Below are 56,701 nucleotides of genomic sequence, written 5' to 3' on the forward strand. Positions count from 1 at the left end.
GAGGCGGGCCTGGCGGCGCTGGCCGACGTGCGCGACGCCACCGGCCTACCGGTGCTGACCGACGTCCACGAGCCGCACCAGTGCGGACCGGTGGCCGAGGTGGTCGACGTGCTGCAGATCCCCGCCTTCCTGTGCCGCCAGACCGACCTGCTGCTGGCGGCAGGGGCGACCGGCCGGGCCGTCAACGTCAAGAAGGGCCAGTTCCTGGCGCCGTGGGACATGCGGAACGTGGTCGACAAGGTGGTGTCGACCGGCAACCACAACGTCATGCAGTGCGAGCGCGGCGCCAGCTTCGGCTACAACACGCTGGTGTCCGACATGCGGTCCCTGCCGGTGATGGCGCGCGGCGGCTATCCCGTGGTGTTCGACGCCACCCATTCCGTGCAGCAGCCCGGCGGGCAGGGCACGACGTCGGGCGGCCAGCGCGAGTTCGTGCCGGTGCTGGCGCGGGCCGCCATCGCCATCGGCGTCGCGGCCGTGTTCATCGAGACCCATCCCGATCCCGACAAGGCGCCGTCGGACGGCCCCAACATGGTGCCGCTGCGGCAGCTTCGCGGGCTGCTCGAGGATCTGATGGCGTTCGACCGGCTGGCCAAGGCGCGGCCGATCGCCCTCTGACGCGGCCGCGCGTTGACAGCGGCGCGGCTGCGATCCGACAATCGCCCGGTAACCGGAGGCAGGCTGGATATGCGCATGGTGTCCCGAATTCTGGCGGCCGTCGGGCTGGCCGCGACCCTGGGTCTGGCGGCCGGCGGCGCCGGCGCGCAGCAGATCGTCAACGAGGGCGATCCGGTGTTCCTGCGCTTCCCCGACCTGCGCGAGCGCTATTTCCGCAGCGCCGAGACCAAGATCGCGCAGCACAAGTACGTCACGATGCCGATGCCGAGGCAGTGCGCGTACTTCTACGTCGACATCTACTCCAAACCGAGCATGTCCGACCGCGACACGCGCAACGAGGCGGTGAACAGGTGCAACGCCAAGCGGCGCGACCACGGCTCGTTGTCCGAGAACTACGCGGTCGCCTGCGACTGCCGCATCGTGATCGCGCGCGACAAGTACCGGCTCGGCGCCGACGAGCTGCCGAGGATGGGCTACGCGCCGGTGTCGTTGTTCTACCGCGACACCGGCGGCCGCTCGGTCGCGGTCCACGGCTACGCCGAGTTCGACCTCCAGTTCCGGCCCGGCTCGAGCGGCCAGCTCACCATCTTCACGCCGCGCGGCCAGCCGGCCTGCACGGGCACGGTCAACACGCCCGGCGCGACGGCGGGCAACTACTCGCTGTCGTGCTTCGGCGGCCGGTTCACCGCCAGCGGCGACCTCAGCCTGGTGCGCGGCAAGCCCAAGGAGCACACGATCGGACGCGGGCGCACGCCGCAGGGCGGCCCGGTGAACATGGTGATCGGCCTGCCTTCCGCGCCGGCCACGTCGATGTACGGCAGCCTGTGATGCGCGCGCGCCTGCCCATGCGGATCGTCGGCGGTCTGGCGGCCGCCTGCGTCGCCCTGACGATCTCTCTCCCCGACGTCAGGGCCCAGAGCGCCGACGATCTGCGCCGCATGTGGGAAGGGCAGGGCGCCCCGCGCCCGACGACGCCGGCGCCGCCGCGGCCGACGCCACCGGTCGCCCAGCCGCAGCCGCCGCGTCCGGCGCCGCCCGTGACACCGCCGCCAGTCGCGCAGCCGCAGCCACCGCGCCCGGTGCCGCCACCCGCGACGGCGGATCCGCAGATCGTCGCGCCGGTGAAGCCGGAGGTGGTGCCGGTCGACCCGCCGGCCGCGGTGAGGCCGCCGCCGACGGCGGCGTCGGTGCCGGTCCAGCCGGCTATCGAGCCGGAGGTGGTGCCGGTCGACCCGCCGGCCGCCGTGAAGCCGCCACCGACGCCGCCCCCGGCGCAGCCGGCCAGCGCCGCGGTGGCGGCGAAGCTGCGCGAACTGACGAACGGCGATGCCGAGGATATCCTGCTGTTCATCAACGACACCGAGGAGGCGCCGAACGCGGCGCGCAATTTCCGCGGCGTGCCGACTTTCCGCGACGGCGCCTACGTGCCGTGCCACGCGCTCGACTGGAAGGGCGGACCCGAGGCGCCCGCCGCGATCAAGACGACGCTCGCCCGCCATGGCGCCAACCGCGCGACGCGCGACCTCGCGACCGCGCCGTGTCCCGAGGGCCGACGGCCATTCGATATCCTCGCCGTCCAGCGCGGCGAGTTGCAGACGAAGCCGCCGGCGAGGGTGATCCCGCTGGTGACCGACGTCGTGGCGAAGCGGTTGAGCCTGCTCGACACGCTGAAGCCCGAGAAGGCGCCACCGCCGGAGAAGCCGAACCCCGTCGCCGCCGGCCTGCGCGACGGCACGTTGAAGGGTGTCGGCCTGCTGTTGTTGAACCCCGCCGGCACGAAGGTCTGCGCGGTCGGTCTCGACGAGGACCAGATTCCCGCGATCCGGGTGGCGCTCGCGCGCTGGCGCGCCGATCTGCCGGCCAACGTCGCGTCGGAGCTGGTCGAGATCGTGGCGTTCGACCGGGCCGGCGCGCTGGCGGCGGCGCAGCGTGGCGACTGCGGCGCGGCGTTCGGCGAGGACGGACCGCTGCGCGACCTCGACGCCGCCCTACGGCAGCGGCAGGCGGCCTCGACGCCGCACACCGGCTGGCTGACGCCGCCGGAATGGGAGGAGATCCGCAAGCAGGCCGGGGTGCCGATCACCACCGCCGACCGCCGCCGCGCGCTGGCGCCCAAGGTCGAGCCGCTGGCGGTGGCGCTGGTCGCCGACCTGAAGGCCTTCATCGCCGCCGACGGTAAGAGCGGCGCCGTGGCCGACGAGTTCGCCGCCTTCGCGCAGTGGTTCAAGACCGCGCGCGGTACCAAGGCGCAGATCTCGGTCGACCGCTTCCAGATCGAGGATTACGGCGACGCGACCAAAGCCGGCGGCAAGGCGGCCGCCATCGCCGTGGTCGTGTGGTTCAACGTCGCTGGCGGAAGCGGCGCGCCGCGCGCCGACTGCCACCTGTTCGGCTGGGTCGACGATTCCGGCGGCGTCCGCAAGACGCCCGAGGCGTTCCCCTGCGACCGCATCGCCCAGACCGAGGACTGGAAGCAGCGCCACGGTCTGCGCAGCCGTTGGTACTGAGGGAGCGGGAGCGGGAGTGGGAGCGGCGTAGTCCGCCGCTACGCGGCGCAGCGGATGGTGTTTGTCGGGACCACGCCGACGACCGCCCGCTGTCATCCCGAGCGCAGCGAGGGATGACGGAAACGGCGTAGCCGATCGCGTCTCTCGAAGGCGTTCCCGGTCGACCGGTGGCGGTGCGCGGCCGCCCGTTCAGCCCGGCGTCGCGGCCACGGTCACGCCGATCATGGAGTCGCGCGACACCAAGGACGCCAGCTTGTCCTCGCTCCAGCCCTCGGTGCCCTCGGGACGGCGCGGCAGCACGAGATAGCGCATGTCGGCCGTGGAATCGTGGACGCGCACGGCGACGCCGTCGGGCAGCTCGGTGCCGAACTCGCGCAGCACCTCGCGCGGCTCGCGCACGGCGCGGCTGCGGTAGGCGCGGCTCTTGTACCAGTCCGGCGGAATGCCCAGCACCATGCGCGGATAGCAGGAGCACAGCGTGCAGACGACGAGGTTGTGCGTGTCGGGCGTGTTCTCGACCACGATCAGCCGCGTCGACTGGTCGAAGGTGATGCCGGCATCGACGCAGGCCGAGGTGCCGTCGGCGATCAACCGCGCCTTGAAGTCCGGGTCGGTCCACGCCTTGGCGACGACGCGGGCGCCGAGATGGGGGCCGCGCGCGTCCATGCGCTCGACGGCGCCCCGGATCTCGTCTGCCGTCAGCACGCCCTTCTCGACCAGCAGCTCGCGCACGGCGATCTCCAGCCGGCGGTGGTAGGTCAGCGTGTCGTCGGCGTCGGCGCGGTGCGGATGGCCCTCGGCGCCGCCATGCACGTGCGGACCGTCGCCATGGTCGTGGTCGTGATGTTGGTGGTCGTGGCCGTGGTGGTGGCCATGATCGTCGTGGGTGTGGTCGTGCGCCATGGCGGCCTCTCAGGCGGCTCGCTCGAGCCAGTGCTCGTAGAGCTCGATGTCGATGGTGTCGGCGGCGGGGCCGGAATAGTCCGGCCACACGTGGGTCTGCGCGAAGCGCACGCGGTAGAGCGTCTTCTTCGGCTCGCCGCTGCGGCCGTAGGCGAGCTCCTCGGGATTGCGGAACGCGCCGCACACCCGTTCGACCACGCCGGACTTGCCGCGGATGTAGGACGGCGTGCGCAGGTGCCCCGGCGGGTCGCCCCGACGCACGACCACCCGCTCGCCGGGGGCGTACGCCGCGCTCACGGCGCCGCCTCGCCGAGATAGGCGGCCGGGTCGGCCTCGATCGCCGCCAGTTTAGCCCGCACCTCGTCGATCGAGATGACGCCGCGGTGGATCAGCGCCGAGCAGATCGAGGCGATCCAGCGCTCGTAGTAGGTCATGCGGTCGTAGGCGTCGGGCGGCAGCGCCTCGATGCCCTTGCGCAGCTCGTCGACCGTGAAGATGCGTTTGCTGGAACACAGCACCATCAGCGCGTCGACGCGCTTCTCCCAGAGCTGGTAGTCGTGCTCGGCCGGCGCCACCGGTCCCGCCGGCATGCCGCCCATGTCGTGATGGCTGCGCATCGGATCCTCCGTCTGTCGCCAGTGTAGCGCGTCGCGGGGCCGCGGAGGAGGGGGGATCGCGCCGGCTTGCGGGGCCATGGCGCCGCCGGTAAAAGGCCGCGCACGAATCGAGCCCTCCGGAAAGGACCGACCATGAGCGCCATCCTCGACATCCGCGGCCGCGAAGTGCTCGACAGCCGCGGCAACCCCACGGTCGAGGTCGAGGTGACGCTGGAGAGCGGCGCCAGCGGACGCGCGGCGGTGCCGTCCGGCGCCTCGACCGGCGCGCACGAGGCGGTCGAGCTGCGCGACGGCGACAAGCGACGCTTCGGCGGCAAGGGCGTGCTCAAGGCGGTGGCGGCGGTCGACGGCGAGATCTTCGACACGCTCTCGGGTCTCGAGGCCGACGACCAGATCAAGATCGACCGCGCCATGATCGCGCTCGACGGTACGCCCAACAAGGCGCGGCTCGGCGCCAACGCCATCCTCGGCGTCAGCCTCGCGGTCGCCAAGGCGGCGGCGATGGAGGCCGGCCAGCCGCTCTACCGCTACGTCGGCGGCAGCCACGCCCACGTGCTGCCGGTGCCGATGATGAACATCATCAACGGCGGCGCCCACGCCGACAACCCGATCGACATCCAGGAATTCATGATCATGCCGGTGAAGGCCCCGACCTTCGCCGAGGCGCTGCGCATGGGGTCGGAGGTGTTCCACGCGCTGCGCGCCCAGCTCAAGGCGGCCGGCCACAACACCAACGTCGGCGACGAGGGCGGCTTCGCGCCGAATCTGAAGAGCGCCGACGAGGCGCTCGGCTTCATCATGAAGTCGATCGAACGGGCGGGCTACAGCCGGGCGACGACATCGTCCTGGCGCTCGATCCGGCGTCGACCGAGTTCTTCAAGGACGGCAAATACGACCTGGAGGGCGAGGGCAAGCTCGGCCCGGCCGGGATGGCGCGCTGGTACGAGGATCTGTGCGGCCGCTTCCCGATCGTGTCGATCGAGGACGGCATGGCGGAGGACGACTGGGAGGGCTGGAAGGCGCTGACCGAGGCGGTCGGCGCCAAGGTGCAGCTGGTGGGCGACGACCTGTTCGTCACCAACGCCACGCGCCTGAGGCGCGGCATCGACGCGGGCGTGGCCAACTCGATCCTGGTGAAGGTCAACCAGATCGGCTCGCTGACCGAGACGATGGAGACGGTGTCGATGGCGCACCGCGCCGCCTACACCGCGGTCATGTCGCACCGCTCCGGCGAGACCGAGGACGCCACCATCGCCGACCTCGCGGTGGCGACCAACTGCGGGCAGATCAAGACCGGCTCGCTGTCGCGCTCCGACCGGCTGGCCAAGTACAACCAGCTCCTGCGCATCGAGGAGCAGCTCGGCGGCCAGGCGCGCTACGCCGGCGTCTCGGTCCTGCGCGCGCGCTGACGGCGATGGCCGCGCCCCGGGGCGCGGCGTCTACTTCTTGTCGTGCGTGTGCGGGTGGGCGTGGTCGTGCGGGTGCGGATGGGTCGGATCGACCCAGTAGACCGTCTCCGGCTTCTCGACCGGCGCGATATCGAGGTTGATCGCCACCGCCTCGTTGTCGCTGCGCACCAGCACGCATTCCAGCGGCTCGGTCTCGCTGGCGTTGATCTCCTGGTGCGGGACGTAGGGCGGCACGTAGATGAAATCGCCGGGGCCGGCCTCGGCGGTGAATTGGAGCTGATCGCCCCAGCGCATGCGGGCGCGGCCCTTGACGACGTAGATCACGCTCTCGAGATGGCCGTGGTGGTGCGCGCCGGTCTTGGCATGGGCGTGGATGGTGACCGTGCCGGCCCAGATCTTCTGCGCGCCGACGCGCGCTAAGTTGATCGCCGCCGCGCGGTTCATGCCCGGCGTCTGGGCGGTGTTGGGATCCAACGTGTCTGCTGGGATCACCCGCACGCCGTCGCTGCGCCAATCCGTCTTGTCGCTCATCGCCGTACTCCCGCGCCGTTCGTCGGCCGCGACCCGGCCGTCCTGAAATCGCCGCGAGACATGAACGGTCCCTGGCGGTCCGTCAAACAAAGCCCGCTCGCGGCCGCATGAGCCAGGGCGCTCCGGCTCGTCCGCGGTGAAAATGCGAGTTTCCCGGCCAACCCCTTAAATTTGTTGGAAAATCCGACGATCTGTAATATTAATGCGGGAATCGAGTTGTTGGCGTCATGTACTTCCGCTTCCGCAGCCTCCTCACACCCGTCGCCTTCGCCATGGTGTTCGCCTATTTCGGGCATCACCTGATGAACGGCGAGCGGGGGGTGTTTGCGCTGATCACACTGAAGAAGGAGGTCGAGCGCGCCGAGGCGACGCTGGCAGAGACGCGGGCGGCGCGCGACATCTGGGAGCGGCGCGTGTCGCTGCTGCGCAACCAGAGCTTGGACCCCGACATGATCGAGGAACGCGCCCGGGCGCTGCTGCACGTCGCCTGGCCCGACGACATCGTGGTCTTCACCCCGACGCGGTGACGCGCCGCCTTGCGAATGGCCGCCGCCTGCCGTTATACCGGCGGCAAGAGCGCGCCGGCGCGACGTCGGCCGCGAGCACGAAACCGCTGGAGGAGACAACGATGACCACCCTACGCCGCGGCGCCGTCGCCGCTCTCGCCGTCGTCGCCATCGCCGGCGCCGCCGGCGCGCTGGCGCAGCCCAAGGGCATGACGCTCGGCACCGCCTCGGTCGGCGGCACGTATTTCATCTACGGTGGCGTCGTCGCCAAGATCCTGACCGACAAGATCGGCGCCCAGGTGTCGACGCAGCAGACGCAGGGTCCGAACCAGAACGTCATCCTGGTCGAGGACAAGAAGATCGAGCTCGGCATGACCACGATGGGCGTCGCGCTGCAGGCGTGGACCGGCTCGGCCGAGTGGACCAAGGGCAAGAAGTACACGAACATCCGCGCCCTGTTCCCGATGTACGACACGCCGCTGCAGTGCGTCGCGCTGAAGAAGTCCGGAATCACCTCGTTCAAGCAGCTCGACGGCAAGACCGTCGGCGTCGGCCCGAAGGCGGGCACGCCGGGCACGTACATCCCGATGATCTTCTCGGCGCTGGGCATGAAGGCGACGATCCGCAACGGCCAGGGCTCGGACATGGCCGGGCAGCTCGGCGACGGCATCATCGACGCGTTCTGCTTCGGCGCCGGACTGCCGATCGCGGCGTTCTCGCAGATCGACGCCGAGAAGGAGGCCAACTTCTTCACCTGGAGCGACGACGAGCGCGCCAAGATCATGAAGGCGATGCCGGAGTTCTCCGAGGCGCTGATTCCGAAGGGCACCTACAAGCAGCAGACGGTCGACCAGAAGACGATCGGCCTCTACAATTTCGCGATCACCCACAAGGATCTGCCGGACGACGTCGCCTACAACATCGTCAAGGCGATCCTCGAGAACAACGCCGCGATGGTGCAGGGCCACGAATCGGCCAGGGAGACGGTGATCGGCAACGCCGACCGCAACGCCTTCCTGACGTTCCATCCCGGCGCCGTGAAGTACTACAAGGAGAAGGGCGCGAAGCTCAATCCGGCGGCGCTGCCGAAGTGACGCCAAGCCACGCCGGCGCCTAGCCGCCCAGCGCGACGCCCGCTCCAGTGGAGCGGGCGTCGTCGCGTGCGGCGCCGGGAGGAGACCGCGAAGCCCCGGCGCGAGACCGGGCGGCGGACAGGGAGACGGGGAAGCACATGGCCACGCCAAGCGCCGCGACGACGCCGGAGCCGCGCGACCTCGCCGAGGTCGGCGCGGTCGACGTCGACGAGCTCGAGCACGCCGGGGGAAGGCGCGAGCACCGCGGCTGGGAACGACCCCTGTTCTTCTGGCTGTGCGCGGGATTCACCGGGTTCCACCTCTGGATCCTGGTCGGTCCGGTGGTCGTCAAGTTCGTCGATTCCACGTTCGCCCTGGACGGCGCGTTCAACAGGCTGCTGGCCCCCAACCTCGACCAGGAGCTGTTCCGGTCGATCCATCTCGCGTGGGGCGCGACGCTTGGGTTCGGCTTCTTCACGATCGCCAAGGGTCGGGGCGCCAAGGGCGTGCCGTGGTACGACTGGCTGCTGATCGCGGGCTCGATCGGCTGCGCCGTCTACATGTGGCGCAACCTCGACGACCTGCAGATGAACCAGGGCGCGCTCTACGACCTGCCGGACCTGGTCTACAGCCTGGTCGGCCTGGTCACGCTGTTCGAGTTCACGCGCCGGACCGCAGGCATGCCGCTGACCGTGATCGTCGCGGTGTTCATGCTCTACGCGATGTTCGGGCACCTGTTCCCGGAGCGCTGGGCGCTGTACCACAACAAGTCGCTCAAGGACCTGTGGTTCGCGTTCCCCTACGTCTTCAGCAACCTCGGGGTGTTCGGCACGACGCTCGAGGTGTCGTCGACCTTCATCATCATGTTCACGGCCTTCGCCGCGTTCCTAACGCGCTCCAAGGCGGGCGACTACTTCAACGACCTGTCGGTCGGCCTGGTCGGCTGGGCGCGCGGCGGCCCGGCCAAGGTCGCGGTGCTGTCCGGCGTGATGTTCGGCTCGATCAGCGGGTCGTCGGTCGCCAACGTCGTCGCCTCCGGCTCGGTCACGATCCCGATGATGCGGCGCGTCGGCTACGACCGGGCGACGGCCGGCGCGATCGAGGCGACGTCGTCGACCGGCGGTCAGATCACGCCGCCGGTGCTCGGCGCGGCGGCGTTCCTGATGGCCGAGGCGACGGGCATCAAGTACGCGGAGATCGCCGGCGCGGCGATCATCCCGTGCCTGCTGTTCTACATCGCCTGCTACGCGCACTGCGACCTTCACGCCGCCAAGAACGGCCTGCGCGGCCTGCCGCGCTCCGAGCTGCCGCCGCTCGGACCGATGATGGCGCGGCTCTACATGATCGCGCCGATCGCGGTGCTGATCTGGGCCTTCATCGACGGCTACTCGGCGTTCCTGGCGGCCGGACTGGGAATCGCGCTCTGCGTCGTGGTCAGCTGGTTCAACGGCCTGGCGCGCGGCGCCGACGGGCGGCTGGGGTGGCGTCCCGGCGACGACGTCATGCGCGGCCGCGGCATCGTCGAGGCGCTCGAGATCGGCGCCAAGGACAGCATACAGCTGGTGTCGGTCTGCGCCGCCGCCGGCATCATCGTCGGCGTCATCGCGCTGACCGGGATCGGCGGCCGCTTCGCCCAGATCATGCAGGTCGTCGCCGGCGAGAACCAGTTCCTGGCGATGCTGTTCACCATGGTCATCGTGACGATCCTCGGCATGGGCATGCCCACGACGGCGGCCTACGCGATCGCGGCCTCGGTGGTGGCGCCGGGCCTGGTGCAGATCGGCGTGCCCAAGCTGGTCGCGCACATGTTCATCTTCTACTACGCGGTGCTGTCGGCGATCACGCCGCCGGTCGCGGTCGCCTCGATCGCCGCCGCGGGCATGGCCAAGGCGGACGCATGGAAGACGTCGTGGATCGCAGTGAAACTGGGACTCGCCACCTTCATCGTGCCGATCGCCGTCGCCGACGTCGCCGGGGCCGCGCTGGTGGCGGCCGGCTGGCTGGCGCAACGCGCGATCGACGGCCGGCGCGCACGCGCATAGCGGCGATCCGTCGCCGTCGCCCGCGGGCGCTGCCGCCGCGGCGAGGCCGCAGTGTCATGCCGCGGCGCGGCATGGCAATATTCGATCCGGGCCGCCGCGCCGACCGGCAATATTGCGCAAACGCGCCATTGATGTGGGCGGGTCGCAGCGCTTTTTCCTAGGCAGAACAACCGGCGTTATCCAATCTTCACTACAAACGTCGTCGAGGAATCCGCGTCTCACCGCCGAGGGGAGGGCAATGCGATGGCCAGGACCGCCGCCAAGCCGAAATCGTCCGCGACGACCGGCGACAACAGCGTGACCGCCGACGAGTTGCGCAAGTATTACCGCGACATGCTGCTGATCCGCCGCTTCGAGGAGCGCGCCGGCCAGCTCTACGGCATGGGCCTGATCGGCGGCTTCTGCCATCTCTACATCGGCCAGGAGGCCGTGGTCGTCGGCATGCAGGCGACGATCGACAGTTCGCGCGACGCCGTCGTCACGAGCTACCGCGACCACGGGCACATGCTGGCGTGCGGGATGGAGTCGCGCGGCGTGATGGCGGAGCTGACCGGACGCTCCGGCGGCTACTCCAAGGGCAAGGGCGGCTCGATGCACATGTTCAGCCGGAGCGCAACTTCTACGGCGGCCACGGCATCGTCGGCGCCCAGGTGCCGATCGGCACCGGTCTCGCCTTCGCGCACAAGTACAACGGCACCAACGCCGTCTCGCTGACCTATTTCGGCGACGGCAGCGCCAACCAGGGCCAGGTCTATGAGGCCTTCAACATGGCGGCGCTGTGGAAACTGCCGGTGGTCTACATCATCGAGAACAACCGCTACGCCATGGGCACGTCGATCGAACGCGCCGCGGCGGTGACGGATTTCTCGAAGCACGGCGAGGCCTTCGGCATCCCCGGCGAGCAGGTCGACGGCATGGACGTGGTCGCGGTGCGCACCGCCGGCGAGCGCGCCGTGGCGCACGCCCGCTCGGGCAAGGGCCCCTACCTGCTGGAGATGCTGACCTACCGCTACCGCGGCCACTCCATGAGCGATCCCGGCAAGTACCGGAGCAAGGAGGAGGTCGAGAAGATGCGCACCGAGCGCGATCCGATCGAGCGCGCCAAGAAGCGCATGGCCGAGATGGGCGCGATGGACGAGGCCGGCCTCAAGGCGATCGACGCGGAGGTCCGCAAGATCGTGGCCGACGCCGCCGAGTTCGCGACCTACAGCCCCGAACCGGATCCGTCCGAGCTGTGGACCGACATCCTGGCCGACGCCGCCCGGCCGTCGGCCGCGGCCTGACCGCCGTCCCCACGACACCCCAGAGCGCGGACACCGACCATGGTCATCCAGGTACTCATGCCGGCGCTGTCGCCGACCATGACCGAAGGCAAGCTCGCCAAATGGCACGTCAAGGAGGGGGACAAGGTCACGTCGGGCATGGTCGTGTGCGAGATCGAGACCGACAAGGCGACGATGGAGGTCGAGGCGGTCGACGAGGGCACCGTCGGCGCGATCCTTATCGCCGAGGGCGCCGAGGGCGTCGCCGTCAACACGCCGATCATGACGTTGCTGGAGGATGGCGAGAGCGCGGCCGACGGGGCGAAGGCTTCTTCCTCTTCCTCCCCCCTCATGGGGGAGGGTCGGGGAGGGGGAGCTCCATCCGCCGCGCCAGCGACTGGGGCGCCCCCCACCCCCGCCCTGCCCCACAAGGGGGGAGGGAGTCAGGTCGAAGCCGAGTCCGAATGGACCGGCGCCACGGTCAAGCTGACGGTGCGCGAGGCGTTGCGCGACGCCATGGCCGAGGAGATGCGCGCCGATCCCAAGGTGTTCCTGATGGGCGAGGAGGTCGCGCAGTACCAGGGCGCCTACAAGGTCAGCCAGGGGCTGCTCGACGAGTTCGGCGGCAAGCGCGTCATCGACACGCCGATCACCGAGCACGGCTTCGCCGGCATCGGCGTCGGCGCGGCGTTCGGCGGGCTCAAGCCGATCGTCGAGTTCATGACCTTCAACTTCGCCATGCAGGCGATCGACCAGATCATCAACTCGGCGGCCAAGACGCTGTACATGTCCGGCGGCCAGATGGGTTGCCCGATCGTGTTCCGCGGACCCAACGGCGCCGCCTCGCGCGTCGGCGCGCAGCACTCGCAGTGCTACGCCAGCTGGTACGCGCACTGCCCCGGTCTGAAGGTGGTCGCGCCGTGGAGCGCGGCCGACGCCAAGGGCCTGATGAAATCGGCGATCCGCGACCCCAATCCCATCATCTTCCTCGAGAACGAGCTGCTCTACGGCCAGGCGTTCGAGGTGCCGGATTCCGATTCGTTCACCGTGCCGATCGGCAAGGCGAAGATCGAGCGCGCCGGCAGCCACGTCACGATCACCGCCTTCTCGATCATGGTCGGCCGCGCCCTGCAGGCGGCCGAGGAGCTGGCGAAGGAGGGGATCGAGGCGGAGGTCATCAACCTGCGCACCATCCGGCCGCTCGACACCGCCACCATCGTGGAGTCGGTCAAGCGCACCAACCGGCTGGTCTCGTGCGAGGAAGGCTGGCCGTTCGCCGGCATCGGCTCGGAGCTGGCGGCGCTGATGATGGAGGAGGCGTTCGACTGGCTCGACGCGCCGGTCAAACGCGTGCACGGGCTCGACATCCCGCTGCCCTACGCCGCCAACCTCGAGAAGATGGCGCTGCCCCAGGCCGCCGACATCGCCGCCGCCGCGCGCGCGGTCTGCAACCGCTAGCCGGAGGGGAGGGACGCCGCCATGGCCATCGACATCCTCATGCCGGCGCTGTCGCCGACCATGACCGAGGGCAAGCTCGCCAAGTGGCATGTGAAGGAAGGCGACAAGATCACCTCGGGGATGGTGATCTGCGAGATCGAGACCGACAAGGCGACGATGGAGGTCGAGGCGGTCGACGAGGGCGTGATGGGCCGCATCGTCGTGCCGGAGGGCGCCGAGGGCGTGAAGGTCAACGCCGTGATCGCCGTGCTGGTCGAGGAGGGCGAGGCCGTGCCTGCGGCGGCCGCGGCGAAGCCGGCCGCCGCTAGCGCCGCGACGGCGGCGCCTAAGACCACCGCCGCATCTCTTCCTCCCTCCCCCCTTGTGGGGGAGGGCCGGGGAGGGGGGGCTGCCCCCCCGGCGTCGACATCCGTCGCACCCCCCACCCCAACTCTCCCCCACAAGGGGGGAGGGGGTAGCTCGGCGTCGGCACCAGGTGGCCGCATCTTCGCTTCGCCGCTCGCGAAGCGGGTCGCCGCCGAAGCCGGCGTCGATCTCGCGAAGATCGCGGGCAGCGGGCCGCACGGCCGCGTCGTGCGCGCCGACGTCGACAAGGCGGTCGCCGCCGGTACCGCCAAGCCTGGTCCCGCCGCCGCGCCGGCGTCGGCTCCCGCGCCGCGCCCCGCCAGCGCGCCGGTCGTGGTCACGGGCGAGACCACGAAGGTGCCGCACAACAGCATCCGCAAGGTCGTGGCCCGGCGCCTGACCGAGTCCAAGCAGACCGTGCCGCACATCTACCTGACGGTGGACGTGGAGCTCGACTCGCTGCTGGCGGCGCGGACGGCGATCAACGCGCGGGCCGAGAAGACCAAGGCCGGCAAGGTCTCGGTCAACGACATGGTGATCAAGGCCAGCGCGCTGGCGCTGCGCGACCATCCCGACGTCAACGCGTCGTGGACCGACGACGCGATGATCCTCTACGGCAGCGTCGACATCTCGGTCGCCGTGGCCACCGACCGCGGGCTGGTGACGCCGATCGTGCGCGACGCCGACCGCAAGGGGCTGGGGCGCATCGCCGCCGACATGAAGGATCTCGCCGGCCGGGCGCGCGAGGGCAAGCTGAAGCTCGACGAGTTCCAGGGCGGCGGCTTCACGATCTCCAACCTCGGCATGTACGGCACGGTGAATTTCCAGGCGATCATCAACCCGCCGCAGGCCGCGATCCTCGCGGTCGGCGCCGGCGAGGAGCGCGTGGTCGTACGCGGCGGCCAGATGGTGGTGCGCACCATGATGTCGCTGACCGGCTCGTTCGACCACCGCGTGGTCGACGGCGTGCTCGGCGCCCAGTTCCTGCAGACGCTCAAGGGCTACCTCGAGCAGCCCGCCACGATGCTGCTGTAGGAGGCGATGATGGCCGACACCACCTTCGACCTCGTCGTCGTCGGCTCCGGGCCGGGCGGGTACGTCGCGGCGATCCGGGCATCGCAACTCGGGATGAAATGCGCCATCGTCGAGCGCGAGAATCTCGGCGGCATCTGCCTGAACTGGGGCTGCATCCCGACCAAGGCGCTGCTGCGCTCGGCCGAGGTCTACCACCTGATGAAGCACGCCGACGCCTACGGGCTGTCGGCGACGGGCGTGGCGTTCGACGCCAAGAAGGTCGTCGAGCGTTCGCGCAAGGTGGCGACGCAGCTCAACGGCGGCGTCAAGCACCTGATGCGCAAGAACAAGGTCGCGGTGTTCGACGGCACCGGCAAGCTCGACGGCGTCGCCGGCGGCCTCCGCAAGATCGCGGTGACGGGCAAGGACGGCAAGACGACGGCGCTGACGGCCAAGAACGTCATCCTCGCGACCGGCGCGCGGGCGCGCCAGCTTCCGGGGCTGGAGACCGACGGCAAGCTGGTGTGGAGCTACCGCGAGGCGATGGTGCCCGAGGCGATTCCGAAGTCGCTGCTGGTGATCGGGTCGGGCGCGATCGGCATCGAGTTCGCGAGCTTCTACCGCACGTTCGGCGCCGAGGTGACGGTGGTCGAGGTGATGGACCGCGTGCTGCCGGTCGAGGACGACGAGATCTCGGCCTTCGCGCGCAAGGCGTTCGAGAAGCAGGGCATGAAGATCCTGACCGGCGCGACGGTGAAGGCGCTCAGGAAGGCCGCCAACAGCGTGACGGCGACGGTCGAGGCCGGCGGCAAGACGCAGGAGATCACCGTGGAGCGCGTGATCTCGGCGGTCGGCATCGTCGGCAATGTCGAGGGCGTCGGCCTGGAGGGCACGAAGATCAAGGTCGAGAAGACCCACGTCGTGACCGACCCGTGGGGCTTCACCGGCGAGCCCGGCGTGTACGCCATCGGCGACCTGACCGGCCCGCCGTGGCTGGCGCACAAGGCCAGCCACGAGGGCGTGGTGTGTGTCGAGAAGATCGCGGGTGTGAAGGGCGCGCACCCCATGGACGTCGGCAACATCCCGGGCTGCACCTACTGCCATCCGCAGGTCGCCAGCGTCGGGATGACCGAGAAGGCGGCCAAGGCCAAGGGCCACGAGGTCAAGGTCGGCCGCTTCCCCTTCATCGGCAACGGCAAGGCGATCGCGCTGGGCGAGACCGAGGGGCTGGTCAAGACGGTGTTCGACGCGAAGACCGGCGAATTGCTGGGCGCGCACATGATCGGCGCCGAGGTCACCGAGCTGATCCAGGGCTACACCGTGGCGCGCTCGCTGGAGACCACCGAGGCCGATCTGATGCACACCGTGTTCCCGCATCCGACGATCTCCGAGACGATGCACGAGGCGGTGCTCGACGCCTACGGACGCGCGCTGCACATCTGAGGCGATGCGTAGCGAGCGCGACATCATCGAGCTGATCGCCCGCGCGCTGCGGGAGAAGGAGATCGCGCGCGAGCGCGAGGCGGCGCGGCTGGCCGACGAGACCGAGGCCAAGCGGGTGTTCTTCCAGGCCGCGCGGGCGGTGTTCACCCACGTCGTGATGCCGGAGATGGAGCGCTTCGGCCGGGTCATCGCGCAGGCGCGCGTGCGGGCGGCGATCAGCGACAGCGGCGCCTTCTACCTGCCCGGCCAGACCGATCCCAACCCTGGTCGCCAAGTTCGCGCTCCCGCTGAACAAGCCCGACCCGGCGCTGCCGCTCTGCGTGTCGTTCAAGGCGGTGTTCCCGGCCGGGATGGCGGTCTATTTCACCGACGTCGACAAGTCGCAGATCGACGCCAAAGGCGCGGTCGACATGGTGCCGCTGGAGGACCTCGACGCCGGCGCCGTGCAGGACCACCTCGTGCGGGTGCTCGAGAATTATCTCCACGAATGTTGACGCCCGGGGCGTCAGGGATCACCTCTACCGCCATGGACCTCGACCTCGACAAGCCCGCCGTGCCCCGCGCCGAGCGCCACCCCGAGAAGGCGCACCGCCCGGACAACCCGGTGGCGCGCAAGCCCGCGTGGATCCGCGTCAAGGCGCCGAACTCGCCGGAATACGTCGAGACGCGCCGCCTGATGCGCGAGCACGGGCTGTCGACGGTGTGCGAGGAGGCGGCCTGCCCGAACATCGGCGAGTGCTGGAAACTCAAGCACGCCACCTTCATGATCCTCGGCGACACCTGCACCCGGGCCTGCGCCTTCTGCAACGTCAAGACCGGCCTGCCCGGCGCGCTCAACCCGCACGAGCCGGCCAACGTCGCCGAGGCGGTCTCGAAGCTGGAACTCCACCACGTCGTCGTCACGTCGGTCGACCGCGACGACCTGCCGGATGGTGGCGCCGCGCATTTCGCCGCGACCATCGACGCCATCCATCGGGCCGCGCCCGGGACCACGGTCGAGATCCTGACGCCCGACTTTCTGCGCAAGCCCGGCGCCGTCGACGTCGTGGTGGCGGCGCGTCCGGACGTGTTCAACCACAACCTCGAGACCGTGCCGCGGCTCTATCCGACGATCCGGCCCGGCGCCCGCTACTTCGCGTCGCTCCAGCTGCTGGCGCGCGTCAAGGAGATCGATCCGGCCGCGTTCACCAAGTCGGGTCTGATGGTCGGGCTGGGCGAGACGCGCGAGGAGATCGGCCAGGTGATGGACGATATGCGCGCCGCCGACGTCGATTTCCTGACCATCGGCCAGTACCTCCAGCCGACGCGCAAGCACGCCGCGGTGGACCGGTTCTGGACGCCCGACGAATTCACGCAGCTCGCCGCCATGGCGCGCGGCAAGGGCTTCAACATGGTCTCAGCGACGCCGCTGACGCGCTCAAGCTACCATGCCGGCGACGATTTCGCCCGCCTGCGCGCGGCGCGCCGGGCGGCGGTCCGCCCGCCGGCTTGAATCGGCGCGGACAACAGGGACAAGTTCCAGCAGCGCCACGGCCGTCGGGCCGGCCGGCCTTGTTGCGGCGCATCGCCCGACATGGGCATAACCGCTGAAGTCGCCAGCAGGAGGTCGCGCGGTGGAAATCAAGCGTGTCGTGTGCGCCCACGATTGTCCCGACATGTGCTCGCTGCTGGCCCAGGTCGACAACGGGCGCGTGGTGAAGATCCAGGGCGATCCCGACCAGCCGTTCACCGCCGGCTTCGCCTGCGCAAAGGTCAACCGCGACACCGAGCTGGTGCATTCGCCGGAGCGCCTCAAGACGCCGCTGCGGCGCGTCGGCGCCAAGGGCGAGGGCAGGTTCGCCCCGATCGGCTGGGACGAGGCGCTCGACGAGATCACGGCGCGCTGGAAGGCCGTCATCGCCAAGACCGGACCGCTGGGCATCCTCGGCTACGCCTACAGCGCCCATCAGGGCCTGATGAACCGCGGCATCGTGAACGGCCTGTTCCACGCGCTGGGCACGACGCGGCTGCAGGCCGGCACGGTGTGCGACACCTGCTGCGAGACGGCGTGGGACATGACGGTCGGACCGGTCGGCGGCGCCGATCCGGAGACGGTGGTCGATTCCGACCTGGTGGTGGCGTGGGGCGCCGACCTGATGGCGGTGAACGTCCATTTCTGGGCGATGCTCGAGACGCAGCGCAAACGCGGCCTCAAGATCGTGGTGATCGATCCGCGCCGCAGCCGCACGGCCCAGAGCGCCGACTGGCACGTTCCAATCAACATCGGCACCGACGCCGCCCTGGCGCTGGGGATCATGCACATCCTCGTGCGCGACGGGCTGGTCGACCGCGCCTACGTCGCCGCCCACACGACCGGCTTCGACAAGGTCGAGAAGGACGTGCTGCCGCGCTTCGCGCCGGCGCGCGCGTCGGAGATCACCGGCGTTCCCGCGGCCGACATCGAGAAGCTGGCGGCGATGTACGGCCGCGCCAAGGCGCCGATGATCCGGCTCGGCGAGGGTATGACGCGGTTCAGCCAGGGCGGGCAGGCGCTGCGCGCCGTGGCGCTGCTGCCGGGCGTCACCGGCGCCTACGCCAAGCGTGGTGGCGGCGCGATGCTGATGACGGCCGCGTCGTGCGATCTGAACTACGCCGCCGTGCGCAAGCCGTCCGGCCCGGCGGCGACCCGGCTGGTCAACCAGCTCCGGTTGGGCGACGCGCTGCTGAACATGAAGGATCCGCCGATCCACGCGCTGTTCGTCGCGGCCAACAATCCCGCCGTGACCTGCCCGGAAGCCGGCAAGGTGCGGCGCGGTCTCGAGCGCGAGGACCTCTTCACCGTGGTGCACGACCCGTTCCTGTCGACGACGGCGCGCTACGCCGACATCGTCCTGCCGGCGGCGACCTACCTGGAGACGGACGACCTCTACCGGGCCTACGGCGCCTACTACATGCAGTACGGCCCGCGCGCGGTCGAGCCGCAGGGCGAGGCGTGGTCGAACCTCAAGCTGGCGCAGACGCTGGCGCGGCGGATGGGGCTGTCCGATCCGGTGTTCTCGATGTCGACCGACGCGATCATCGACGAGCTGTTCAAGGGTTCGACCGGCGCCGCCGCGGCGGTCGACCGCGCGCGGCTCAAGAACGCCGAGCCGCAGAAGATCGCGCCGGCCAAGTCGGCCGCCGGGCAGGAGTTCCGCACGCCCTCCGGCAAGCTGGAGTTCTATTCCGAGACGCTGGCGAAGCAGGGCGTGACGCCGGTGCCGGACTGGACGCAGGACGCCGAGGACGCGCGGGAGGCCGCGAAGTGGCCGCTGCGGTTGCTCACCGCGCCGGGCTACTTCCAGCCGCACACCGCCTATTCGGGCGTCGCCTTCCTGCGCAAGCGCGAGGGCGATCCGTTCTGCGTGCTGCATCCCGACGACGCGGCCGCCCGCGGCGTCGTCGACGGCCAGCGCGTCAAGCTGTTCAACGACCGCGCGACGGTCGGCCTGGTCGCGCGCGTACGCGACGAGATCCAGCCCGGCGTGGTGCTGGTGCCGGGCCAGCGGCCCGACGCCGAGGCGGTGTCCGGCACGGTCAACATGCTGTGCTCGGACCGCTACACCGACATGGGCGAGGGCGCGACCTACCAGAGCACGTGGCTCGACGTCGCGCCGTGGCCGGCGGCCTGAAGCCGCGACCGGAGGGCGACCTTTGGTCCCCTGCCGCCGGCGCGCCGGCGGTGGCATGATGTGTCTCCGATGCGGCGCGTCCCGTTGGCGCCGCCGCGACGCCAGGAATCTCCCGCCGGATGCCGACGCATAGCGAACGACGCGTGGTGCCGTACTCGCCGCGCCAGATCTACGACCTGGTCGCGGATGTCGGGAAGTACCCCGAGTTCCTGCCGTGGTGCGTCGGCGCCCGGGTGCGCGAGCGCGGCGAGCGGCTGATCGTCGCCGACCTCGCGATCGGCTTCCGCATGTTCCGGGAGCGCTTCACGTCGCGCGTGACCCTGTCGCCGGACGAGCCGGATGGTCCGCGCATCGACACGGAATACGCCGACGGGCCGTTCAAACGGTTGCATAGCCACTGGATATTCCGGCCGCACGCCGACGGCTGCGAGATCGACTTCTTCGTCGATTTCGAATTCCGCTCGCGTCTGCTTCAGGCGACGATCGAACTGCTGTTCCACGAGGCCGTGCGCCGCATGGTGGCGGCGTTCGAGAACCGGGCCAAGGCGCTGTACGGCAAGCCCGCGCTGGACGCGGCGCGATCCGGCGCCGCGCGGCCGCTGGCGCGCTGAGACGTCGAAGCCGGCGCGCGGCCGGCTCACACCACCTTGTCGCGCATGGTCTGAACAACGGGCACCGTCGCCGCGAAGGACGGCCGCGTCGACAGCCGCGCATGCAGCGCCGCGAGATGGGGATGGCGCGCGCGCCAGTCCAGTTCGGGGAATCTCGGGTCCATGTAGCCGAGCGCCGATCCGACGGCGATGTCGCCGAGCCCGAACGAATCGCCGCAGGTGAACGGCGTGTCCGGGCTCACCAGCCGGGCGATCTCCGCCAAGGCGCCCTCGATCTTGCGCCGCTGCCGGACGATCCATGCCTGGCTGCGCTTTTCCGGCTCGCGCATGCGTTCGATCAGGATCAGCACCAGCGCGTCGCAGAGCCCGTCGCCGAGCACCTCCAGCCTCTTGTGCGCGAGGATTCCCGCGGCGTCCTTCGGGAGCAGGGAAGGGAGCGGGTGCGTCAGCTCGAGGTACTCGAGGATGAAGCGCGAATCGTAGTAAGCCGCGCCGTCGTCGAGGATCAGCACGGGTATCTTGCCGAGCGGGTTGTGCGCCGGCGCGCTGGCGTCGTCGTTCCACGGCACCTCCGTGACGAGTTCGAACGGCAGTCCCTTCTCCATCAGCGCGATGCGCGCCTTGCGGGCGTAGGGGCTGGGCGTGGCGCTGAGCAGACGCATGGGGGAATCCTTCGGTTTGGCTTCCTCGTCCGTTCCGTCATTCCGAGCGCCGCGAGGGATCAAGTCGCCGCCCCTGGATCCCTCGCTTCGCCCGGGATGACGGAGTAGTAGCGCTACGCGACCGCCCGGCGCAGGAGGGCCAAGGCGATCTCTACCGCGGCGGCGCGCACCGCGTCACGGTCGCCGGGCAGCACGTGGCGCTCGTCGAGCACCGCGGCGCCGCGCCGCGCCAGGCCGAAATGCACGAGGCCGACCGGCTTCTCCGCCGACCCGCCACCGGGGCCGGCGACGCCGGTGATCGACACGGCCACGTCGGCCAGCGAGTTGCCGACCGCGCCGGTGGCCATGGCCCGCGCGACCTGCGCGCTGACGGCGCCGTAGGACAGAAGCGTGACGCGCGGCACGCCCAGCAGGCTCTCCTTGGCCTCGTTGCTGTAGGTCGCGAAGCCGCGCTCGACGACGTCGGACGAGCCGGGGATCGCGGTGAGCGTCGCGGCGACGAGGCCGCCGGTGCACGACTCCGCCGTCGCCAGCTTCAATCCGGCGCGGCGGTAGCGGTCGAGCAGGTCGGTGGCGAGCTCGCGCCACGGGCCGGGGAAGAGCGTGTCGGTCATCGTTGGATCGCCCGTCGCTGAAGTCGTCAGTGGTCCCGTGCCGGTAGCTCGACCGACGCGGTCGCCTGCACGGCGATGCCCTCGCCGCGGCCGGTGAATCCGAGCCGCTCGGTCGTCGTCGCCTTGATCCCGACGCGACCCGGCGCGACGCCGAGGATATCCGCGATCCGGGCCTGGATGCGGTCGCGGTGCGGGCCGATCCTGGGGCGCTCGCAGATGATCGTGAGGTCGACGTTGACGATCCGGCCGCCGGCGGCGCGCACGAGGTCCATGGCGTGGCGGACGAAGCCGTCGGACGCCGCGCCGCGCCACCGTGGATCGGACGGCGGGAAGTGCTGGCCGATATCGCCGGCCGCGATGGCGCCGAGCAGCGCGTCGGTCAAGGCGTGGAGCGCGACATCGGCGTCGGAGTGGCCGACCAGCCCTTGGTCGTGCGGGATGGGGACGCCGCCTAGGATGACCGACGCGCCCTGGCCGAAGGCGTGGACGTCGAACCCGGTGCCGGTCCGGGTCTCGCGGCGGGACATGCGCGCGGCCGCCCGTTCCAGGTCCTCAGCCGTCGTGATCTTGTCGTTGTCCACATGCCCCTCGACCATCCGGACGGCCAGACCGGCCTGTTCGGCGACCGCCACATCGTCCGTCAACGCGGTCGCCTCGTCCTGCGCCAGGGAGGCCACCGCGCGGTGCGCCGCCAACAGGCGGTCGAATCTGAACACCTGTGGTGTCTGCGCCCGCCACAATCCGGCACGGTCGACGGTCGCGGCGACCCGTCCGTCGGCCTCGACGCGCTTCAGGGTGTCGGCGACACGCACTCCCGCCACGGCGCCATCGACGGCGGGGTCGTCGAGCGTGGCCAAGGTCCGGGTGAGGGTCCTTTGGTCGACGAACGGGCGGGCGGCGTCATGGATCAGGACCACATCGGGCGGATTCCCGGCCAGCGCCTCCAGCCCATTGAGGACGGATCTTTGCCGCGTCGGGCCGCCATCCACGGGCGGAGCGACCGTTAGGCCGACGACGGCGGCATCGTAAAGGGTGCGGTCGGCGGGGGCGATCACCACATGTATGGCGTCGATCCGGGGATGGCCCGAAATTTGCTCAATTGTCCAACGAAGCACCGGGCGATGGCCTATTTCCCGGTACTGCTTGGGCAAATCTCCGCCGGCACGGTGTCCTCGACCGGCGGCGACGATGAGGGCGACAGTGCGTGGCATGGCCTCCGAATACTCCCCTGCGTCGGTAACGTCGATGACGTTGCATGCCGCAGCGCAGCAGAGTAGAAGGGGGCGCATAAATTTTGTGCAGATTGGTGATTGCACAAAAAATGGACACCTTATGATGCCCGCCCCAAACAACTCTTCCACGCCGTCCAGCGGCGAGAGCGCTGCGCGCCCGGTGGCGCGCCTGGCGCCGATCCGAATCGGCCCGGTGACGCTGGAGGATCCGGTGGTGCTGGCGCCTATGTCCGGTGTCACAGACATGCCGTTCCGGCGTCTGGTGAAGCGTTCCGGCGCCGGGCTCGTGGTGTCGGAGATGATCGCCAGCCAGGCGATGGTCCGCGAAAACCAGAAGACATTGATGATGGCCGCCCGCGGCGCCGAGGAGTATCCGATGTCGGTCCAGCTCGCGGGTTGCGAGCCGGAAGTGATGGCCGAGGCGGCTCGCCTCAACGAGGCGCGCGGCGTCGACCTGATCGACATCAATTTCGGCTGCCCGGTGAAGAAGGTCGTCAACGGCCACGCCGGCTCGGCGCTGATGCGCGACGAGGTCCACGCCGCGAGGATCCTCACCGCCACCGCGCGCGCGGTGTCCGTGCCCGTGACGCTGAAGATGCGGAAGGGGTGGGACGACGCGAACCTCAACGCGCCGCGCCTCGCCCGGATCGCCGAGGAGTGCGGCATCCGCATGATCACCGTCCACGGCCGCACGCGCTGCCAGTTCTACGAGGGCCGCGCCGACTGGTCGTTCGTCGCGAAGGTCAAGGCCGCGACGTCGCTGCCGGTGATCGTCAACGGCGACATCACCAGCCTCGAGGACGCCGTCGCCGCGCTCGAGGCCAGCGGCGCCGACGGCGTGATGATCGGCCGCGGCGCCTACGGCCGCCCGTGGTTCCTCGCCCAGGTCGCGCGCTATCTCCGAACCGGCGAGCGGATTCCCGAGCCCGGCCTCGAGGCGCAACGCGCCGTCGTGCTCGGCCATTTCGACGACATGCTGCGCCACTACGGCGAGAACGCCGGAGTGCGCATGGCCCGCAAGCACATCAGCTGGTACTCGAAGGGCCTGACCGGCTCCGCCGAGTTCCGCGCCGTCGTCAACCGCATCGCCGCGCCCGCCGAGGTGCGCGCCGCGATCGACCGGTTCTACGCGCCGCTGATCGCGCGCGGCGCGACCCGCGAAGCCGGCGGCGCGCCCGAGCCCGTGCTGGAGGCGGCCTGACATGGCGCTGCCGGCGACGCGCCTCCCGACACGTCCGGGCCCGACGCCGGCGGCGATCCTCGATGCGTTGATCGAGGCGGTGGTCGTGGTCGACGATTCGGTGATCGCCTACGCCAACGGCGCCGCCGAGCAGTTCTTCGGGGTCGGCGCGCCGCTGATGATCGGCCGGTCGCTGCGGGAGTTCCTGCCGGAGGACTCGCCGCTGTTCTCGTTGCTGGAGCAGGTCGTGCGGACCGGCGCGGCGGTGTCGGAGACCGGCGTGACGCTGTCCTCGCCGCGCATCGGCAACCGGTTCGTGGCGATCCTCGTGTCGCCGCTGGGCGACGGGAGCGACGCCGTGGCGTTGTCGCTGCACGAGCAATCCATCGCCCGCAAGATCGACAATCAGATGATGCACCGGGGCGCCGCGCGCTCCGTCAGCGCCATGGGCTCGATGCTGGCGCACGAAGTCAAGAATCCGCTGTCCGGGATCCGCGGCGCCGCGCAGCTGCTGGAGCAGAGCGTCGGCGAGTCCGAACGCGAGCTGACGCAGCTCATCTGCGACGAGACCGACCGGATCGTGGCGCTGGTCGACCGCATGGAGGCGTTCTCCGACGACCGCCCGATCGAGCGTGGCCCGGTCAACGTCCACCAGGTGCTGGGCCACGTGCGCCGCGTCGCCGAGCACGGCTTCGGACGGCGCGCCCGCTTCTCCGAGGTCTACGATCCGTCGCTGCCCGACGTGTGGGGAAACCGCGACCAGCTGGTCCAGGTGTTCCTGAACCTCGTGAAGAACGCCTGCGAGGCGCTGCCGCCGGAGGGCGGGGCGGTCGTGCTGTCGACGGCCTACCGCCAGGGCGTCCGGCTGGCGCTGCCGGGCACGCGCCAGCGCGTGCATCTGCCGCTGGTCGTCTCGGTCCAGGACGACGGCCCCGGCATCCCGGCGGCGATCGGCGAGAACCTGTTCGACGCCTTCGTCAGCACGAAAGTGAACGGCACCGGCCTCGGCCTCGCGCTGGTCGCGAAGATCGTCAACGACCACGGTGGCGTCGTCGAGTTCGAGAGCGCGCCCGGCCGCACCACCTTCAACGTCATGCTGCCGATGCGGCCCGGCGACGGGCGCGACAGCGCGCGCGCGTGAGGAGATACAGCCCGTCCATGGCACAGTCACCCGCCACCATCCTCATCGCCGACGACGACCGCGCCATCCGCACGGTCCTTCAGCAGGCGCTCGGGCGCCTCGGCTACGACGTCCGCGCGACCGGCAGCGCCGCGGCGCTGTGGGACTGGGTCCAGGACGGCCATGGCGACCTGGTGATCACCGACGTCGTCATGCCCGACGAGAACGGCCTCGACCTGGTGCCGCGCATCAAGAAGCTGCGGCCCGATCTGCGCATCATCGTGATGAGCGCCCAGACCACGCTGCTCACGGCGGTGAAGGCGACCGAGCGCGGCGCCTTCGAGTACCTGCCGAAGCCGTTCGACCTGAAGGAGCTGGTCGCGGTCGTGGCCCGGGCGCTGGCGTCGCAGCCCGAACGGCCGGACGCGGGCGACGCGCCGGGCGACGACGGCGAGCGGCTGCCGCTGATCGGCCGGTCGCCGGCGATGCAGGAGATCTACCGCACCATCGCGCGGCTGATGTCGACCGACCTGTCGGTGATGATCAACGGCGAATCGGGCACCGGCAAGGAGCTGGTGGCGCGCGCGCTGCACGATTTCGGCAAGCGCCGGAAGGGGCCGTTCGTCGCCATCAACATGGCGGCCATCCCGCGCGAGCTGATCGAGAGCGAGCTGTTCGGACACGAGCGCGGCGCCTTCACCGGCGCCACCCAGCGCTCGCCCGGCAAGTTCGAGCAGGCGGCCGGCGGCACGCTGTTCCTCGACGAGATCGGCGACATGCCGATCGAGGCGCAGACGCGGCTGCTGCGCGTGCTCCAGGAGGGCGAGTACACCACGGTCGGCGGTCGCACGCCGATCCGGGCGAACGTGCGCATCGTCGCGGCGACCCATCAGGACCTCCGCCGGTCGATCCAGCAGGGCGTGTTCCGCGAGGACCTGTTCTACCGCCTGAACGTGGTGCCGATCCGCCTGCCGCCGCTGCGCGACCGCATCGAGGACATCCCCGAGCTGGCCAACCACTTCCTCGGCAAGGCGGCGGCGGACGGTCTGCCGGTCAAGGTGCTGGACCGGGGCGCGGTGGCCAAGCTCAAGGAGTACCGCTGGCCCGGCAACGTCCGGGAGCTGGAGAACCTCGTCCGCCGGCTGGCCGCGCTCTACGCCGAGGAGGTCATCGGCCCCGACGTGATCACCGCCGAGCTGGCGGAGATCGCCGCGCCGGCGCCCGCGCCGGCCGTCGCGACCGCCACCGCGGCGCCCGACTCGGAGAGCATGAGCGGCGCCGTCGAGCGCCACCTGCGCGAGTATTTCGGCGGCCACGGGGACGCGCTGCCGCCACCGGGGCTCTACGACCGGGTGCTGGCGGATATCGAGCGGCCGCTGCTGTCGCTGGCGCTGGCCGCCACCCGCGGCAACCAGGTCCGGGCGGCCCAGCTTCTCGGCCTGAACCGCAACACGCTGCGCAAGAAGCTGCGCGACCACGACGTGCAGGTCGTCCGCGGATTGCGCTGAGGCGGCCGCCGGCGGAACTGCCCGCGCCGGGCGTTCTGCGATAGACTGGCGGCGATGTCCGTCCAGTCCCCCTCCATCTCTGCGCGGCTGTCGCGCCGTGTCGGCCGCATCCTGTTCAGCCGCGGCGTCGCCTACGCGCTGGCCGTCCTCGCCATCGCCGCCGGCGCCGTCACGTTCGCCGCGTTCTTCGGCTGGCTGCCGCGCCGGTTCACGGCGCCGCGTTTCATCCGCTCGCTGCTGGCGGTCGACCTCGCCATCGTGGTGGCGCTGGCCGGCGTGGTGGTCGTCCAGCTCGCGCGCTCGTGGATCGAACGCCGGCGCGGCGGCGCCGGGGCGCGCCTGCACCTGCGCCTCGTGCTGCTGTTCGGCCTGTTCGCGGTCGTGCCGACCTTCGCGGTGTCGATGGTGTCGGGCTACTGGCTGTCGGTCAGCGTGCGCGAATTCGTGGGCGAGCAGATCGGCGGCGGGCTGGAGAGCGGCCGCCTTCTGGCCGGCGCGGCGCGCGACCCGGTGCGCGCCGCCATGCTGCGCGACGTCGAGGAGATATCGCGCGGCCTGCAGGAGCTGGGGGCGGAGACGGTGGGCGATTCCAGCCGCGCGCCGCAGTTCCTATCGCGGCTGTCGGCGGGCCGACCGCTGGTCGAGGCCACGATCGTCGATATGGACGGCAAGGTGATCGCCTCGTCGATCGCGATCGACAGCGGGATCACGACGGCGACGGTGCCGCCCGCCGAGGCGCTGCGCCGCGCCCGCACCGAGGCCAAGCCGGTGATCGCGCCGCTCAGCAACGGCGTCTACGTGATCCTCCACCTGTTCAGCGACGCGAACCTGTTCCTGGTCACGGGGCACGCCGTCGATCCCGCGCTGTGGTTCCATGGCGACCGCATCGAGCGCGCCCAGGCGTTCTACGCCGACCTCGACGCCAACCTCGAAGGCACGCAGGCGAACGTGTTCGCCATCTACGCGCTGATCGCGTTGCTGATGCTGCTGTCTGCCGTGTTCATGGCGTTGACCTTCGCGTCGCGCCTGACCGAGCCGATCGGCGGGCTGATGACGGCGGCGGAGCGGGTGCGCAAAGGCGATCTCACGGCCCGGGTGGCGGCGACGTCGGCCGACGACGAGCTCGGCCGCCTCGTGCGCGCGTTCAACCGGATGACCGCGCAGCTCGACCAGCAGCGGCGGGAGCTGGTCGACGCCAACCGCGAGCTCGACCAGCGTCGCGAGCTGACCGAGGCGATCCTCGCGGGCGTCTCCGCCGGCGTGCTCAGCGTCGACGCCGACGGACGCATCGACCGGTCGAACCGCTCGGCGGCGGAGCTGCTCTCGATACCGGTCCAGGAGATCGAGGGGCGGCGCCTGCTGGAGGTCATGCCCGAGCTGGGCGACGCGCTCGAGACCGCCCGCGCACGGCCGGACCGTCTCGCCCAAAGCCAGATCGACATCGCGCGGGGAGGGGCCACGCGCACGCTGCTCGTCCGCATCGCCGCCGAGCGCGCCGATTCCGGAGTTCGCGGATTCGTCGTCACCTTCGACGACGTCAGCGACCTGATGTCGGCGCAGCGCATGGCCGCCTGGGCCGACGTCGCGCGCCGCATCGCCCACGAGATCAAGAATCCGCTGACACCGATCCAGCTCTCGGCAGAGCGGCTCAAGCGGCGCTACCTCAAGCAGATCACGCAGGACCCCGAGACGTTCACGATCTGCACGGACACCATCATCCGCCAGGTCGGCGATATCGGCCGCATGGTCGACGAGTTCTCGTCGTTCGCGCGCATGCCGAGGCCGACGCTGGCGGAGGAGGACCTCAAGGAGCTGTGTCAGCAGGCGCTGTTCCTCCAGCGCAACGCCCAGCCCCAGGTCGCGTTCACGGAGAACCTGACGGCCGCGCCGTTGCGCTGGCGCTGCGACCGGCGCCAGATCGGGCAGGCGCTGACGAACCTGCTGAAGAACGCGGGCGAGGCGATCGAGGGGCGCGAGCCGGCGGCCGACGGCGCCCGGCCGCCGCCTGGCGAGATATCGCTGACGCTGACCGAGGGTCCGGACGGCGCGCCGCGCATCGTCGTCGAGGACAACGGCCGCGGCCTGCCCAAGGAGGGCCGCGCGCGTCTCACCGAGCCGTACGTCACGACCCGCGGAAAGGGCACCGGCCTGGGCCTGGCGATCGTGAAGAAGATCATGGAGGACCACGGCGGCGCCCTGGCGCTCGACGACCGCGAGGGTGGCGGCGCCCGCATCTCTCTGATATTCCATCGGCCGGACAGCGACATACGCGCCACGCCGCCGGCGGCGGCCGGGTCGTGACCGGAACGGCCGCCGCCTCGACACCCGACCGACAGTAGCCATGGCGCACGACATCCTGATCGTCGACGACGAACGCGACATCTGCACGCTCATCGGCGGCATCCTCGAGGACGAGGGCTACACGGCGCGGCGCGCCCACAACAGCCGCGAGGCGCTCGACGCCGTCGCCCAGCGCCGCCCGACGCTGGTGATCCTCGACGTCTGGCTGCAGGGCAGCGAGCTCGACGGCCTCGGCATCCTCAAGGTGCTGCAGCGCGACGCGCCGCAGGTCCCGGTGGTGATGATCAGCGGACACGGCACCATCGACACCGCCGTCGCCGCCATCAAGACCGGCGCCTACGATTTCATCGAGAAGCCGTTCAAGGCCGACCGTCTCCTGCTGGTGGTGCAGCGCGCCATCGAGGCGGCGTCGCTGCGCCGCGAGAACGCGGCGCTGCTGCGCAAGGCCGGCGGCGAGGAGACGCTGGTCGGCGGCTCGGCGGCGGCGCTCCAGCTGCGCGGCACGATCGAGCGGGTGTCGGCGACGGGAAGCCGCGTCCTGCTGACCGGTCCGCCCGGCTCCGGCAAGGAGCTGGTCGCGCGCCTTCTGCACGTGAACTCCAAGCGCGCGCCGGCGCCGTTCGTCACGGTCAATTGCGCCGCTCTGTCGGAGGACCGGCTCGACATCGAGCTGTTCGGCACCGAGGGTGGGGAGTCGTCGGACGGCCTGCGCGTCTACGGCGCCTTCGAGCAGGCGCATGGCGGCACCCTGCTGCTGGAGGAGGTCGGCGGGCTGCCGCTAGCGACGCAGGCCAAGGTCGTCCGAATGCTGCAGGAGCAGTCGTTCACGCGCGACGGCGGGGACGCCCGCGTCGAGGTCGACGTCCGCGTCGTCGCCTCGACGGCGCGCGACCTGCCGGCCGAGATCGCCGCCGGCCGCTTCCGCGAGGACCTCTACCACCGGCTCAACGTCGTGCCGATCCGGGTTCCGGCGCTGGCCGAGCGCCGCGAGGACATCCCCGAGCTGGCCAACCACCTCATGCGCCGCGTCGCCGAGGCGGCGGGGCTTCCGCCGCGGCCGTTCGGCGAGGACGCGATCACCGCGCTTCAGGGCTACGACTGGCCGGGCAACGTCAGGCAGCTCCGCAATGTCGTCGAGCATCTGCTGATCGTGGCGCCGAGCGACGGCGACGCGACGCTGAAGGCCGACATGCTGCCGGCCGATTTCGGCGAGATATCGCCGTCCGTCCTGCGGTGGGAGAAGGCCGGCGAGATCATGCAGCTGCCGCTGCGCGACGCCCGCGAGGTGTTCGAGCGCGAGTACCTGATGGCGCAGGTCACCCGCTTCGGCGGCAACATCTCGCGCACGGCGGCGTTCGTCGGCATGGAGCGCTCGGCCCTGCACCGCAAGCTGAAGAGTCTCGGCGTGCACGGCGACGAGCGCGCCGTCTGAGGCCACAGGCAACGGAGTCCGCGTCATGTCGCGCATCGCCTACGTGAACGGCCGCTACGTCCCGCACCGCCAGGCCATGGTCCACGTCGAGGACCGCGGCTACCAGTTCGCCGACGCCGTCTACGAGGTCGTCGGCATCGTCGACGGACGCCTGCTCGACGAGGAACCGCATCTCGACCGCCTCGACCGGTCCCTCGCCGAGCTCGACATCCCCCCGCCGCTCGGCCGCGCCGCGCTGCGCTTCGTGCTGCGCGAGGTCGCGCGCCGCAACCGGGTCCGGAACGGGCTGGTGTATCTCCAGGTCTCGCGCGGCGTGGCGCGGCGCGACTACGTCGCGCCGGCCGGCATCGCCCCGGCCGTCGTGGTCACGGCGAAGTCGACCCCGCGGCCGCAGGTCGACGTCGGGCCCGGCGTCGCCGTGGTGTCGGCGCCGGACCTGCGCTGGAAGCGCGTCGACATCAAGACCGTCGGCCTGCTCGGCTCGGCCATCAACAAGGGGATCGCCCGCGGCCGAGGCGCCTGGGAGTGCTGGCAGATCGACGCCAAAGGCGACGTCACGGAGGGCACCTCGAGCAACGCCTGGATCGTGACCGCCGACGGCGAGCTGGTCACCCGGCCGACCGGGCACGACATCCTCGCGGGGATCACGCGACAGACCGTCAAACGGGTGGCGGAGCAGCTCCAGCTCAAGCTGGTCGAGCGGCCGTTCACGATCGCCGAGGCGCAATCGGCGCGCGAAGCGTTCATGACCAGCGCCACGGCGTTCGTCACGCCGATCGTCCGCATCGACGACAAGCCGGTCGGCGACGGCGCGCCAGGCGAGACCGCGCGCCGGCTCCGCGCCGAGTACTTCCGTGCCGTGATGTCGGTGGAGCCGTTCGCGTGATGCCGCCGTCGGCGCCCAAGGCGCTGGTGTTCGACTGGGACAACACGCTGGTCGACACTTGGCCGGTGATCACGACCTGCTACAACGCGACCTTCGCGCATTTCGGCATGCCGCCGTGGACCGAGGCTGAGACCCGGGCGCGCGCGCACAAATCGCTGCGCGACGCCTTTCCGGAGCTGTTCGGCCCGGCGCGCTGGGAGGAGGCGAGGGAGGTCTTCTACGCGACCTTCCGCGTCGTCCATCTCGACCGGCTGCGGGCCAAGGACGGCGCCGGCGAGATGTTGAGGGGCTTGCGCGAGCGCGGCCTCTACCTGGCGGTGGTCAGCAACAAGATGGGGCCGGCGCTGCGCATCGAGGCCGGCCATCTCGGCTGGAGCGGATATTTCGAGCGGATCGTCGGAGCGACCGACACGGCGCGCGACAAGCCGGCGCCCGACCCGGTCGCGCGCGCGCTCGAGCCGGCCGGCTTCGGCCCGGACCATTCCGTCTGGTTCGTCGGCGACACGGCGATCGATCTCGAGTGCGCCCACAACACCGGATGCCTGCCGGTGCTGATCCGCGACGAGCCGCCGGAGCCGCTGGAGTTCGAGCGGCATCCTCCGGCGTTTCACGTGCGGGACTGCCATGCGCTGTGGAAGTTGATTTAGACAGTCTCCAGCCTATATCTTGCGTGATGAAGCGCGGCCCACGCGCCGACCCCACCCGCCGTGCCTCCGGGCCATGGCGGCAACCAACCTCAGAAAGAGGCAAGAGCATGTCCGAAAAGGCTCAAAACGTTCAGGATGTGTTCCTGAACCACCTTCGCAAGACCAAGACCCCGGTCACGATCTTCCTGGTCAACGGCGTCAAGCTGCAGGGCATCGTCACGTGGTTCGACAATTTCTCGGTCCTGCTCCGACGGGATGGCCATTCCCAGCTCGTCTACAAGCACGCGATCTCCACGATCATGCCCGTGACGCCGATCAGCCTGTTCGAGGGCGACAAGGCGCCGGCGGCACCGGCGGCGGCCGGCGGCGAGCACTAATTGGCGCGACGCCCCCGGGCTCCGGCCGATAGCGAGCACGACGCCTCCCACGCCGAGACCGTGGAGGCGATCGACGAGGGCCGGGCCGAGCCCGTGCCGCGCGAGACGCGCGCCGCGCCCACCATCGCGGCGGTCATCTGTCCGATGGCTTCCGGCAGGACCGCCGACGGCGACAACCGTCGTGACGCCGACGCGCGTCTGGCGGAGGCGGTCGGCTTGGCCGAGGCGATCCAGCTCGACGTGCGGGTCCGAGAGGCGTTGCCATTGCGGCGCCCCGCCCCGGCGACGTTGATCGGCAGCGGCGGCGTGACGCGCCTCGGCGAGGCGTTCAAGGCCGCCGAGGTCGCCGTCGTCGTGGTCGACGCGCGCCTGTCTCCGGTGCAGCAACGCAATCTGGAGAAGGCGTGGTCCTGCAAGGTGATCGACCGCACCGGGCTGATCCTTGAGATCTTCGGCGCCCGCGCCCGCACCCATGAGGGCCGTCTCCAGGTCGAACTGGCCGCGTTGGACTATCAGCGCAGCCGGCTGGTGCGGTCGTGGACCCATCTCGAGCGCCAGCGCGGCGGCTTCGGCTTCCTCGGCGGCCCCGGCGAGTCGCAGCTCGAGCTCGACCGCCGGCTGATCGGCGACCGCATGATCCGCATCCGCCGCGACCTCGACCAGGTCCGTCGCACGCGCTCGCTCCACCGCACGGGCCGGCGCCGGGGCGCGATCCCGACCGTGGCGCTGGTCGGCTACACCAACGCCGGCAAATCGACGCTGTTCAACCGCGTCGCCGGCGCCGAGGTCATGGCCAAGGACCTGCTGTTCGCGACCCTCGATCCGACGATGCGCGCGATCCGCCTGCCGGACGGCCGGCGCGCGGTGTTGTCCGACACCGTCGGGTTCATCGCCGACCTTCCCACGACCCTGGTCGAGGCGTTTCGCGCCACGCTGGAGGAGGTGCTCGAGGCCGACCTGATCGTGCACGTGCGCGACGTGGCGCATGTCGACGCCGAACGGCAGAAGGCCGACGTCGAGCGCGTGCTGCGCGATCTCGGCCTAGAGGAGCGGATCGAACGCGGCGACATGCTGGAGGCGCTGAACAAGATAGACCTGCTCGTCGCGGAGTCGCGGTCGCGGCTGGAGGCGGTGTCCGCGACCGGCGCCGAGCGGCGGCGGGCGTACCCGATCTCGGCGGTGACGGGGGAGGGCGTCGACGCGCTGCTCGACGCCGTGGCCGCGCGGCTGTCGGCCGCGAGCGAGGCGGTGGAGGTCGAGATCGACGCCGGCGACGGCGCGACCATCGCCTGGCTCTACCGGCATGGCGAGGTCAGATCGCGCCGCGACGACGACGGCATGGCGCGCTTCACCGTCGCGTTGGACGACGAGAGCCGCGCCCGGTTGTCGAGCCGGCTGGGCCGCGACTTGACGTGAACCCCGGCGGTTCCTACAACGCGGCTCGCACGCCCGACGCGGCGAAACCGGCATCGCACCACGGAGAAACACCATGAAATTCAAGCCGTTGCACGACCGCCTGCTGCTCGAGCCGGTCGAGGCCGAGACCAAAACCAAGGGCGGCATCATCATTCCCGACACGGCGCAGGAGAAGCCGATGCAGGGCAAGGTCGTCTCCACCGGCAAGGGCACGCGCCTCGAGGACGGCCGCCTGCAGCCGATGGACGTGAAGGCCGGCGACGTCGTCCTCTACGGCAAGTGGTCCGGCACCGAGGTCAAGCTCGGCGGCAAGGACTACGTGATCCTCAAGGAGAGCGACATCATGGGCGTGGTCGGCTGACGCCGGCCGGTCCCGCGACATGCTCGGCGACCGCGATCTCGAACGGGTCGCCGATCTCGTACAGGAAAGCGCGACGGCGGAACTGCTGTCGCGCTTTCGTCGTCTGGGGCCCGGCGACATCCGGGAGAAGTCGCCCGGCGACCTCGTCACCGTCGCCGACCTTGCCTGCGAGCGGCGCCTCGCCGCCGGACTTGCGCTGATCCTGCCCGGCGCCCCGGTGGTGGGCGAGGAGGCGGTGGCGGCCGAACCTGGCCTGCTGTCGCACATCGCCGAGGCCGAGCTGGCTTGGATCGTCGATCCGCTCGACGGCACGTCGAATTTCGCCCGCGGGCACGACCGCTTCGCCGTGATCGTCGCGCTCGCGCGCCGCGGGGAGACCGTGGCGGCCTGGATCCACGATCCCGTGCGCGGCCGCATGGCGGTGGGCTCCCTCGGCGGCGGTGTCCGCTTCGACGGCAAGACCTCGGAACTGCCACCGGCGCCGCCACTGAAGGACACCAACGGCTTCGTCGGCTACAAGTTCAAGCGCGAGGTCGTGTCCCGTCTCGGACCGGACGCGCTCTCCCGGCTCGGCGGTCTGACGACGTTCGGTTGCGCCGGGCTGGAGTATCTCGAGACGCTGAACGGCCGCAGCCATTTCTCGCTGTACCGCTGGACCAAGCCGTGGGACCACGCGGCCGGCGCCCTCCTGGTGCGCGAGGCCGGCGGGATCGCCAACCGGCACGACGGTGCGCCCTACGCGCCGACGCAGCGGGTCGACGCCGGCATCCTCGTGGCCTCCGACGAGGGGCGTTGGCGCGAATTGTACGAACTACTGATGGGCGCGCCGGCGCCGCTGCTCGACGGCGCCGGAGGTCGGGGCGCGGCGTGCTGACGCTGTACTTCTCGCCCGGCGCCAGTTCGATGGCGCCGCATGTCGCGCTCCACGAGATCGGCGTGCCGTTCGAGGCGATGCCGGTCTCCCTCGCCAAGCGCGAGCAGCGCGCCGAGGCCTATCTGCGGATCAATCCCGAGGGCAACGTGCCGACGCTGATCGTCGACGGTCGGGCGCTGACGGAGGTCGCGGCCATCCTCTACTACCTGGCGCGCCGCCATCCCGAGGCAGGCCTGTGGCCCGAAGGCGATCTCGACGCCGAGGCGCGGGCGTTGTCGTGGATGTCGTTCATCGCCGCCACGCTGCATCCCGCCCGTGCCAAAGGGCTGGACCACGCGCGGACCGTCTACGGACTGGCCGACCGCCGCCTCGGCGCCGGCGCATGGGCGGTCGGGCGTTATTCGATCGCCGGCATCCACCTGTTCCGGCTGTTCTGGCGCCTGCGCGGCTCGCTGAAGCCGTCGCCCGACGACTTCCCGGCGCTTGAGGATCATCACGCGCGGATGGTGGCGCGGCCCGCCGTCCAGCGGACGTTGGAGGTCGAAGCGGCGGTCGGTTACGAGTTGCCGGCATAGATACGGCCCAGCTCCTCCCGTCATCCCTCGCTGCGCTCGGGATGACAGCGAGCGTGACCAGCCGATGGCGCTAACTGGCAACGCGCCGGAGCACCACGGTGAGGTTGTTCGCCGGCATTTCGACCACCGTGTCGAGGGTCAGCCCGACGATGCCGGCGGCGGCCGCGACGTCGGCCAGATCGCGGATACCCCATGCGGGATCGCGGGCGCGCAGGCTGGAGTCGAACGCCTCGTTGCTGGGCGCCGTATGACGGCCGCCGCGTTTGAACGGGCCGTAGAGGATCAGCGGCCCGCCCGGGGGCAGGATGCGGCCGGCGCCGCGCAGCAATCCCAGCGCCGCCGACCACGGCGCGATGTGGATCATGTTGGCGCAGAAGAGCGCGTCGGCCTCGTCGAGCGGCCACGGCGCGCGTTCGACATCGAGCGCCACAGCCGGGCGGACGTTCGGCAGAGCGTCGTTCCACGCGTCGATTCCGGGCACCGCCGCGAATTCGAGGTCGCTGGGCTGCCACTCGATGGCCGGGAGACCGGTCGCGAAATACGCCGCGTGCTCCCCGGTTCCACTGGCGATCTCCAGCACGACGCCGCGTGCCGGCAGTACGGACCGGAGGACCGCGAGGATGGGATCGCGGTTGCGCTCGGTCGCCGGGGCGCGGCGGCGCGGGTCGTTGTCGGCGTTCATCGGGCGCGATCCGTTCCTGAGATCGACGTCGCGCTGGCGCGGCGCCGGAGGCGGTGTTTCAATCGGCCCATCGCATACCACACGGAGGGACATCGGATGTCCGGGTTCATCGCGCGTCTGGCCGCCGCCGCGTCGGCGCTGATCGTCACGGCGGGCGCGTTCGCGCCGGTCCGGGCGCAGGATTGGCCGTCGCGGCCGATCACCATCCTCATGGGGTTCCCGGCGGGGTCCGGCGTCGACGTGGTCGGGCGCATGTTCCAGGAACCGCTGGAGAAGGAGCTCGGCGCCAAGATCGTGATCGACTACAAATCCGGCGCCGGCGGGAATCTGGCGTCGGACGCCGTCGCCAAGGCCAAGCCCGACGGCTACACGCTGCTGCTGTCGACCGCGGCCACGCACGGCGTGAACGCGGCCCTGTACAAGAAGCTGCCGTTCGACGTCGAGACCGATTTCACGCCCATCTCGCCGCTGGTCGACGTGTCGAACGTGCTGACGATCAACCCCGCCGTGATCGACGCGTCGTCGGTTCAGGATTTCATCGCCAAGGTGAAGGCGGCGCCGGGCAAGTACAATTTCGCCTCGACCGGCAACGGAACCGGCACCCATCTCGCCTTCGCCGATTTCAACCGCCGCGCTGGGCTCGACATGGTGCACGTGCCGTACAAGGGCGGGCCGGACGCGATCCAGGCGGTGATCGCCGGCCAGGTCTGCTGCATCTTCAACCAGGTGCAGACCGTGCTGCCGCACTGGCGCGCCGGCAAGGTGCGGCTACTGGGCGTGACCACCAAGGCGCGCGTCGCCGCCGTGCCCGACGTGCCGACGATCGACGAGGCCGGCGTGCCGGGCTACGAGAGCTTCATCTGGTTCGGTCTGTTCGGTCCCAAGGACCTCGATCCGGCGATCGCGGCCAAGATCAACGCCGCCGTCCGCAAGACCCTGGAGACGCCGGCGATCCGCCAGCGCCTCGTCGAGCTCGGTAACACGCCCCGCAGCGAGACGGTCGAACAGTTCCGCGCCACCGTGAAGAAGGACCGCGCCGCCTGGGCCGAGGTCGTCAAGGCGTCCGGCGCGGTGATCGAGTAGGAGACCACGCGGTCAGTTCACGCGCTTGGCGTAGCCCTTCCAGTAGGGCTCGCGCAGGTCGCGCTTGAGGACCTTGCCGGCGCCCGAGAGGGGAAGGGACGTGGTCCTGATCTCCACGGAGCGCGGGCATTTGTAGCCGGCGATCCGGGTGCGGCAATGGGCGAGCACCTGTTCCGGCGTCACCTCAGCGCCCGGCCGCGGCACGACGACGGCGTGGACGGTCTCGCCCCACTTCTCGTCGGGGATGCCGATCACCGCGACCTCGGCGACGCCGGGCATCAGCGTGATCGCGCTCTCGACCTCGGCCGAGTAGACGTTCTCGCCGCCGGACACGATCATGTCCTTGAGCCGGTCGACGATGAACACGAAGCCCTCGTCGTCCATCGTGCCGCCGTCGCCGGAGTAGTACCAGCCATCCTCCAGAACCGCCGCCGTCTCCGCCGGCTTGTTCCAGTAGCCGAGCATGATCATCGGCCCCTTGGCCGCGATCTCGCCGACGGTGCCGCGCGGCACCTCCCTGCGGTCGGCGTCGACGATCCGCAGATCGACGGTGTGCGCCGGCAGGCCGCAGGATTTCAGCCGCCCGGCGTAGGGCCCGTCGAGAGTCGTGTAGCGGGTCGGCAGCAGGGTCAGGATCGGCGCCGCCTCGGTCATGCCGTAGGCGTGGATAAAGCCGCAGCCCGGCAACACCTCCAGCGCCTTGAGCAGCACGCCCTCGGGCATCGGCGAGGCGCCGTAGAGGATGCGCTTGAGGCTCGACACGTCGAACTCGGCGAAGCGGGGGTGGTTGCACAGCATGTTGATCATGGTCGGCACGTACTGGCCGTGCGTGACCTTCTCGGCCTGGATCGCGGTCAGGCAGTCCACGGGGTCGAACCGCGCCACGAAGGCGTGGGTGCCGCCGCACTGCGTCACGCCGAAGCTCGACGCGCCGTCGGCGAGATGGAACATCGGCCCGGAGTGGAGATAGACCGTGTCGCCGTCGAAGCCGATGCCGGCGATGGCGTTCATGGCGTTCCACGTCAGGTTGGCGTGGCTCAGCATCACGCCCTTGGATTTGCCGGTGGTGCCGCCGGTGTAGAACAGACCCGCCAGCGTCTCGCCGCCGGCGCCGGCATCGTCGACCGCGCCCGCCGAAAGGAGATCCTCGTAAGCGCGCATGCCGGCGGGCGGGGCGTCGTCGTCCAGCCAGATCACGGCTTTGAGCGCCGGCATCTTGCCCGCCAGCGCCTCGGCGTGCGCCCGCATCGCGCCATCGACGAACAGCGCGACGCTGCCGGAATCCTCCAGGATGTACTCGGTCTCCGGCGTCGCCAGCCGCGTGTTGAGCGGCACCATGGCGGCGCCGATCCACGGGATCGCGTACATCAGCTCGAGATAGCGGTCGCTGTTGAGCGCCAGGATCGCGACGCGGTCGCCGGCGCCGATACCCAGCGCCCGCAATCCGCCGGCCAGCCGCGCCACACGCTCCAGACTCGTCGTCCAGTCGTGGCGCCGCCCGCGGAACACGGTCGACACTCCGCGCGGCTTGATCTGCGCCGCCCGGCGCAGTCCCTGTGTCAGATACATGGCGTTTCCGGCGTCCCTTCAGGATCGTGACGGGGCGATCCTAGACGGCGGGGCACGGAATGGAAGGGTGGGCGCGCGCGCGCAACCGTTCCTAGTCACTCGCGCTCCGCTACGGAGCGGGCTTCCGCCGCCATCTGAAGTCGCAGCACGGCGCGCCCTGCATGCGGGTCTGGGTGCGTTTGAAGTCCCAGCCTGGCCGCATGTGCGCCTCGGCGGCGAAGTCGACGCCGCAGGTCATGAGCGCGCCGATCTCCGGCTCGCCGATGGAACCGAAGTAGTCGGCAAAGGCGCAGCCGACCACGTCGTGGCCGTAGGCCTCGTCGGTGTCCTCGACCACCTTGTTGACCACCGGAAAGGACGGGCCGCCGGAGTCGCGGCCGGGATGCGTGTCGGGGGTGAAGCCGCGCTTGTCGCGCCACGTCACGTAGTTGTCGGCGATGGCCTTGCCGACCAGGGCGTGGGCGCGCTCCTTGCCGAGCTCCTTCTCCAACGCCTTGACGATGGGTATCACGGCGCGGGCCTGGATGATCGTGGCTTCGAGCATGGGGTCGCGCTGCGGCTTGTCGGTCATCGCTGCCTCCTTCGGACGGGCGCTTCCGCGAGCCTGCGGCGGGTTCACGTCCGGTGCAAGAGGTGGCCGCTCGGGGCGGCGAGGCTATCGCGGCGGCCCAGCGGCTCTGATAGGGTGACGCCTCGTTCATAAATCATGGTTCACCGGAGTCCGCGCCGCATGCCCGACACCGTCACCGCGCCCCCGCGCCGCCCGTGTTCAATCCACTGGATCCGGTGTTCATCGCCGATCCGTACCCCGTCTACCATCAGCTCCGCGCGGCGGCGCCCGTGTGGAAATCACCGCTGGGGATGTGGGTGGCGACCCGCTACGAGGACGTCGCCTTCATCCTGCGCGACAAGCGATTCGGCAAGGACTACGCCGGCAACATGCGCCGCCGCTACGGCGAGGCGGCGCCGAATGAGCCGGCCATCGCCAGCTTGGCCAAAACCATGCTGGTGCTCGATCCGCCCGACCACACGCGCCTGCGCGGGCTGGTGACCAAGGCGTTCACCGCCCGCCGGGTCGAGGAGATGCGGCCGCGCATCGCCGCCATCGTCGGCGCGCTGATCGACCGCGTCGCCGACAAGGGCGGGATGGACGTGATCTGGGATTTCGCCCACCGCCTGCCGGTGATCGTGATCTGCGACATGCTCGGGATCCCGGAGGAGGACCGCCAACAATTCTTCGACCAGTCCAAGGTCAACGGACGGCTGATCGATCCCGTGCCGATGACGCGCGAGGAGATGGATTCGGCGAACGCCAGCGGCGCCGCCATCGGCGCCTATTTCGACACGCTCTTCGAGCGCCGCCGGCGCGAGCCGACCGACGATCTGACGACCCAGCTCGTGCAGGCCGAGGAGGCGGGCGACCGACTCAGCGCCGAGGAGCTGCGCGCCAATGTCGGGCTGCTGTTCGCCGCCGGCCACGAGACCACCGCGAACCTGATCGGCAACGGCCTGCTGGCGCTGCAGCGCCATCCCGACCAGTGGGCGGCGATCAAGGCCGATCCGTCGTTGATCGCCAACGCGATCGACGAACTGCTGCGCTTCGACTCCTCGGTGCAGATGACGGGGCGCGTCGCGATGGACGACGTCGAGGTCGGCGGCGTGGCGCTGGAGAAGGGCGCCTCGGTGATCACCTTCCTCGGTGCCGCCAACCGCGATCCGGCGGTCTACGCCGATCCCGACCGGCTGGACGTGCGGCGGCAGAACATCCGGCCGCTGTCGTTCGGCGGCGGCATCCACCACTGTCTCGGCGCGCAGCTCGCCAAGATCGAAGCGCACGAGGCCTTCGCCGGACTGGTCCGGCGTTTGCCCGATCTGAAGGTCGGGGAGATCGAGGCGCCGAGCTGGCGGCGCAACTTCACCCTGCGCGGCCTGACGACCATGCCCGCGACCTGGGCCTGAGCGGGGGACGGTGTCAGGCCTCAATCCGATCGTCGTCGAACTCCACCGCGGCGCCGTGGTGGAGAGCCGGCATATCGGCGCCGGCGCGGTGATGCGCGCCGACGGCACGGTCGTCGAATCGTGGGGCGATATCGACGCGCTGGTCCTCGCACGCTCGGCGATCAAGCCGATCCAGGCGCTGCCGCTGGTCGAGAGCGGGGCGGCGGACCGCTTTGGGCTGACCGATATCCAGCTTTCGCTGGCCTGCGCGTCGCACAACGGCGAGGCGCGCCACGTCGAGGCGGTGCGGGCGTGGCTGACGAAAATCGTCCTGTCCGAGGCCGATCTCGAGTGCGGGGCGCACGCGCCGACGCGGCTGCCGATCTACGAGGCGTTCCTGAGGACCGGCGCGCCGCTGACGGCGGCGTTCAACAATTGCTCCGGCAAGCACACCGGATTTCTGACGACCGCCATGCATCTCGGCGAGCCGACCCGGGGATACATCACGGCGGCGCATCCCGTGCAGCGCCGCATCACCGCGATCTACGGCGAGCTGTCCGGCTGCGACCTCTCGGCCGCCCCGGCCGGCACCGACGGCTGCGGCATCCCCACGATCGGCGTGCCGCTGCGCGGCATGGCCCGCGCGATGGCCAACATGGCCGATCCGTCGCGCCTGCCGGAGGCGCGCGCCAAGGCCGCCATCCGCATCCGCGCGGCGATGAACGCGGAGCCATTCTTCATGGCCGGCACGGGACGCTTCTGCACCCGCATCAACGGCGCCCTGCCGGGCATCGCACAGGTGAAGACCGGCGCCGAGGGCGTCTATTGCGGCATGCTGCCGACCCTCGGCGTCGGAGTGGCGCTGAAGATGTGGGACGGGGCGGCGCGCGCCTCGGAGGTCGCGATGGCGACGATCCTGCGCCATCTCGGCGTGCTGTCGGCGGCGGAATTCGACGCGGCGGTCAACCCGCCGGTCCTCAACGTCGTCGGCCTGCGTGTGGGCGACATCCGGCCGGCGGCGTCGTGGCTCGGCGCGGCGTCGTAAGGCCCCGGCCGCGGCCGGCCGCCGAGCCCGCGACCGACGCTCCGGCCGTCACGCTCAGGATCGAGGGCGTCAACGCCGCCATGCTCGGCTGGGCGCCGGCGCCGGGCGATCCGACGGTGCGTCTCCACGTGCCCTACACGCTCGCCGGCGAGACCGTCGAGGCGCGTCCACGCCGCCACGCCGGCGCGCGCGCCGAGGCCGATCTGCTGCGCGTCATCGAGCCGTCGACGGCGAGGCGCGCGCCGATGTGCCGGCATTTCACGGTCTGCGGCGGCTGCGCGGCGCAGCACTGGCCGGATATGGACTACACCGCGTGGAAGGCGGCGGCGCCACTAACCGCGCTACGCGCCCACGGCATCGTCCCGGACGAGGTGCTGCCGCTGGCGCGCACGACGGCGGGCGGACGTCGCCGCGTCGATCTCACCCTGCGGTGGTCGCGCGACGGCGTGCGCGCGGGGTTCGCGCGGCGCGGATCGCACGAGCTGGTCGATCTCGCGCAATGCCCCGTGCTCATGCCCAAGCTGGCCGCAATGGTCGCGCCGCTGCGTCTCGCCGCCGGACGGATGCTGCCGGCGGCCGGCGAGGCGGACGCGGTCGTCAATTGGACCGACAACGGCGCCGACGTCCTGATCGTGCCGGCCGACCGTCTGCCGCTCGATCTGGCAAGGCGCGAGGCGCTGGCGACCTTCGCCGAGACGGTCGACGCCGCCCGCGTCTCGTGGGGGACGCGACGCCAATCCGAGCCGGTCGTCGTGCGCCACCAACCGTCGCTCGCTTTCGGACGCGTCGCCGTGGAGCCGCCTCCGGGCGCGTTCCTCCAGGCCAGCGTCGCCGGCGAGATGGCGCTGCGCGACGCGGTACGGGCGTGGATCGGGCCGGCGCGGAAGCTGGTCGACCTCTACGCCGGGATCGGCACGCTGTCGCTCGGCCTGCTGCCGGGCTGCCGAGCGACTCTCTACGAGGGCGACCGCGCGGCCGTGGCGGCCGTGGAGGCGGGACTGCGCAAGGCCTCGCTGAACGGCGTGGCGACCGCCAACCTGCGCAACCTCGCCAGCGACCCGCTGGTCGCCGAGGAGCTCGACGCGTTCGACGCGGCGATCCTCGATCCGCCGCGCGCCGGCGCCGCCGCGCAGGCCGCCGAACTGGCGCGCAGCAGGATCCCCACCGTGGTCGCGGTGTCGTGCGATCCGCTCAGCTTCGCGCGCGACGCCAAAACGCTGGTCGATGGTGGGTACCGGCTGGAAAGGCTCCTGCCGGTCGACCAGTTCCTATGGTCGCCGCACGTCGAGCTGGCGGCGCTGTTCCGCCGACCGCGACACGGGCGTTGACGTTCGCGGCTATTCCGCCGCGGCGGGCCGCTGCACGGTGATCGAGCCCGGCCGGAAGCGGTCCTTGTGCGGCGTGGTGTCGATCTCGTCGAGCTGGATGTCGCCCGACAGCACCTTGCGCTTCCACGCCTGGTGCTCGGGCTCGGCGGCGTGGAACTCCGGCATGACCTCCTTGGCGAACAGCTCGAGGCTCTCGCAGATATGCGCGTGCGAGGTCTTGCCGGCCTGGTTGAGCAGGATGATCTGGTCGACGTTCGAGGTCTGGAACTTGCGCAGCTTGCGCCGGATCGTCTCCGGCGAGCCGATCAGACCGCCCTGGAGGGCGCGCGCGGCCTGCTCCGGGTTGGCCGCCTTCCACTTGTTGTACTCGTCCCACATGTTGACGGTGCCCGGCGCGGGGCGCTCGCGGTTCTTCGAGGCGCCGTAGAACTGCAGCGCGAACTGGAAGAAGGTGGCGCCATCGGCGCGGCGGCGCGCCTCCTCGTCGGTCTCCGCGCACATGAAGTAGCTGACGACCGCGATGTTCGGGTTCGTGTCGTACTCGCAGAGCTTGTCCTGCCGGCGGACGAAGGAGTTGTAGTAGGCGTGCACCCAGGCGTTGGCGGCGTCGGCGCTGAGGAACTGGAACGCCAGCGCGCCCATGCCGCGGCGGCCCGCCATCTCGATGGTCTCGAGCTGCGAGCAGGCGACCCACAGCGGCGGGTGCGGCTTCTGCACCGGCTTGGGCAGGACGTTGCGCAGCGGGAACTTGAAGTAGGGGCCGTCGTAGGAGCAGCCGCCGTCCTTGAACATCGGCATGACGGCGCGCACGCCGTCCTCCCACACCGCGCGCTTCTCCTCCATCGTGCGGTCGAACGGCTCCAGCTCGGTGTAGCTGGCGCTCTCGCCCATGCCGAACTCGACCCTGCCGTCGCTCAGCAGGTCGAGGGTGGCGATGCGCTCGGCCACGCGGGCGGGGTGGTTGGTGGTGAGCTGGAAGATGCCGTGGCCCAGGCGGATGCGCTTGGTGCGCTGGCTGGCCGCCGCCAGCAGCATCTCCGGCGCCGGCGAGTGCGAGTACTCCTCGAGGAAGTGGTGCTCCACCTGCCACGCGTGGTCGTAGCCGAGGCGGTCGGCCAGCTCGATCTGGGCGAGCGCGTTCTGGTAGAGCTTGCGCTCGTCGTCCGGACCCCATGGGCGCGGCAGCTGCAACTCGTAGAAAATGCCGAACTTCATGGTGTCCTCCGCTTCCGCCCGCTTCGCTCCAGCGGCGATCTGAACGCGAAACGCCGCCGCCGGCAACCACCGGGCGGCCTCCTCGGCCCGCTGCGCGGCCATTCCTTCCGCATGCCGGTACGCTTGTGCGCGACGTCGCCGCGTCGCTATGGTGCGGTCGCGAAAACACACGGAGCGGAGGAAGCGGATGTCGATGTTCGATCTGACGGGCAAGGTCGCCGTCGTCACGGGCGGAAGCCGCGGCATCGGCCGCTCGATCTGCGAGCAGATGGCGATCCAGGGCGCGAAGGTCGTGGTGTCGAGCCGCAAGCTGCCCGCCTGCGAGGAGGTCGTCCAGGGGATCAAGGCGCGGGGCGGCGAGGCGACGGCGGTGGCCGCCAGCATCTCCGACAAGGCCCAGCTCGAGAACCTGATCGCGCAGGCGCGCAAGGCCTACGGCAGGATCGACATCCTGGTCTGCAACGCCGCCAGCAATCCCTATTTCGGACCGCTCACCGGGCTGAAGGAGGACGTCTTCCAGAAGATCATGATGAACAACGTCATGAGCAACCTGTGGCTCGCCAACATGGTGTGCCCGGAGATGGCGGAGCGGAAGGACGGGGTCGTGATCGTCGTGTCCTCGATCGGCGCGCTGACCGCGTCGCTCCACATCGCCGCCTACAACATGTCCAAGGCCGCCGACCTGTCGCTGGTGAAGTCGCTGGCGGCGGAATGGGGGCCGAGCAACATCCGCGTCAACGCCATCGCGCCGGGCCTGATCAAGACCGACTTCGCCAAGGCGCTGTGGGACAACCCGGAGATCCGCGCCAACTCGGAGCGCCGCGCGGCGCTGCGGCGCATCGGCGAGCCGGACGAGATCGGCGGCGTCGCCTGCTTCCTCGCCTCCAAGGCCGGCGCCTTCGTCACGGCGCAGATGATCGTCGCCGACGGCGGCGTGATCGGGGTCGGCGGCGGCTGAGTCCGTCGATCCGATGGACTCCCGCCACGTCGTCCTCGCGCGCCGGCCGGACGGCGTCCCCGTGCCGGAGGATTTCCGGGTCGAGCGGCGCGCGCTGCCGCCGCTCGCGGATGGACGGGTGCTGGTCGAGGTGCTCTACGCTACCGCCAATCCCGGCAGCCGCAACCGGCTCGGCGGCGCGGCCAGCTACGCCCGCGGGATGGAGATCGGCGAGACGATGGAGGGGCCGGCGGTCGGTCGTGTCGTTGAGTCGCGCAACGCCGCGTTCGCGCCCGGCGACCTGCTGTCGGGGCCGTTCGGCTGGGCCGAGCACGTCCAGATCAGCGGCCGCGGCGTCACCCGCGTTCCGGCCGACACGCCGTCGCTGAGCGCCTGGGCTGGCATCCTCTCGATCCCCGGTCTCACGGCCTATTTCGGCCTGCTCGACGTGGGCGCGGCCAAACCCGGCGAGACGGTCCTGGTGTCATCGGCCGCCGGACCGGTCGGCGCGACCGCCGGGCAGATCGGGAGGATCACGGGCTGCCGCGTCATCGGCATCGCCAGCGGCGCCGGCAAGCGACGCTTGTTGGTCGACGAGGCCGGTTTCGACGCGGTGATCGACCGCCGCGCCGGCGAGCCCGTGGAGTCGCTGGCGGCGCGGATCGCGGAGGCCGCGCCGGAAGGCGTCGACGTCTATTTCGACAACGTCGGCGGACCGACCCTCGACGCCGCGATCGCCAGCCTGCGGCCGCGCGGCCGCGTCGTCGTCTGCGGCCAGTTGTCGGACTACAACGCCGCCGGCGAGCGCCACGGCACGCGCCGCGTCTACGACTTCATCGGCAAGCGGCTGCGGATGGAGGGTCTCGTCGTGTTCGACTACGCCGGCCGCTACGGCGAGGCGCTGGACGCGATGACGGGTTGGATCCGCGACGGCCGCTTGAAATTCCGCGAGCACGTGGTCGAGGGGATCGAGGCGCTGCCGGCGCTGTTCTGCGCCCAGATGCGCGGCGAGATCTTCGGGCGCCCGCTGGCGCGTCTCGCGCGCTGATATCACCAAGGAAACGATGCGATGACCGTGTGGCCCGACCATCCCGTGCTCGACCGGCTGCGGCCGCTGCTGCCAGGCATCGCCGCGCGCGCCGACGAGATCGAGGCGGCGCGCCGGCTGCCCGCCGACCTCGCGCGGACGCTGATCGGCACCAAGGTCTTCAAGCTGTGCGTGCCCAAGGCCGTCGGCGGCGAGGAGGCGCATCCATTGGTGCTCATGCAGGCGATCGAGGAGACGGCCGCCGCCGACGGCTCGGCCGGCTGGAACGTCGCCATCGGCGCCAGCTCCGGCAGCACGGCGGCCTATCTCGCGCCCGATGTCGCGCGGCTCATCCATGGCGCGCCGGAGGCGGTCACCGGCGGCATCTTCGCGCCGCGCGGCAAGGCGGTCCGCGAGGGCGACGGCTACCGCGTCACCGGCCACTGGCAGTGGGCCAGCGGCAGCCCGCATTGCGCGTGGATCAAGGGCGGCTGCGTCGCCTACGAGGACGGCAAACCGCGCCTCATCCGCGACGGCGTCCCCGAGGTTCTGACGGTCTATTTCCCGCGCGATAAGATCGAGTTCGTCGACAACTGGTACACGTCCGGGCTCTGCGGCACCGCGTCCTGCGACATCAAGGTGACGGACGTGTTCGTGCCGGCCGCCCACACGATCTCGCTGACCCGGGACAAGCCTCGGGTGGAAGCGCCGCTCTACGTGTTCCCGATGTTCGGCCTGCTCGGCATGATCTGCGCCATGACGTCGCTCGGGATCGCGCGGGGCGCGATCACGGACATCGTCGAGCTGGCCGGCGCCAAGAAGCCGACCCTCAGCAACCGCGCGCTTGCGGAGCGCGGCGCGACCCAGGGCGACATCGCGCGGGCCGAGGCGATCCTCCGCGGCGCCCGCGCCTTCATGGTGGAGGCGATCCTCGACGCCTGGGCCGAGGCGGAGGCCGGCGCGATCAGCGTCGCGAGGCGCGCCGCGCTGCGCCTGGCCGCGACCCACGCGGCCAACGAGTCGGCGCGGGTCGTCGACATCTGCTACACGCTCGGTGGCGGCACCGCGGTGTACCGCAACAGCCCGCTGCAGCGGCGCTTCCGCGACGCCCACGTCATCACGCAGCACATGATGGTGGCGCCGCCGAGCTACGAGCTGGCCGGCCGGGTCCTCCTCGGCCTGCCGACCGATCCGAGCATGATCTAGACGGGGAGGGCGGAGCATGACGGGCCGCACCACGATTGGAATCACCGGCGACGGCTTCACGATCGACGGCCGGCCGACCTACGAGGGCCGCCGCTGGGGCGCGCGCAAGATCGAGGGCCTGCTGCTCAACTCGCGGATGGCCAACGCGGTGATCGACGACGTGAACCCCGCCACCCGGGGCGTCTGGGCGTACGCCGACGGACCATGGGACGCGGACCGCAGCACGCGCGAGTTCGTCGCGGCGCTGCCGTCCTACCGGGCGCACGGGCTGCTGGCCGTGAGCGTCAACCTGCAGGGCGGCAGCCCGCAGGGCTACAGTTGGAACCACCCGTGGGTCACGACCGGCTTCGCGGCCGACGGCGCGTTGAAGCCGGACTACGCGCGGCGGATTCTCGACGTGCTCCGCGCGACCGACGCGCTCGGCATGGCGGTGATCCTCGGCTGCTTCTACGGCCGGCAGACCGGGCACCTCGCGGACGAGGCCGCCTGCCTGCGGGCCGTCGACGAGGTCGTCGAGCTGCTCGTCGCGCAGGATTGCCGCAACGCGCTGATCGAGATCGGCAACGAGGTCGACCTTCCATGGTTCGCGCACGACGTGATCGCCGCGTCGCGCGGGCACGAGATGATCAAGCGCGTGAAGGAGCGGTCGAGCGGCCGCTTGCGGACGCCCGCCGGCCGCCTGCTGGCCAGCACCAGCTTCGCCGGCGGCGCCGCGCCGCCCGACAACGTCGTCGCCGAGGCGGACTACCTGCTCCTGCACGGCAACCACGTCGAGAGCCCGGAGGGGATCCGGCGCATGGTGCGCGAGACCCGCGCGCGGGCGACGTACCGCGGCCAGCCCGTCGCGTTCAACGAGGACGACCACTACGATTTCCACCTGCCCGACAACAACATGCGCGCGGCGGTGGATTCATACGCGAGCTGGGGCTTCTTCGACTACCGCCGGATCCCTGAGAAGTACCCCGACGGCTTCCAGTCGCTGCCGGTCGACTGGGGCATCAACTCCTTCCGCAAGCGCGCGTTCTTCGGCTACCTGAAGGAGATCACCGGCGTCTGATTCGCGCCTGCCTGTCATCCCGAGCGCGGCGAGGGATGCACGGGTGGCGTCTGGATCCCTCGCCGCGCTCGGGATGACAGGCAGGCGTGGAGTTTCGAGCCGCTCCCTCTACTTCCCCCCGACCACGAACTCCACCACCGGACCCGCGTCGAGCAGCAACGGCCGGCCGGCGCGCAGCGGGAAGATCTCGCCGTCGAGCACGAAGCCGCCTTCCATGTCGAGCGTGATCGAGTCCGCGTTGACGCTGCGGTAGCCGTTCTCCGGAGTGAGATCCGGTGTGCGCCGGCCGTTGAGCGCCGGCAGGATCGCGCGTGAGAAGCGCTTCGGCCTGGCGGCGACTGTCGTCAGGCGCAGCGCCCCGGGGCCCTCGCCCCAGAACGGCGTCAGGCCCATGATCAGCCGCTCCATGGTCGATACCGCGATGGCGATGTAGTCGCGGCGGTCCTCGACGACGCCGTCGTGGGTCACGATGGCGGAAGCCGGATCCACCGGGTTGCGGCCCAGCAACAGGGGGCCGACGAGCCCAAGCAGACCGGCGAGCGGTCCGGCCGCGTCGCGCAGTCCAACCTTGTTGACCGACTTCCGGCTGAGCATCGTGCCCTGGTAGACGCCGGCGGCGCCGCCGAACAGGCCGTAGGCCGGCACGGCGTCGGGCCCCGTACGCAGGGCGATCAGGCGGCGGCGCACCATCCCCGCAGCGAGTTCGCCGGCGCGCAGCCGCGCGAGGAGCCTCTTCAGCTCCTTGGCGGGTTTGCGCGCGGCGCCGATGTCGTACCCGATCATGTTGGTCGTGCCGCCCGGCAGCACGGCGATCGGTGGCGGCGTCCTGCGCGCGCCCTCGTTGAACAGCAGGTGGAAGACGTTGTGCAGCGTGCCGTCGCCGCCGGCGACCGCGAGCGCCTCGACTCCGGCGGCGTCCATCTCGCGCAGCGCGGCGGCGGCCTCCGCGCGGCCGGTCGTCTCCCGCGCCATCACCTCCGGAGAGCGTTCGATCAGCGCGCGCAGTTCGCCCAGCCCGGCGCGGTTGCGGCCGCTGCGGCGGTTGACCAGGACGCCGATGCGCGGCGCGGTTGTCGGGGTGTCGGACATGCCGGCGCGGTCTAGCCGCGTTCTCAGCCCGAGCGCAAGGTGCGAACCGCCGCGTCGCGCGCGAACAGGTAGAGCAGGGTCCGCAGCGCCACGCCGCGGGGCGACGCGAGCGCGGGATCGCGCTCGACGATCAGCTTGGCGTCGTCGCGCGCCGCCTGGAGCAGCTCGGCGTGCACCGCGAGGTCGGCCAGCCGCATCTCCGGCAGGCCGCTCTGGCGGGTGCCCAGCAGCTCGCCGGCGCCGCGCAGCCGCAGATCCTCCTCGGCGATCCGGAAGCCGTCCTCGGTCTCGCGCATGATCGCCAGGCGCGCGCGGGCCGCCTCCGACAGCGGCTGGCCGAACAGCAGCAGGCACACCGACGCCCCGGCGCCTCGGCCCACGCGGCCGCGCAGCTGGTGGAGCTGCGCCAGTCCGAAGCGCTCCGCGTGCTCGATGACCATGACGGTCGCGGCGGACACGTCGACGCCGACCTCGATCACCGTCGTGGCGACGAGGATGTCGGCCGCGCCGGAGGCGAACGCGGCCATCGCTGCGTCCCGCTCGGCGCCCTTCATCTGGCCGTGGACCATCACGACCCTGTCGCCGTACCGTCCCCTGAGATGCCGGTAGCGGTCCTCGGCGGCGGCGAGATCGATCAGCTCCGATTCCTCGACCAGCGGGCAGACCCAGTACACGCGCGCGCCGGCGGCGACGCGGCGGCCGATCCCCTCGACCACTTCGTCCAACCGCTCCAGCGAGATCGTGCGGGTGTCGATCGGCAGGCGGCCGGCCGGCTTGTCGACGAGGCGCGACGGTCGAGGTCGCCGTAGGCGGCGAGCATCAGCGTGCGCGGGATCGGCGTCGCGGTCATCGCCAGAAGATCGACCGCCGCGCCTTTCGACGACAGCGCCAACCGCTGATCGACGCCGAAGCGGTGCTGCTCGTCGACCACCGCCAGCGCCAGATCGCGGAATGCGACGTCGTCCTGCACCAGCGCGTGGGTGCCGACCACGAGGTCGATCTCGCCCGAGGCCAGCGCGGCGTGGATCTCGCGCTTGCGCTTGACGCCGTCGCGGCCGGTCAGCAACTCAAGCCGCACGCCGGCGGCCATCGCCAACGGCGCCATGGTCGCGAAATGCTGCCGCGCCAGCAGCTCGGTCGGCGCCATCAGCGCCGCCTGGGCGCCGGCCTCGACCGCCATCAGCATCGCCATCAGCGCGACCACCGTCTTGCCGCTGCCGACGTCGCCCTGCAGGAGGCGGGTCATGCGCTGGTCCGAGGCCATGTCTGCCGCGATCTCCTCGATCGCGATCCGCTGGCTGCTCGTCAGCTCGAAGGGCAGGGCGGCCAGCACCTTGGCGCGCAACCTTCCGTCCGCGACCAGCGCGCGGCCCGGCGTGGCGCGCTGCTGGAGGCGCACCAGCGTGATCGCGAGCTGGCTCGCGAGCAACTCGTCGAACGCCGGGCGCGCGCGCGCGGCGGCGACGTCTTGGCGAGATCGGCCTCCTCCTGCGGGTGGTGCGCCGCGAGCAGCGCGTCCTTCCAGTCCGGCCAGCGCCGGCGGGCTTTCCACGCGGGATCGAGCCATTCCGGCAGCGCGGGAACGCGCTCCAGCGCCGCGTCGATCGCCTTGGCCAGCGGCTTGGCGTTCAGACCGGCCGTCAGTCCATAGACGGGCTCGACCCGCGCCAGCTTGTCCCGCTCGGCCTCGGGCACGACGTGGTCGGGGTGCGGCATCTGCGGCTGGTCGTTGTAGAACTCGACCACGCCGCTGACGACGCGGCGCTGGCCGACCGGCAGCGTGTTCTCCAGCCACGGTCCGCGGGCGTGGAAATAGATCAGGGTCAGCGTGCCGGTCTCGTCGTCGCAGATCACGCGGTAGGGTTGCCGCGGCGTGCGCGGCGCCTGGTGCTCGCGCACCGTGACGGTGATGGTCGCCACCTCGCCGGGACGCACCTCCGAGATCCTGGGCGACGCGCGGCGGTCGACCACGGCGTAGGGCAGATGCCAGAGCAGGTCGACCACGTGCGGGCCGACCAGCTTCGCCATCAGCTTCCCGAGCTTGTCCCCGATGCCGGGCAGCGACGTGGTCGCGGCGAACAATGGATTGAGCACGTCCGGGCGCACGACGTCAGATCCCGCGTCGCGGCGTCGCGGCCATCGCGTGCGGACGCTTGAAAGACACCGTGTCGCCTCCGGCAACCGCTTGAAACAGCGCCGCTTTCCGCTGCTGACAGGGCGCGCGCGGTCCTTTATACCGCAGCCCTCACGCGATCCCAGCCCGGCCACGGGGGATATCCTCCCGGCCCGGCGGGAGGCGGTCGATTCACGTCGAGACCCAGATGGCCGATGCCGGCGACGATCCGCTCTCCATACGCCGACGGCGGCTGCTGTACCGCAGCGAGCACCGCGGCAACAAGGAGAACGACATCCTGCTGGGCCAGTTCGCGCGGGCCTTCGTGATGTCGTTCGACGCCTCGCAGCTCGACCAGTACGAGTCGATCCTGGAGGAGAGCGACAACGACATCTTCGACTGGGTCTCCGGCAAGGTGGAACCGCCGGCCGGCAAGGACACGCCCGTCCTGCGTCAAGTCCTCGCCTTCCGGGTGGCGTTCTGATGGCCGCGCCGCGACTCGCCGATGCCTTGGCCCGCATCCACGCGAAGCGCGCCCATTGGACCATCCACGGCGCGCCGGAGGGCGCCGACGCGCTGATCCTCGCCGAGCTGGCGGCCGGATCGGGCGGACAGGACATCCTGCATGTCGTGCGCGACGGCAACCGTCTCGAGCGTCTCGAGGAGGCGCTGCGGTTCTTCGCGCCCGGGCGGCAGGTGCTGACCTTCCCGGCGTGGGACTGCCTGCCCTACGACCGCCAGTCGCCGCACCCCGACATCGTCGGCGAGCGACTGGACGCGTTGACGCGACTGGCCGCCGGCAAGCCACCGGCGTCGCCGGCGCGCATCGTGCTGGCGTCGGTCGGGGCCCTCGTCCAGCGCGTGCCGCGCCGCGCCAGCTACGCCGATATCGGCTTCTCGGTGAAAGCCGGCGGCGCCCTCGACCTCGACGCGCTGCTGCGCTTCCTCGCCGACAACGGCTACGGCCGCGGCGAGACGGTGATGGAGCCGGGCGAGTACGCCGTGCGCGGCGGCCTCGTCGACCTGTTCCCGCCCGGCGAGGCCGAGCCGATCCGCCTCGACCTGTTCGGCGACACCGTCGAATCGATCCGCCGTTTCGACGCGATGTCGCAACGCTCGACCGGCGCGCTCGACGCCGTCGTGTTGCGGCCGGTCGGCGAGATCGTGCTGACGCCCGACAGTATCGCCCGCTTCCGCGCCGGCTACCGCGAGCTGTTCGGCAATGTCGGCGGCAACGACACGCTCTACGAGGCGGTGTCGGCCGGCCAGCGCCATCCCGGCATGGAGCACTGGCTGCCGTTGTTCCACGACGGGCTGGACACGTTCTTCGACTATCTGCCGGACGCGCTGGTCACGATGGACCAGCAGACTGAGGAGGCCCGCGACGCCCGCCTCGACCTGATCCGCGACTACTTCGACGCCCGCAAGGCGATGGAGGGCAAAGGCCGCAAGGGCGGCTTCGCCGGCGCGCCGGATTACCGGCCGATCCCGCCGGAGCGGCTCTATCTCGACCGCAAGGAATGGAACGCGATCCTGGCGAAGCGCTGCGCCGTCGAGCTGTCGAGCTTCGACGCCACGACGGAGGCGGCGGGGACCGGCGGCGGGCCCGCGCTCGACCTCGGCGGCCACCGCCACGAGGGCTTCGCCGCCGCGCGCAAGGCGCAGGGCGTCAACCTGTTCGACGCCGTCGCCAAACACATCGCCGACGCGCAGAAGCGCGGCCGGCGCGTCGTCGTCACCGGCTACAGCGACGGTTCGGTCGAGCGGCTGCGCACACTGCTGCGCGACCACGGCGTCGCGGCGCCGACGCCCGTGCCCGATTTCGCCACCGCCTCGGCGCTGCCCGCGGGCGCGGTCGGCATGGCGGTGCTGCCGATCGACAACGGCTTCGTCCTCGGCGACCTCGAGTTCATCGGCGAGGAGGATATCCTCGGCGACCGGCTGAGCCGGCCGAAGCCGAAGCGGCGCCCGTCGGAGCGCTTCATCGCCGAGGCCTCGGCGCTGGGCGAGGGCGATCTGGTCGTCCACCGCGAGCACGGCATTGGCCGCTACGACGGGCTTGTGACGGTCGAGGCCGGCGGCGCGCGGCACGACTGCCTGAAGCTTGTCTACGACGGCGGCGACAAGCTGTTCGTGCCGGTCGAGAACATCGACGTGCTCAGCCGCTACGGCGCGTCCGAGGGGCCGGTCGCTCTCGACCGCCTCGGCGGAGCGGGCTGGCAGTCGCGCTCGGCGCGCCTGAAGCAGCGCATCCGCGACATGGCCGACCGGCTGATCAAGATCGCGGCCGAGCGGGCGCTGAGGAAGGGCGACGTGCTGACGCCGCCCGACGGCCTGTTCGACGAGTTCTGCGCGCGCTTCCCGTACGCAGAGACCGACGATCAGCTCAACGCCATCAACGACGCGCTCGAGGATCTCGGCGGCGGCAAGCCGATGGACCGGCTGGTGTGCGGCGACGTCGGCTTCGGCAAGACCGAGGTGGCGCTGCGCGCGGCGTTCGTGGCGGCGATGACCGGCAAGCAGGTCGCCGTCGTGGTTCCGACGACCTTGCTGGCGCGCCAGCACCACCGCACCTTCGTCGAGCGCTTCGAGGGATTCCCGGTGCGGATCGGCCGCCTGTCGCGCCTGGTGCCCGCCAAGGAGGCGGCGGAGACGCGCAAGGCGCTGGCCGAGGGCGCCGTCGACATCGTGATCGGCACCCACGCGCTTCTCGCCAAGAGCATCGCGTTCCACGACCTCGGCCTGCTGGTGGTCGACGAGGAGCAACATTTCGGCGTCGCCCACAAGGAGCGGCTGAAGGAGCTGCGCGCGGACGTGCACGTGCTGACGCTGACCGCGACGCCGATCCCGCGCACCTTGCAGCTGGCGCTGACGGGCGTGCGCGACATGAGCCTGATCGCGACGCCGCCGGTCGACCGGCTGGCGGTGCGGACCTTCGTCACCCCCGTCGACCCGGTGGCGATCCGCGAGGCGCTGCTGCGCGAGCAGTATCGTGGCGGGCAGACCTTCTACGTCTGCCCGCGCATCGAGGACCTCGACGGCGTCGCCGCCTCGCTGCGCGAGCTGGTGCCGGAGATCCGGTTCGCGATGGCGCATGGAAGGCTGGCGCCGACCGCGCTCGAGGACACGATGCAGGCCTTCGTCGACGGCAAGTTCGACACGCTGCTGTCGACCAACATCGTCGAGAGCGGGCTGGACATCCGCAACGCCAACACGCTGATCGTGCACCGCGCCGACATGTTCGGACTGGCGCAGCTCTACCAGCTGCGTGGACGCGTCGGCCGCGGCAAGACGCGCGCCTACTGCTACCTGACGGTGCCGCCGGGAAGGGCGCTCAACGAGGCCGCCGCCAAGCGTCTGGAGGTGATGCAGACCCTGGACACGCTGGGCGCCGGCTTCCAGCTCGCCAGCCACGACCTCGACATCCGCGGCGCCGGCAACCTGCTGGGCGACGAGCAGTCCGGCCATATCCGCGAGGTCGGCATCGAGCTGTACCAGCAGCTTCTCGAGGAGGCGGTCGAGGCCGCGCGTGGCGAGATGCGCGACGCGGCCCGGCAGTCCTCCGAGTGGTCGCCGCAGATCAACCTTGGCCTGCCCGTCCTGATCCCGGAGGCCTATGTCGCCGATCTGGGCGTCCGGCTGGCGCTGTACCGCCGCATCGGCACGATCCGCGACGCGGCCGAGATCGACTCCTTCGCGGCCGAACTGGTCGACCGGTTCGGACCGGTGCCCGCCGAGACCGAGAACCTGCTGCGCACGGTCGAACTGAAGCTGCTGTGCCGCGCCGCCGGCGTCGAGAAGATCGACGCCGGACCGAAGGGGGTCGTGTTCGCCTTCCGCGGCAACGTCTTCGCCAACCCCGACCGGCTGATCTCGTACATCCAGAAACGCGCGCCCCTCATAAAGGTGCGGCCCGACCAGAAGATCGTCCTGTTCCGCGCCTGGGACGACGATTCCAAGCGGCTCGGCGGAGTGAAGACCGTGGTCGGCGAACTGGCGAAGCTGGCGGCCTGACGACCGCGCGCCATCAGCGTCGCTTCGCGCGGGACCTGCCGGACCGCGGCGGCCGGAGCAGCCGCCGTACCTCTCCCTCGGCGGCGCGCAACACGTGCCGGGAGAAGCCCGGCGCGCCGGCGCCGGCGTAGGCGAGCGCCACGGCGCCGACGCACATCGTGACCGCCGCCGTGGCGCGCCGGTCCAGCGGCCGGGCGCGCGGCAAGGCGCGGGCGAACTCGCCGACGAGCGCGTGGAACGCGTCGGCGTAGGCCAGTTGCGCCGCGGCGCCGGCGCGCGCCACGTCGGCCGGCAGGGCGGCCAGGGTGCAGCCCGGGCCGACTTCGCCGAGATGGTCGGGATCCATATAGTCGGCGATCACCCGAAACCCCTGGCGCGCGAGTCCGCGCCGGTCCTTCGCGTCGCGGGTCCGCATCAGGCGGATGAAGCCGTGGGTGTCGCGCACGACCTCGGCGAACAACGCCTGTTTGGACGGAAAATGGGCGTAGAAGCCGCCACGGGTGAGGCCGGCCGCCGCCATGATGTCGTCGATGCCGGTGGCGTCGTAGCCGCGCCGGCGGAACAGCCCGGCGGCGGCGTCGACGATTGCGGCTCGGGTGCGCGCCTTGTGCGCCGCGCTGAGGGGCATCGGTTCCTTCCCGGTTATATATGTTGACTATCATATAGTATGATATTCATCATTCCAATTCCGCGAGGGAGAGGCAGCGATGGACGTCGAGCTCATCCAGTTCCGCTATTCGCCCTACAACGAGAAGGTCCGCTGGGCGCTGGACCTCAAGCGGGTGCCGCACACGCGCCGCAGCCTCATGCCGGGGCCGCACATGGGCAAGGTGCGCAAGCTGAGCGGCCAAACCGCGACGCCGGTCCTGCGCATCGACGGCACGTGGCACGCCGGCTCGGCGCGCATCGTCGAGGAACTGGAACGACGTTGGCCGACGCCGGCGCTGCTGCCGGGAGACCCCGGACAGCGCGAGGCGGCCCTGGCGGTGCAGCGCCGCTTCGACGACGACTGGGGCCACGCATCCGCCGCGGCGCGCTGGCGGCGGCGCTCGCGGACCTCGACTACTTCCGGGACATTTTCGCCGAGGGCCAGGGCGCGGCGGCGCGGACGGTCTACCGCCTGCTTCTGCCGATGGCGCGGGGTCTGGTTCGCAAGGGCAACTCCATCACACCGGAGTCGGTGGTCGACGGCGAACGCGCCACACGGGAGGGATTGGACTTCGT

Annotated in this window: 49 protein-coding genes and 4 pseudogenes (2 of these 53 only partly in view); 39 read left to right on the forward strand and 14 right to left on the reverse strand. The window is 70.8% G+C overall.

Annotated features, from left to right (window positions below):
* The 3 genes from kdsA to IPK81_24915 all read left to right on the forward strand — a co-directional run.
* Window positions 1-618 carry the 3' portion of a 3-deoxy-8-phosphooctulonate synthase gene (gene kdsA, locus IPK81_24905; GenBank protein ID QQS12654.1) on the forward strand. The gene continues 231 nt to the left of window position 1, outside the view, so the window shows 618 of its 849 coding nt (coding positions 232-849); the start codon falls outside the window, past its left edge; it ends in the stop codon at window positions 616-618.
* A gap of 75 nt (window positions 619-693) precedes the next feature.
* Window positions 694-1,446: a hypothetical protein gene (locus tag IPK81_24910; protein ID QQS12655.1), complete on the forward strand. Its 753-nt coding sequence runs from the start codon at window positions 694-696 to the stop codon at window positions 1,444-1,446.
* Window positions 1,446-3,125 (forward strand): hypothetical protein, encoded by a 1,680-nt coding sequence (locus tag IPK81_24915; GenBank protein ID QQS15263.1) that lies wholly within the window; start codon window positions 1,446-1,448, stop codon window positions 3,123-3,125. The genes IPK81_24910 and IPK81_24915 overlap by 1 nt, the downstream gene beginning before the upstream one ends.
* 189 nt (window positions 3,126-3,314) lie before the next feature.
* On the opposite strand, the gene nthA is transcribed toward IPK81_24915, so the two are convergent.
* The 3 genes from nthA to IPK81_24930 are packed head-to-tail and all read right to left on the reverse strand — an operon-like array spanning window position 3,315 to window position 4,645.
* Complete coding sequence (gene nthA, locus IPK81_24920) at window positions 3,315-4,028, reverse strand: nitrile hydratase subunit alpha (protein QQS12656.1); 714 nt, start codon at window positions 4,026-4,028, stop codon at window positions 3,315-3,317.
* 9 nt (window positions 4,029-4,037) lie between these two features.
* Window positions 4,038-4,325 (reverse strand): nitrile hydratase subunit beta, encoded by a 288-nt coding sequence (locus IPK81_24925; protein ID QQS12657.1) that lies wholly within the window; start codon window positions 4,323-4,325, stop codon window positions 4,038-4,040.
* Window positions 4,322-4,645, reverse strand: a complete 324-nt coding sequence (locus tag IPK81_24930) for a nitrile hydratase subunit beta (GenBank protein ID QQS12658.1) — start codon at window positions 4,643-4,645, stop codon at window positions 4,322-4,324. The genes IPK81_24925 and IPK81_24930 overlap by 4 nt, the downstream gene beginning before the upstream one ends.
* Before the next feature lie 132 nt (window positions 4,646-4,777).
* Here IPK81_24930 and eno point away from each other — a divergent pair.
* Window positions 4,778-6,054 (forward strand): annotated as a pseudogene (eno, locus tag IPK81_24935) (phosphopyruvate hydratase).
* Window positions 6,055-6,084: 30 nt separating this feature from the next.
* Here the strand turns inward: eno and IPK81_24940 are convergent.
* Window positions 6,085-6,585 (reverse strand): cupin domain-containing protein, encoded by a 501-nt coding sequence (locus IPK81_24940; GenBank protein ID QQS12659.1) that lies wholly within the window; start codon window positions 6,583-6,585, stop codon window positions 6,085-6,087.
* 227 nt (window positions 6,586-6,812) lie between these two features.
* On the opposite strand from IPK81_24940, the gene IPK81_24945 reads away from it, so the two are divergent.
* From IPK81_24945 to IPK81_24995, 11 genes and pseudogenes are all read left to right on the forward strand, one after another.
* On the forward strand, window positions 6,813-7,112 hold the full coding sequence (locus tag IPK81_24945) for a septum formation initiator family protein (protein QQS12660.1): 300 nt from the start codon (window positions 6,813-6,815) through the stop codon (window positions 7,110-7,112).
* A 101-nt stretch (window positions 7,113-7,213) separates the two neighbouring features.
* A complete protein-coding gene (locus IPK81_24950; GenBank protein QQS12661.1) occupies window positions 7,214-8,185 on the forward strand; it encodes a TAXI family TRAP transporter solute-binding subunit in 972 nt (323 codons plus the stop codon).
* A 137-nt stretch (window positions 8,186-8,322) separates the two neighbouring features.
* The gene (locus IPK81_24955) at window positions 8,323-10,206 is read left to right on the forward strand and encodes a TRAP transporter fused permease subunit (GenBank protein ID QQS12662.1); all 1,884 of its coding nucleotides are present in this window, start codon (window positions 8,323-8,325) and stop codon (window positions 10,204-10,206) included.
* A gap of 243 nt (window positions 10,207-10,449) precedes the next feature.
* Window positions 10,450-11,489: pseudogene (pdhA, locus tag IPK81_24960) on the forward strand (pyruvate dehydrogenase (acetyl-transferring) E1 component subunit alpha).
* A gap of 39 nt (window positions 11,490-11,528) precedes the next feature.
* A complete protein-coding gene (locus IPK81_24965; GenBank protein QQS12663.1) occupies window positions 11,529-12,926 on the forward strand; it encodes a pyruvate dehydrogenase complex E1 component subunit beta in 1,398 nt (465 codons plus the stop codon).
* Between the two features lie 21 nt (window positions 12,927-12,947).
* Window positions 12,948-14,306, forward strand: coding sequence for a pyruvate dehydrogenase complex dihydrolipoamide acetyltransferase (locus tag IPK81_24970; GenBank protein QQS12664.1), 1,359 nt, complete (start codon window positions 12,948-12,950; stop codon window positions 14,304-14,306).
* 9 nt (window positions 14,307-14,315) lie between these two features.
* Window positions 14,316-15,728 carry a dihydrolipoyl dehydrogenase gene (gene lpdA / locus IPK81_24975; GenBank protein ID QQS12665.1) on the forward strand — a complete coding sequence of 471 codons (1,413 nt, stop codon included), beginning with the start codon at window positions 14,316-14,318 and terminating at the stop codon, window positions 15,726-15,728.
* 320 nt (window positions 15,729-16,048) lie between these two features.
* Window positions 16,049-16,222 carry a hypothetical protein gene (locus tag IPK81_24980; GenBank protein ID QQS12666.1) on the forward strand — a complete coding sequence of 58 codons (174 nt, stop codon included), beginning with the start codon at window positions 16,049-16,051 and terminating at the stop codon, window positions 16,220-16,222.
* Window positions 16,223-16,254: 32 nt separating this feature from the next.
* Window positions 16,255-17,220 (forward strand): lipoyl synthase, encoded by a 966-nt coding sequence (lipA, locus tag IPK81_24985; GenBank protein ID QQS12667.1) that lies wholly within the window; start codon window positions 16,255-16,257, stop codon window positions 17,218-17,220.
* A 121-nt stretch (window positions 17,221-17,341) separates the two neighbouring features.
* Window positions 17,342-19,378, forward strand: coding sequence for a molybdopterin-dependent oxidoreductase (locus IPK81_24990; protein QQS12668.1), 2,037 nt, complete (start codon window positions 17,342-17,344; stop codon window positions 19,376-19,378).
* A 119-nt stretch (window positions 19,379-19,497) separates the two neighbouring features.
* Window positions 19,498-19,989, forward strand: coding sequence for a type II toxin-antitoxin system RatA family toxin (locus IPK81_24995; protein ID QQS12669.1), 492 nt, complete (start codon window positions 19,498-19,500; stop codon window positions 19,987-19,989).
* 26 nt (window positions 19,990-20,015) lie between these two features.
* Here IPK81_24995 and IPK81_25000 read toward each other — a convergent pair whose 3' ends face one another.
* From IPK81_25000 to IPK81_25010, 3 genes are all read right to left on the reverse strand, one after another.
* Window positions 20,016-20,651, reverse strand: a complete 636-nt coding sequence (locus tag IPK81_25000; protein ID QQS12670.1) for a glutathione S-transferase N-terminal domain-containing protein — start codon at window positions 20,649-20,651, stop codon at window positions 20,016-20,018.
* A 113-nt stretch (window positions 20,652-20,764) separates the two neighbouring features.
* Window positions 20,765-21,265: a CinA family protein gene (locus IPK81_25005; protein QQS12671.1), complete on the reverse strand. Its 501-nt coding sequence runs from the start codon at window positions 21,263-21,265 to the stop codon at window positions 20,765-20,767.
* 26 nt (window positions 21,266-21,291) lie between these two features.
* On the reverse strand, window positions 21,292-22,476 hold the full coding sequence (locus IPK81_25010) for a bifunctional 2-C-methyl-D-erythritol 4-phosphate cytidylyltransferase/2-C-methyl-D-erythritol 2,4-cyclodiphosphate synthase (GenBank protein ID QQS15258.1): 1,185 nt from the start codon (window positions 22,474-22,476) through the stop codon (window positions 21,292-21,294).
* Between the two features lie 124 nt (window positions 22,477-22,600).
* On the opposite strand from IPK81_25010, the gene dusB reads away from it, so the two are divergent.
* From dusB to IPK81_25070, 12 genes are all read left to right on the forward strand, one after another.
* Window positions 22,601-23,698, forward strand: coding sequence for a tRNA dihydrouridine synthase DusB (gene dusB / locus IPK81_25015; GenBank protein QQS12672.1), 1,098 nt, complete (start codon window positions 22,601-22,603; stop codon window positions 23,696-23,698).
* A gap of 1 nt (window position 23,699) precedes the next feature.
* Window positions 23,700-24,818, forward strand: coding sequence for a PAS domain-containing protein (locus tag IPK81_25020; protein QQS12673.1), 1,119 nt, complete (start codon window positions 23,700-23,702; stop codon window positions 24,816-24,818).
* Between the two features lie 17 nt (window positions 24,819-24,835).
* Window positions 24,836-26,305, forward strand: coding sequence for a nitrogen regulation protein NR(I) (ntrC, locus tag IPK81_25025; protein QQS12674.1), 1,470 nt, complete (start codon window positions 24,836-24,838; stop codon window positions 26,303-26,305).
* Window positions 26,306-26,359: 54 nt separating this feature from the next.
* The gene (locus tag IPK81_25030; GenBank protein QQS12675.1) at window positions 26,360-28,606 is read left to right on the forward strand and encodes a PAS domain-containing sensor histidine kinase; all 2,247 of its coding nucleotides are present in this window, start codon (window positions 26,360-26,362) and stop codon (window positions 28,604-28,606) included.
* Between the two features lie 40 nt (window positions 28,607-28,646).
* Complete coding sequence (locus tag IPK81_25035) at window positions 28,647-30,038, forward strand: sigma-54-dependent Fis family transcriptional regulator (protein ID QQS12676.1); 1,392 nt, start codon at window positions 28,647-28,649, stop codon at window positions 30,036-30,038.
* Window positions 30,039-30,063: 25 nt separating this feature from the next.
* On the forward strand, window positions 30,064-30,924 hold the full coding sequence (locus IPK81_25040; GenBank protein QQS12677.1) for a D-amino-acid transaminase: 861 nt from the start codon (window positions 30,064-30,066) through the stop codon (window positions 30,922-30,924).
* Complete coding sequence (locus IPK81_25045) at window positions 30,924-31,571, forward strand: HAD family hydrolase (GenBank protein ID QQS12678.1); 648 nt, start codon at window positions 30,924-30,926, stop codon at window positions 31,569-31,571. Before IPK81_25040 ends, IPK81_25045 begins: the two co-directional genes overlap by 1 nt.
* 107 nt (window positions 31,572-31,678) lie before the next feature.
* Window positions 31,679-31,948: an RNA chaperone Hfq gene (gene hfq, locus IPK81_25050; protein QQS12679.1), complete on the forward strand. Its 270-nt coding sequence runs from the start codon at window positions 31,679-31,681 to the stop codon at window positions 31,946-31,948.
* A gap of 144 nt (window positions 31,949-32,092) precedes the next feature.
* A complete protein-coding gene (hflX, locus tag IPK81_25055; GenBank protein ID QQS15259.1) occupies window positions 32,093-33,364 on the forward strand; it encodes a GTPase HflX in 1,272 nt (423 codons plus the stop codon).
* A gap of 73 nt (window positions 33,365-33,437) precedes the next feature.
* Window positions 33,438-33,725 carry a co-chaperone GroES gene (locus IPK81_25060; protein QQS12680.1) on the forward strand — a complete coding sequence of 96 codons (288 nt, stop codon included), beginning with the start codon at window positions 33,438-33,440 and terminating at the stop codon, window positions 33,723-33,725.
* Window positions 33,726-33,744: 19 nt separating this feature from the next.
* Window positions 33,745-34,599, forward strand: a complete 855-nt coding sequence (locus IPK81_25065) for an inositol monophosphatase (protein QQS12681.1) — start codon at window positions 33,745-33,747, stop codon at window positions 34,597-34,599.
* Window positions 34,593-35,174: a glutathione S-transferase family protein gene (locus tag IPK81_25070; protein ID QQS12682.1), complete on the forward strand. Its 582-nt coding sequence runs from the start codon at window positions 34,593-34,595 to the stop codon at window positions 35,172-35,174. The genes IPK81_25065 and IPK81_25070 overlap by 7 nt, the downstream gene beginning before the upstream one ends.
* Before the next feature lie 70 nt (window positions 35,175-35,244).
* On the opposite strand, the gene IPK81_25075 is transcribed toward IPK81_25070, so the two are convergent.
* On the reverse strand, window positions 35,245-35,856 hold the full coding sequence (locus IPK81_25075) for a DUF938 domain-containing protein (protein QQS12683.1): 612 nt from the start codon (window positions 35,854-35,856) through the stop codon (window positions 35,245-35,247).
* Window positions 35,857-35,952: 96 nt separating this feature from the next.
* Here IPK81_25075 and IPK81_25080 point away from each other — a divergent pair, with 96 nt between their 5' ends.
* The gene (locus IPK81_25080; protein ID QQS12684.1) at window positions 35,953-36,939 is read left to right on the forward strand and encodes a tripartite tricarboxylate transporter substrate binding protein; all 987 of its coding nucleotides are present in this window, start codon (window positions 35,953-35,955) and stop codon (window positions 36,937-36,939) included.
* Window positions 36,940-36,951: 12 nt separating this feature from the next.
* On the opposite strand, the gene IPK81_25085 is transcribed toward IPK81_25080, so the two are convergent.
* Both IPK81_25085 and IPK81_25090 read right to left on the reverse strand, forming a co-directional pair.
* Window positions 36,952-38,508: a long-chain fatty acid--CoA ligase gene (locus tag IPK81_25085; GenBank protein ID QQS12685.1), complete on the reverse strand. Its 1,557-nt coding sequence runs from the start codon at window positions 38,506-38,508 to the stop codon at window positions 36,952-36,954.
* Window positions 38,509-38,617: 109 nt separating this feature from the next.
* Window positions 38,618-39,079 (reverse strand): L-2-amino-thiazoline-4-carboxylic acid hydrolase, encoded by a 462-nt coding sequence (locus IPK81_25090; protein QQS12686.1) that lies wholly within the window; start codon window positions 39,077-39,079, stop codon window positions 38,618-38,620.
* Window positions 39,080-39,207: 128 nt separating this feature from the next.
* Here IPK81_25090 and IPK81_25095 point away from each other — a divergent pair, with 128 nt between their 5' ends.
* Genes IPK81_25095 through IPK81_25105 form a run of 3 tightly spaced genes read left to right on the forward strand, consistent with a single transcriptional unit; the run spans window position 39,208 to window position 42,819 of the window.
* The gene (locus IPK81_25095) at window positions 39,208-40,467 is read left to right on the forward strand and encodes a cytochrome P450 (GenBank protein ID QQS15260.1); all 1,260 of its coding nucleotides are present in this window, start codon (window positions 39,208-39,210) and stop codon (window positions 40,465-40,467) included.
* Between the two features lie 10 nt (window positions 40,468-40,477).
* A complete protein-coding gene (locus IPK81_25100) occupies window positions 40,478-41,491 on the forward strand; it encodes an asparaginase (GenBank protein ID QQS12687.1) in 1,014 nt (337 codons plus the stop codon).
* Entirely contained in the window at window positions 41,470-42,819 is a 1,350-nt protein-coding gene (locus IPK81_25105; protein ID QQS12688.1) for a class I SAM-dependent RNA methyltransferase, read from the forward strand. The genes IPK81_25100 and IPK81_25105 overlap by 22 nt, the downstream gene beginning before the upstream one ends.
* A gap of 9 nt (window positions 42,820-42,828) precedes the next feature.
* Here IPK81_25105 and IPK81_25110 read toward each other — a convergent pair whose 3' ends face one another.
* On the reverse strand, window positions 42,829-44,034 hold the full coding sequence (locus tag IPK81_25110) for an LLM class flavin-dependent oxidoreductase (GenBank protein ID QQS12689.1): 1,206 nt from the start codon (window positions 44,032-44,034) through the stop codon (window positions 42,829-42,831).
* A gap of 187 nt (window positions 44,035-44,221) precedes the next feature.
* On the opposite strand from IPK81_25110, the gene IPK81_25115 reads away from it, so the two are divergent.
* From IPK81_25115 to IPK81_25130, 4 genes are read left to right on the forward strand one after another with little or no spacing between them, the layout of a single operon-like run.
* Window positions 44,222-44,992 (forward strand): SDR family oxidoreductase, encoded by a 771-nt coding sequence (locus tag IPK81_25115; GenBank protein QQS12690.1) that lies wholly within the window; start codon window positions 44,222-44,224, stop codon window positions 44,990-44,992.
* Window positions 44,993-45,005: 13 nt separating this feature from the next.
* Window positions 45,006-46,019, forward strand: coding sequence for an NADP-dependent oxidoreductase (locus IPK81_25120; protein QQS12691.1), 1,014 nt, complete (start codon window positions 45,006-45,008; stop codon window positions 46,017-46,019).
* Window positions 46,020-46,040: 21 nt separating this feature from the next.
* A complete protein-coding gene (locus IPK81_25125; protein ID QQS12692.1) occupies window positions 46,041-47,204 on the forward strand; it encodes a flavin-dependent monooxygenase in 1,164 nt (387 codons plus the stop codon).
* Window positions 47,205-47,220: 16 nt separating this feature from the next.
* A complete protein-coding gene (locus IPK81_25130; protein ID QQS12693.1) occupies window positions 47,221-48,261 on the forward strand; it encodes a hypothetical protein in 1,041 nt (346 codons plus the stop codon).
* Window positions 48,262-48,369: 108 nt separating this feature from the next.
* On the opposite strand, the gene IPK81_25135 is transcribed toward IPK81_25130, so the two are convergent.
* Window positions 48,370-49,350: an acylglycerol kinase family protein gene (locus IPK81_25135; GenBank protein QQS12694.1), complete on the reverse strand. Its 981-nt coding sequence runs from the start codon at window positions 49,348-49,350 to the stop codon at window positions 48,370-48,372.
* 23 nt (window positions 49,351-49,373) lie between these two features.
* A pseudogene (recG, locus tag IPK81_25140) lies at window positions 49,374-51,456 on the reverse strand (ATP-dependent DNA helicase RecG).
* Between the two features lie 215 nt (window positions 51,457-51,671).
* Here recG and IPK81_25145 point away from each other — a divergent pair.
* Window positions 51,672-51,947, forward strand: coding sequence for a succinate dehydrogenase assembly factor 2 (locus IPK81_25145; protein QQS12695.1), 276 nt, complete (start codon window positions 51,672-51,674; stop codon window positions 51,945-51,947).
* Window positions 51,947-55,477: a transcription-repair coupling factor gene (gene mfd, locus IPK81_25150; GenBank protein ID QQS12696.1), complete on the forward strand. Its 3,531-nt coding sequence runs from the start codon at window positions 51,947-51,949 to the stop codon at window positions 55,475-55,477. Before IPK81_25145 ends, mfd begins: the two co-directional genes overlap by 1 nt.
* A 13-nt stretch (window positions 55,478-55,490) precedes the next feature.
* On the opposite strand, the gene IPK81_25155 is transcribed toward mfd, so the two are convergent.
* A complete protein-coding gene (locus tag IPK81_25155) occupies window positions 55,491-56,105 on the reverse strand; it encodes a TetR/AcrR family transcriptional regulator (protein ID QQS12697.1) in 615 nt (204 codons plus the stop codon).
* A gap of 79 nt (window positions 56,106-56,184) precedes the next feature.
* Between IPK81_25155 and IPK81_25160 the strand changes: the two are divergent.
* Both IPK81_25160 and IPK81_25165 read left to right on the forward strand, forming a co-directional pair.
* A pseudogene (locus IPK81_25160) lies at window positions 56,185-56,415 on the forward strand (glutathione S-transferase N-terminal domain-containing protein).
* Window positions 56,406-56,701, forward strand: the 5' portion of a protein-coding gene (locus tag IPK81_25165) for a glutathione S-transferase C-terminal domain-containing protein (GenBank protein ID QQS12698.1). Its footprint extends 259 nt past the window's final position; only the first 296 of its 555 coding nucleotides appear in the window; the start codon lies at window positions 56,406-56,408; its stop codon lies off the right edge, out of view. The pseudogene IPK81_25160 and the gene IPK81_25165 overlap by 10 nt, the downstream one beginning before the upstream one ends.

This window comes from Rhodospirillales bacterium, assembly GCA_016699855.1.
Lineage (GTDB): Bacteria > Pseudomonadota > Alphaproteobacteria > Reyranellales > Reyranellaceae.

Coding starts and splice junctions, on each gene's coding strand:
- nthA (QQS12656.1), bottom strand. CDS start 4,028: ATGGCGCACGACCACACCCACGACGATCATGGCCACCACCACGGCCAC.
- IPK81_24930 (QQS12658.1), bottom strand. CDS start 4,645: ATGCGCAGCCATCACGACATGGGCGGCATGCCGGCGGGACCGGTGGCG.
- IPK81_25030 (QQS12675.1), top strand. CDS start 26,360: ATGTCCGTCCAGTCCCCCTCCATCTCTGCGCGGCTGTCGCGCCGTGTC.
- IPK81_25020 (QQS12673.1), top strand. CDS start 23,700: ATGGCGCTGCCGGCGACGCGCCTCCCGACACGTCCGGGCCCGACGCCG.
- IPK81_24995 (QQS12669.1), top strand. CDS start 19,498: ATGCCGACGCATAGCGAACGACGCGTGGTGCCGTACTCGCCGCGCCAG.
- mfd (QQS12696.1), top strand. CDS start 51,947: ATGGCCGCGCCGCGACTCGCCGATGCCTTGGCCCGCATCCACGCGAAG.
- IPK81_24965 (QQS12663.1), top strand. CDS start 11,529: ATGGTCATCCAGGTACTCATGCCGGCGCTGTCGCCGACCATGACCGAA.
- IPK81_24910 (QQS12655.1), top strand. CDS start 694: ATGGTGTCCCGAATTCTGGCGGCCGTCGGGCTGGCCGCGACCCTGGGT.
- IPK81_25045 (QQS12678.1), top strand. CDS start 30,924: ATGCCGCCGTCGGCGCCCAAGGCGCTGGTGTTCGACTGGGACAACACG.
- lipA (QQS12667.1), top strand. CDS start 16,255: ATGGACCTCGACCTCGACAAGCCCGCCGTGCCCCGCGCCGAGCGCCAC.
- IPK81_24955 (QQS12662.1), top strand. CDS start 8,323: ATGGCCACGCCAAGCGCCGCGACGACGCCGGAGCCGCGCGACCTCGCC.
- IPK81_25035 (QQS12676.1), top strand. CDS start 28,647: ATGGCGCACGACATCCTGATCGTCGACGACGAACGCGACATCTGCACG.
- IPK81_25010 (QQS15258.1), bottom strand. CDS start 22,476: ATGCCACGCACTGTCGCCCTCATCGTCGCCGCCGGTCGAGGACACCGT.
- IPK81_25125 (QQS12692.1), top strand. CDS start 46,041: ATGACCGTGTGGCCCGACCATCCCGTGCTCGACCGGCTGCGGCCGCTG.
- IPK81_25145 (QQS12695.1), top strand. CDS start 51,672: ATGGCCGATGCCGGCGACGATCCGCTCTCCATACGCCGACGGCGGCTG.
- IPK81_25130 (QQS12693.1), top strand. CDS start 47,221: ATGACGGGCCGCACCACGATTGGAATCACCGGCGACGGCTTCACGATC.
- dusB (QQS12672.1), top strand. CDS start 22,601: ATGCCCGCCCCAAACAACTCTTCCACGCCGTCCAGCGGCGAGAGCGCT.
- hfq (QQS12679.1), top strand. CDS start 31,679: ATGTCCGAAAAGGCTCAAAACGTTCAGGATGTGTTCCTGAACCACCTT.
- IPK81_25090 (QQS12686.1), bottom strand. CDS start 39,079: ATGACCGACAAGCCGCAGCGCGACCCCATGCTCGAAGCCACGATCATC.
- IPK81_25065 (QQS12681.1), top strand. CDS start 33,745: ATGCTCGGCGACCGCGATCTCGAACGGGTCGCCGATCTCGTACAGGAA.
- hflX (QQS15259.1), top strand. CDS start 32,093: ATGGCTTCCGGCAGGACCGCCGACGGCGACAACCGTCGTGACGCCGAC.
- IPK81_24950 (QQS12661.1), top strand. CDS start 7,214: ATGACCACCCTACGCCGCGGCGCCGTCGCCGCTCTCGCCGTCGTCGCC.
- ntrC (QQS12674.1), top strand. CDS start 24,836: ATGGCACAGTCACCCGCCACCATCCTCATCGCCGACGACGACCGCGCC.
- IPK81_25085 (QQS12685.1), bottom strand. CDS start 38,508: ATGTATCTGACACAGGGACTGCGCCGGGCGGCGCAGATCAAGCCGCGC.
- IPK81_24945 (QQS12660.1), top strand. CDS start 6,813: ATGTACTTCCGCTTCCGCAGCCTCCTCACACCCGTCGCCTTCGCCATG.
- lpdA (QQS12665.1), top strand. CDS start 14,316: ATGGCCGACACCACCTTCGACCTCGTCGTCGTCGGCTCCGGGCCGGGC.
- IPK81_25080 (QQS12684.1), top strand. CDS start 35,953: ATGTCCGGGTTCATCGCGCGTCTGGCCGCCGCCGCGTCGGCGCTGATC.
- IPK81_24940 (QQS12659.1), bottom strand. CDS start 6,585: ATGAGCGACAAGACGGATTGGCGCAGCGACGGCGTGCGGGTGATCCCA.
- IPK81_24915 (QQS15263.1), top strand. CDS start 1,446: ATGCGCGCGCGCCTGCCCATGCGGATCGTCGGCGGTCTGGCGGCCGCC.
- IPK81_25060 (QQS12680.1), top strand. CDS start 33,438: ATGAAATTCAAGCCGTTGCACGACCGCCTGCTGCTCGAGCCGGTCGAG.
- IPK81_24970 (QQS12664.1), top strand. CDS start 12,948: ATGGCCATCGACATCCTCATGCCGGCGCTGTCGCCGACCATGACCGAG.
- IPK81_25040 (QQS12677.1), top strand. CDS start 30,064: ATGTCGCGCATCGCCTACGTGAACGGCCGCTACGTCCCGCACCGCCAG.
- IPK81_25075 (QQS12683.1), bottom strand. CDS start 35,856: ATGAACGCCGACAACGACCCGCGCCGCCGCGCCCCGGCGACCGAGCGC.
- IPK81_25115 (QQS12690.1), top strand. CDS start 44,222: ATGTCGATGTTCGATCTGACGGGCAAGGTCGCCGTCGTCACGGGCGGA.
- IPK81_25005 (QQS12671.1), bottom strand. CDS start 21,265: ATGACCGACACGCTCTTCCCCGGCCCGTGGCGCGAGCTCGCCACCGAC.
- IPK81_25155 (QQS12697.1), bottom strand. CDS start 56,105: ATGCCCCTCAGCGCGGCGCACAAGGCGCGCACCCGAGCCGCAATCGTC.
- IPK81_25110 (QQS12689.1), bottom strand. CDS start 44,034: ATGAAGTTCGGCATTTTCTACGAGTTGCAGCTGCCGCGCCCATGGGGT.
- IPK81_25135 (QQS12694.1), bottom strand. CDS start 49,350: ATGTCCGACACCCCGACAACCGCGCCGCGCATCGGCGTCCTGGTCAAC.
- IPK81_25000 (QQS12670.1), bottom strand. CDS start 20,651: ATGCGTCTGCTCAGCGCCACGCCCAGCCCCTACGCCCGCAAGGCGCGC.
- IPK81_25120 (QQS12691.1), top strand. CDS start 45,006: ATGGACTCCCGCCACGTCGTCCTCGCGCGCCGGCCGGACGGCGTCCCC.